The sequence below is a fragment of the Microbacterium sp. BH-3-3-3 genome (genome assembly GCF_007679045.1).
In the GTDB taxonomy this organism is placed as follows: Bacteria; Actinomycetota; Actinomycetes; order Actinomycetales; family Microbacteriaceae; genus Microbacterium; species Microbacterium algihabitans.
In genome coordinates this window covers 1-57,671 of the sequence record NZ_VEFS01000003.1, presented here as the reverse complement: position 1 = coordinate 57,671, position 57,671 = coordinate 1, and the positions used below count along the sequence as shown (strand labels likewise).

The window sequence follows — 57,671 nt, the reverse complement described above, 5'->3', positions numbered from 1 at the left end:
CGGCGCAAGGCTCCGACGACGTCTTCCCCGTCACCGTCGACAGCGCTCTCGGCCAAGCGGTCATCGAGAAAAAGCCCGAGCGCGTGGCCACCGTCGCGTGGTCGAACCAGGAGGTCCCCCTCGCTCTCGGCATCGTGCCGGTCGGCATGGCGAAGGCCACGTGGGGCGACGACGACGGAGACGGCATCCTCCCCTGGGTCGAAGACAAGCTGACCGAGCTCGGCGGCGAGACCCCCGTGCTCTTCGACGAGACCGACGGCATCGACTTCGAGGCCGTGGCCGACACGCAGCCCGACGTCATCCTCGCCGCCTACTCGGGACTCACGCAGGAGGACTACGACACGCTGTCGAAGATCGCGCCCGTCGTCGCCTACCCCGACGCCGCGTGGGGCACCACCCTCGACCAGATGATCCAGCTCAACTCCAAGGCCCTCGGTCTCGAGAGCGAGGGTGAGGCCCTCATCGAGCAGATCAAGACCGAGTCGCAGGCGGCCTTCGACGCCCACCCCGCTCTCGCCGAGGTCGCGCCCCTGTTCGCGTTCACCGACCCCACCGACCTCAGCACCATCACCTACTACACCTCGCACGACCCCCGCTCGGGGTACCTGCACGAGTTCGGCATGCCCGAGCCCGAGCAGGTGACCAAGACCTCGAGCGAGATCGACGCGTTCTACAGCGACATCTCCTCGGAGCAGGCCGACGTCTTCAACGATGTGGGGCTGTGGATCACCTACGGCAACACCGACGGCTCGACCCTCGCGCAGCTCCAGGCCGACCCGCTCCTGTCGAAGATCCCCGCCGTGGCCGCCGGCCACGTCGCGGTGCTCGAAGACGGCACGCCTCTCGCGGCCTCGGCGAACCCCTCTCCCCTCTCGGTGAGCTGGGGCCTGTCGAAGTACCTCGACGTGCTGACCGCCGCCCTCGGCTGATCCCCGCCCCCGGACACCTCGAATCGCGCCCACCGTGAACTCCCGCACCGCCGTCGCCGACGCCCCACCCGACACCGCTGATCTGCGGCGATCGACGGGCCGTCGACTCGGCTGGCTGCTGGCGCTCACGGTGGGCGTGGTCGTGATGTGCGCGGCATCCATCGCCTTCGGCACGCGTGACGTGTCGATCGGCGAGATCTTCTCGGCGTTCTCGGGGGGCACCGGGGTCGGTGAGGCAGTGGTCGCCACCCGCATTCCGCGCACGGTGCTCGGGCTGCTCGTCGGGGCAGCCCTCGCGATGGCCGGGCTCACCATGCAGGCGGTCACCCGCAACCCGCTCGCCGACCCCGGCATCCTCGGCGTCTCCGCCGGAGCGTCGCTGGCCGTCGTCACGGGCATCGCGTTCTTCGGCCTGTCGAGCTCGCTCGGATACATGGGATTCGCCGTCGTGGGAGCGGCCGTGGCCGCGGTGTTCGTCTACACGGTCGGCTCGCTTGGGCGCGGCGGCGCCACTCCCCTCAAGCTCGCCCTCGCCGGGGCGGCCACCACCGCCGCGTTCGGCTCACTGTCGAGCGCGATCCTGCTGCCGCGCGTCGACCTTCTCGAGGTGTTCCGCTTCTGGCAGATCGGTGGCATCGGCGGTGCCACGTGGGACCGTGTGCAGATCGTGCTGCCGGTGCTCGCCGCCGGAGCCCTCGTGTGCATCCTCTGCTCACGCGGCATGAACTCCCTCGCCCTCGGCGACGACGTCGCGACCGGGCTCGGCGAGCACGTCGGACGCACGCGCCTCATCGCCTCCGCGGGTGCGGTCGTGCTGGTGGGCGCCGCCACCGCCGTCGCCGGCCCCATCGCGTTCGTCGGTCTCGTCATCCCGCACATCTGCCGACTGCTCATCGGGACCGATCACCGGTGGCTCGTGCCGTTCTCGGCGCTCGGAGGCGCGATGCTCCTCGTGGGAGCCGACGTCGTCGGTCGCCTCGTCGCGCGCCCCACCGAGATCGAGGTGGGCATCCTCACCGCCCTCATCGGCGCCCCCTTCTTCATCTGGATCGTCCGCCGGCAGAAGGTGCGTGAACTGTGAGCATCGTCCTGCAGCGCCCGGCCGCGGTCGGCGCCCTCGCCCGCGGACGCCGAGCCCGCACCCGGCGCCGGATCGGCGTGACCACCGTGCTCGCCGTCGCCGTCGTCGTCGTCTTCGCGGTGACGCTCATGGTCGGCAACACCTTCTACACCCCCGATCAGGTATTCCGCGTCCTGCTGGGCCAGACGGTCCCGGGCGCCTCGTTCACCATCGGCGAGCTGCGCCTGCCGCGCGCGAGCCTGGGCCTGCTGTCGGGACTCGCCTTCGGCATGGCCGGAGTCACGTTCCAGACGATGCTGCGCAACCCTCTCGCCTCCCCCGACATCATCGGCATCTCCTCCGGGGCGAGCGCGGCCGCCGTCATCGCGATCATCGGCTTCTCGCTGTCGGACGCCCTCGTCTCGACCTTCGCCCTCGTCGGCGCCCTCGCCACCGCCGGCGCGATCTACCTGCTCTCGCGAAAAGGCGCCTTCACCGGCACGCGACTCGTGCTCATCGGCATCGGCGTCGCCGCCATGCTCGACAGCGTCACGACGTACATGCTGAGCCGCGCCGCCAACTGGGACCTCCAGACGGCGATGCAGTGGCTGACGGGAAGCCTCAACAACGCCTCCTGGGGTCGGGTGCTCCCCCTGGCCCTCGCGGTCGTCGTCATCGTCCCGCTCATGATCGGCAACACCCGCTCGCTCTCGGTCCTCCGCCTCGGCGACGACTCCGCCGCGGGTCTCGGCGTCCGTGTGGAACGCACGCGTCTGCTCCTGATCGTCGGGGCGGTCGTGCTGCTGGCCGTGGCGACGGCCGGTGCCGGGCCCATCGCCTTCGTGGCCTTCATGGCCGGTCCGATCGCCGCGCGCCTCATCGGCCCCGGCGGATCCCTCCTGGTGCCGGCCGGGCTCGTCGGTGCCCTGCTGGTCATGTTGTCCGACCTCGTCGGCCAGTTCGCCTTCGACAACCGCTACCCGGTGGGTGTCGTCACGGGCGTGCTCGGCGCGCCGTATCTCATCTACCTGCTCATCAGGACCAATCGCTCCGGAGGCTCGCTATGACCGCGAACCGCACTCTGTCGGCCGAGGGTCTCACCCTCGCCTACGCCGACCGCACCATCGTCGACGACCTCGATCTCGTGCTCCCCGCCGGGCGGATCACCGCGATCGTCGGCGCGAACGGGTGCGGCAAATCGACGCTGCTGCGCGCGCTCGCTCGCCTGCTCCCGCCGAAGGCCGGTCGCGTGATCCTCGACGGCAAGGCGCTGCACGAGCGGCCCACGAAAGAGGTAGCGCGCATCCTGGGGCTGCTTCCGCAGAGCCCCATCGCTCCCGAGGGCATCGCCGTCGCCGACCTCGTCGGCCGTGGTCGCCACCCGCACCAGCGTGCCCTCGCCCGCTGGAGCGCCCGCGATTACGAGGTCGTGGCCGAGGCGCTCGCCGCCACGGGGATCAGCGACCTCGCCGACCGCGCGGTCGACGAGCTGTCGGGCGGCCAGCGGCAACGCGTGTGGATCGCCATGGCGCTCGCTCAGGAGACCGACATTCTGCTGCTCGACGAGCCGACCACCTTCCTCGACGTCGCCCATCAGGTCGATGTGCTCGACCTGCTCACCGACCTCAACCGCGACCGGGGAACGACCACCGTCATGGTGCTGCACGACATGAACATGGCGGCCCGCTACGCCGACCATCTCGTGGCCCTGCGCGACGGACGCGTCGTGGCCGCCGGCGACCCGAGCGCCGTCATGACCAGCGAGCTCATCGCCGAGGTATTCGGGCTCGACGCTCTGGTCGTGCCCGACCCCGTGTCGGGAACCCCCCTCGTCCTTCCGCGCGGACGCCACCACGTCAGCGTCCGCACGCCGTCCGTCGCCACCACCCGGGAGTCCCACGATGTCGTCCCCTCTTGAGACTTCGCGGTTCTTCCGCGTCCGCGTCGCCCGCATCACCGACCTGACCCCGAGCTTCCGCCGCTTCACGTTCGTCGGCGATGACCTGCACGAATACGGCGACCCCGGTTTCGATCAGCGCGTGAAGATCGTCTTCCCCACCGCCACGGCCGATCTCGACACGATGCCGACCGGCGGCGACTGGTGGACGGCGTGGCGCGAGCTTCCCAATGATGCGCGCCCGCCGTTCCGCACCTACACGACCCGCGCCGTGCGTCGCGCCGAGCGGGAGGTCGACATCGACATGGTCGCCCACGAGGTGCTCGGCCCGGCATCGGCGTGGATCGAGAACGCACGGCCGGGCGACGAGGTGCTCATCTTCGCCCCCACGGTCGCGCTCACCGACGTGAGCTTCGGCGTCGACTTCGTCCCGCCCGCGCAGACCGGCGACTACCTCCTGGCGGGCGACGAGACCGCCGCCCCCGCGATCGCCGTCATCCTCGAGCAGCTCCCCCCGGAGGCCACCGGAACCGTCGTGCTCGAGGTCCCCACCCCCGAGGACTGCTCCTATCTCCCCCGGCATCCGGGATTCGACTTCCGTCTGGCCGCGCGGTCCGCGGGCGACCGCCACGCGCACCTCGTCACGGCCACGCGCGACGCCGCGTTCGCCCTCACCCCCGACGGCCACGGCGACGAGGTCGAAGAGGTCGACATCGACGAGGGCATGCTGTGGGAGGTCCCGCGCACCGCCAAGGGCGGAGCCGCGCTGAAGAAGGCGCCGCTGTACGCCTGGCTCGCCGGCGAGGCCTCGGCGATCAAGACCCTCCGACGCCACCTCGTCACCGAGCGCGGAGTCGACCGTCGCGCGGTCGCGTTCATGGGCTACTGGCGCACCGGACGAGCCGAGGTCTGATTCCGGATGCCGTGACCCGGTGTCACCCCTCGGTCGCGCCCCGCGTTCTCTCGACGCGCCGACCGCTCATCCTTGTCGAGCCAGCGCGCCGATGCGCGTGATCGCCTCGCGCAGCACCTCGGGCGCGCACCCGACGTTGATGCGCACGTGGCCGATGCCCTGCTCTCCGAACAGCGGTCCGTGGTGCAACGCGACCTTCGCCTCGCGGCGGATGTGCGGCGACGGGTTGTCACCCCACCCGTACGCCGACACGTCGACCCAGGCGAGGAAGCCCGCGTCGGGCAGACGGTAGCGCGCCAGCGGGAGGTGCTCGGCGAGCAGCTCGGCGAGCAGACGGCGGTTGTCGTCGAGCGCGACCAGGAGCGATGCGAGCCAGCCGTCGCTCTCGGCCGCGAAGGCCGCGCGATTGGCGATCACGCCGAACAGACCCGCGCGCCACTCCACCTCCCACGGCAGTGACCGCACGACCGCGGCCGTCTCCTCCGAGCCGGTGACGATGACCGCGCACTTGAGACCGGCGAGGTTGTAGGTCTTGCTCGCGCTCGTCACGGCATAGCCGACCGCGGCGGCCTCGGGCGCGGCATCCAAGAACGGCGTGAACACCGCGGGGGCGTGCGTGAGCGGAGCGTGGATCTCGTCGCTCACGACGCTCGCCCCGTACCGCTCGGCCAGACGCGCGAGTGCGGCGAGCGACGCGCGCGCGTGCACCGTTCCGGTGGGGTTGTGCGGATTGCAGAGCAGGATCGCCCGCGCGCCCGCGGCGAAGGCGCGCTCGATGCCCGCCAGGTCGAGTCTCCACGTCTCGCCGTCGTCGACGAGGGGCACACGCTCGACGACGGCGCCCGCCTCTTCGACGGTGTCGTAGAACGGCGGGTACACCGGCGGCGTCACGATCACGCGATCACCGGACGAGGTCACGGCCCGCAGCACCTCGACGACGCCCATCATCACGTCGCCGGTCCACCGGATCCTCGACGGGTCGATCGTCCAGCCCCACATCCGCTGGGCGTACGCGGCGAAGTCGACGTCGATGCCGGGCCGCGGCGGGGTGTACCCGGTGTCGCCGATCTCGACGGCGCGATGAAGAGCCGCGGTGATCGCCGGTGCGAGCGGGAAGTCGGTCTCGGCGACGAACATCGGGATCACGTCGTCGTCGTACGAGCGCCACTTGGTGCTGGAGCGCTGACGCAGAAGGTCGAGAGGCAGGGCCTGCAACGGGGTGACGCTCATCCGGAAAGCCTAATCAGGGCACCGGATGCCGCGCACCCGGCGCGTCAGAGGAAGACACACGGGCGCGGGCCTGCGTTCGTCGCGGTGCTCGACGCTCGCGAAGCGCCGGGACCTCGGCATCCGGAAACCACGAACGCCCACCCCCGTGAGGGATGGGCGTTCGCGTGAGTTCTTCTTTCAGATCGCGGAGCCGAGGGCGCAGGTCTCTCGAGCGGTCGGATTCGGATCCTGCGTTCAGATCGCGGAGCCGAGGGCGCAGGTCTCTCGAGCGGTCGGATTCGGATCCTGCGTTCAGATCGCGGAGCCGAGGGCGCAGGTCTCTCGAGCGGTCGGATTCGGATCCTGCGTTCAGATCGCGAAGCCGAGGGCGCGCATCATGTCGCGGCCGTCGTCGGTGATCCGCTCGGGGCCCCACGGCGGCATCCACACCCAGTTGATGCGGAAGCGATCCACGACGTTGTCGAGGGCCTGGGCCGTCTGCTCTTCGAGCACATCGGTCAGCGGGCAACCGGCCGAGGTGAGGGTCATGTGGATGACGAGCGCGTCGTTCTCGTCGTCCCACGCGAGATCGTAGATGAGGCCGAGGTCGACGACGTTGATCCCCAGTTCGGGGTCCATGACGTCTTTGAGAGCCTCGGTGACCTCGTCGTACTTCTCGGGAGCGAGGGTTGCGGTCATGTAACGATCCTACGCGTCGATCGGGGTACCGGCCTCGAGGAAGCGGTCGTAACCCTCTTCTTCGAGTCGGTCGGCGAGCTCGGAGCCGCCCTCTTCGACGATCCGGCCCTTGACGACGACGTGCACGAAGTCGGGGCGGATGTAGCGGAGGATGCGGGTGTAGTGCGTGATCAGCAGCACACCGAGGTCGGTCTGCTCCTTGGCGCGGTTGACGCCCTCCGACACGATCTTCAGCGCGTCGACGTCGAGGCCGGAGTCGGTCTCGTCGAGCACCGCGATCTTCGGCTTGAGCAGCTCGAGCTGAAGGATCTCGTGGCGCTTCTTCTCGCCACCCGAGAAGCCCTCGTTGACGTTGCGCGCGGCAAACTTCGGGTCCATGCGGAGGTTCTCCATGGCGCCCTTGACGTCCTTCGTCCACGAGCGGATGGCCGGAGCCTCGCCGTCGATGGCCGTCTTGGCGGTGCGGAGGAAGTTCGTCACGGTGACGCCGGGAATCTCGACCGGGTACTGCATGGCGAGGAAGAGGCCCGCGCGGGCGCGCTCGTCGACACTCATCGCGAGCACGTCTTCGCCGTCGAGCGTGATCGAGCCGCTCGTCACGGTGTACTTGGGGTGACCGGCGATCGTGTACGCCAGGGTCGACTTGCCGGAGCCGTTGGGGCCCATGATGGCGTGGGTCTCACCGGTGCGCATGGTCAGCGTCACGCCGTTGAGGATCGGGGTCGTACCGTTCTCCGTCTCGACCGTCACGTGGAGGTCGCGGATCTCGAGGACAGACATGGTGTTCCTTACTCGTAAGTCTTCAGGTCGTGGGCGTTGTCGTGAGCGGCGCTCAGGCCGTCGCCTTGGTGACGGCGGGATCGATGAGCACGTCGTCTCCGTCGATCACGACCTCGTACACGGGGACCGGCTCGTAGGCCGGGAGGTTCAGGGGGCGACCGGTCTTCAGCGAGAACGCCGAGCCGTGCGCCCAGCACTCCAGCGTCTCGCCCTCGACGAAGCCGTCCGACAGCGAGATGTCGCCGTGGGTGCAGACGTCGCCAATCGCGTGGACCTCGCCGTTGCCGTCGAGCACGACGGCCATGGCGACGCCGTCGATCTCGACGCGGCGGGCTTCGTCCTGCACGAGCTCACTCAGGGCGCAGGCGCGCGAGGCGCTCACGCGGCGGCCCCTTCGGCCAGCTCGTGCTCGATGGCCTCGATGAGCTCGGTCTCGAGCTCGGGGATGCCGATGCGCTGCACGATTTCGGTGAGGAAGCCGAGCACGACGAGGCGACGGGCCTCGTCTTCGGTGATGCCTCGAGCCTGCAGGTAGAACAGCTGCTCGTCGTCGAAGCGACCCGTGGCGCTGGCGTGGCCGGCGCCCTGGATGTCGCCGGTCTCGATCTCGAGGTTCGGGATCGAGTCGGCGCGGGCGCCGTCGGTGAGCACGAGGTTGCGGTTGGCCTCGTACGAGTCGGTGCCCGTGGCATCCGGTCCGATGAGCACGTCGCCGATCCAGACGCTGCGCGCGCTCTGGCCCTGCAGCGCACCCTTGTAGAGCACGTCGCCGACGGTGTGCGGACCCTTGTGGTGCAGGTAGACCTGCGACTCGAGGTGCTGACCGGCGTCGGCGAACGACAGGCCGTACAGACGCCCCTCGGCGCCGGGGCCCGAGAGCTCGACCGACGGGTTCACGCGCACGACGCCGCCGCCGAAGCTCACCACGACGTGCGTGAGCTTGGCGTCGCGGTCGACGCGGGCCTGGTGCGATGCCGCGTGCACGGCATCGTCGTTCCAGCGCTGCACCGACACGACCGTGAGGTCGGCACCGTCGCGCACGATGATCTCGACGTTCTGGGCGTGGTCGGCCGTGCCCTCGTGACGCAGCACCACGGTGCCGCGCGAATTGGGCTGCGCGTCGATCACGACGTGGGCGTGCGCGAGGCCGCCCGTGCCGGTCAGGCGCACCACGACGGGCTCGTCGAGCTCGACGCTCGCGGGGATCCGCAGCAGCGGAGCCTCGGTCTCGTGGGTCCAGGCGAGGGCCGCGGGCAGGTCTTCGGGGCGGAAGTGCTCACCGCGCGGCGCGTCGCCGGCCGCGAGGCGCAGCTGCTCCACGGCATCCGGCGCCTGCACGTCGACGGTGATGACGCCGGTGGGGCCGGCCTCGTCGACGAACAGCGGAGCCAGGCGCGCGATCGGGCTGAGCTTCCAGTTGACCTCGCGCCCCGTGGGGGTGCCGAAGTCGGCCGGGTCGAACGAGGTCAGACGCTCCGAGCGCGTCTGCACCGGAACGACGGATGCCACGAGGGCTGCCGGGTCGATGTGACCCTCGGCGGCTGCGGGAGTTTCGGTCGCAGTCGTCATTTAGCCTACGGATCCTTCCATGCCCATTTCGATGAGCTTGTTGAGTTCGAGCGCGTACTCCATGGGGAGCTCCCGCGCGATGGGCTCGATGAACCCGCGAACGATCATGGCCATGGCCTCGTCTTCGGGCATGCCGCGCGACTGCAGGTAGAACAGCTGCTCTTCGCTGACCTTCGAGACCGTGGCCTCGTGACCGAGCTGCACGTCATCGACGCGGATGTCGATCGCGGGGTACGTGTCGCTGCGCGAGATCGAGTCGACCAGCAGCGCATCGCAGCGCACGGTGTTGGCGGAGTGGTGCGCGTTGGCGTCCACCCGCACCTCGCCTCGGTATCCGGCACGACCGCCACCGCGGGCGATCGACTTCGAGACGATCGACGACTGCGTGTACGGCGCCATGTGGATCATCTTCGCGCCGGCGTCCTGGTGCTGACCGGGACCGGCGAAGGCCACCGAGAGGGTCTCGCCCTTGGCGTGCTCGCCCATCAGGTAGATGGAGGGGTACTTCATCGTCACCTTGGAGCCGATGTTGCCGTCGACCCATTCCATGGTCGCGCCCTCGTGGGCGACGGCACGCTTGGTGACGAGGTTGTACACGTTGTTCGACCAGTTCTGGATCGTCGTGTAGCGAACGCGGGCGTTCTTCTTCACGATGATCTCGACCACGGCCGAGTGCAGCGAGTCGCTCTTGTAGATCGGAGCGGTGCAGCCTTCGATGTAGTGGACGTAGCTGTCCTCGTCGGCGATGATCAGCGTCCGCTCGAACTGACCCATGTTCTCGGTGTTGATGCGGAAGTACGCCTGCAGCGGGATCTCGACGTGCACGCCCTTGGGGACGTAGACGAACGAGCCGCCCGACCAGACGGCCGTGTTCAGCGCCGCGAACTTGTTGTCACCGGCGGGGATGACGGTGCCGAAGTACTCCTCGAAGAACTCGGGGTGCTCGCGCAGAGCGGTGTCGGTGTCCATGAAGATGACACCCTGCTGCTCGAGGTCTTCGCGGATCTGGTGGTAGACCACCTCGGACTCGTACTGCGCGGCGACGCCGGCGACGAGGCGCTGGCGCTCGGCCTCGGGGATGCCCAGCTTCTCGTAGGTGTTGCGGATCTCTTCCGGGAGGTCTTCCCAGGTCTGCGCCTGCTTCTCGGTCGAGCGCACGAAGTACTTGATGTTGTCGAAGTCGATCTCCGACAGATCGGCACCCCACGTGGGCATGGGCTTCTTGCCGAAGAGCTGGTAGCCCTTGAGACGCGTCTTGAGCATCCATTCGGGCTCGGACTTCAGGGCCGAGATGCCGCGCACGACGTCTTCGTTGATGCCGCGCTGGGCGAGGGCACCCGCCGCGTCGGTGTCGTGCCAGCCGAACTCGTATTGCCCCAGGCTTTCGAGCTCTGGTCGGTCGATGAGGACATCGGACATGGTGATCACTCTCCTTCTCGGGCCACAACGGTGTCATCCGCCCCGACATTCCGGACTCCGGTCGAAGTCCCAGGAATGTCGCTGGTGGGCCCGCTCGAAGGCGCTGGCTGCGCGCCTAGACTGTCGTGGGTGCGGTTCGCGCGAGCGCTGCACCCGGACCCTTCGATTCTACAGGCAACACCCGCTCCCGGCATGGCACCCCCGCTCTCCCGACGGCCCGGAGCACTTCGACGCCAGGAAGCCGTACGCATGCCCTCCGCCTCGTCCCCCACCGCTTCGACCGACGCCGCCGCGTCCCGCGTGCCGGCCCCTCTGCGCCGCTTCGTCGCGTGGCTGCCGACCGAAGTCGACGCCCGCGTGCGCGTCTTCGCGTGGCTGTCGTTCGTGGCCGAGGTGCTCATCATCGGCACCGGCGGCGCGGTGCGTCTGACGGGGTCGGGCCTGGGCTGCCCCACGTGGCCGCGCTGCACCCCCGACTCCCTCGTCAACACCCCCGAGATGGGCATCCACGGCATCATCGAGTTCGGCAACCGCACCCTGACCGGGCTCGTCGGCATCCTGGCCCTCGCCGTCGTCGTGCTGGTGTGGCGCATGCGTCACGAGCGCCGGGTGCTGTTCGTGCTCTCGCTCATCGTGCTCGTCGGGATCGTCGCGCAGGCGGTCGTGGGCGGCATCACGGTGCTCACCGGCCTGAACCCCTTCATCGTCGGCTTCCACTACATCGCCTCGGTGTCGATCGTGGCGGTGTGCGCGGCATTCCTCGTCTTCATGAACCAGCCGGCCGGCCCCCGCGCCCTCGCCGTGCCGCGCGGCTTCGCCGCCCTCGTGCACGCCGCCACCGGCGTGCTCGCCCTCACGATCGTGTTCGGCGTGCTCACCACCGGCGCCGGCCCCCACTCCGGAGACGCCGCCGCGGGCCGCAACGGCTTCGACGCCGAGGTGCTCGAGCACGTGCACTCGTGGCCCGGATACGCCCTGTTCGTGCTGACGCTCGCGATCGTCGTGCTCGCCTGGCGCCTGCGCCTCGACGTCCGCCGCTGGGCCGTCGCGCTGCTGGCCGTCGAGCTCGTGCAGATCGCCGTCGGGCTGTACCAGGCCCGCAACGGCCTGCCCGAGATCGCCGTGGGCACCCACATGGTGCTCGCGGCCCTCGCCGCCGCGACGATGACCGTCGTCGTACTGCGCCTGAAGCGCCCCGCCGTCGTCGAGGCGCCCGCCGCGCGTCGCTCCACGGCATCCGCCCGCAGCTGACGCTCTCGAACCGCACGGGCGGGGCGTTCCGGATGCCGGGAACCCGGCCCATCGCGAAACGTTACCCGGGCGCACCGACCCTTATACGCTCATAGGCCATTCATCGGCGACCCCTATCTCGCGCACCGACGGGTGGGTCATGGTTGACCGTGGCACTTCGGTGTCCGCCGTCCCGTCGTCCCCCGCTTCGGGACCCGTACCCGACACCCCCTGTCGGAACGACAAGGAGTACTCCCCATGAAGACCCGTCCCCGCTTGGTGACCAGCATCCCGTTCTGGGTGCTCGTCGTCGCATCCCTGGCCGCCGTCGCCGGCGGACTCGCGATCGTCCTGAACGGGATCGACGCGATGGAGCAGGTGCTCAACGATCCCAACGCCACGGTCGTGCAGGTCTACGTCGGCCAGTCGTGGGTCGTCGTGGGCGCCGCGGTGCTCGGCGCCGGCGCGATCGGCATCGCTCTGGCGCTGGCGCTCGGTGCTGCCGCAACGCTGACCCGTCGCCCCGACGTCGCAATCGAGACCATCGACTGGAACAGCGACGACGAGACCGTCGCCGAGAGCGCTGCCCCCGTCGCTCCGTTCGCCCCGGCCACCACCGCCACCCCCCTCGCGGTGGAGGACGCCGACATCGAGACCCCCTCGACCGCGACCGCTCCCCCGCAGGCCGCCGCCGCAGCGAACCACGACGCCCCCAAGCTCGACACGGGAGACGACGCCGCGCGTCGCTGATCCCGCGAGACCGAGAACGCCCGCTCCCCTCCTGGGGGCGGGCGTTCTCGCGCGTGGGCGGGGCTCAGGGCGAGCGGCGCGGGCGGGCGGGCGGGTGGAGCAGGTCCAAGGGGCGGATGCCGCGGAGTCGGGTCACGCACACTGCGGAGCCGGGCCACGCCTCGCGGCCCCTCGAGCTCACGGCATCCGGAAACGCGAACGCCCGCCCCGCGAACGGGACGGGCGTCGACGGGACGGATCAGAAGGGCAGCAGCGGGTCGACCGCGATGGCCACGAACAGCAGCGTCAGGTAGGTGATCGAGGCGTGGAACACGCGCATCGGCCGCGGCTCGCCCCCGCGCACGGCGCGGGAGTAGAGGCGGTGCGACTCGTAGATGAACCAGCCGCCGAAGACGAGGGCCGAGACGGTGTACACCAGGCCCATCGGCGCGACGGGGATGAGCAGCAGCGAGCACGCGACAGTCGCCCACGCGTACAGGATGACCTGCAGGCCGACCTGCGAGCCGCTGCGCGTGGCGCCGAGCATCGGCACGTCGACCTCGTCATACTGGGCCGCGTACTTCATCGACAGCGGCCAGTAGTGCGGCGGCGTCCACAGGAACACCAGCGCGAACAGGATGAACGGCACGAGCGACAGTGAACCGGTGACCGCCGACCAGCCGATCAGCACCGGGAAGCAGCCCGCGATGCCGCCCCACACGATGTTCTGCTCGGTGCGGCGCTTGAGGATCATCGTGTAGATCACGACGTAGAAGAAGATCGCGGTCGCCGACAGGGCGGCGGCGAGCAGGTTGGTGAAGGCCCACAACCAGATCGTCGAGACCGCCGCGAGCGTCCACGCGAACGTCAGCGCGCCGCGCGGCGAGACCTCGCCCGTGACGAGGGGGCGGTTGACCGTGCGCTGCATGTGCGCGTCGATGTCGCGGTCGAGGTACATGTTGAACGCCGCGGCCGAGCCCGCACTGAGGGAGCCGCCGATGACCGTGGCGAAGATGAGCCACAGGTTGGGCAAACCCTGCTGCGCGAGGATCATCACCGGCACGGTGGTGACCAGCAGAAGCTCGAGGACGCGGGGCTTCGTCAGAGCGACGTAGGCCCGGAGAGTGCGTCCGACGGAGCGGCGATCGGTCGTCGCAATGACGTGCGACGTCGTCGAGATGTCCATCGTCCCCCGGGGTAAGCGCGTATAGAACCTCAATGATTCTAAGCCATCCCCACCACAGGTCCGGCCGCCTGTCGACCCCCGTCACAGACGGCAACCGCGACGGGCGATCTCGCTATGCTGGCCAGTGAACGCGCGCCCCGCGCCGACACCCCACCCCACTCCCACTCCTACGGTGGTGAGCGCGACGTCGGATCGTGAACCGGGCGCAGTATCGAGAAAGGCGACCCTGTTGTCGGACTTCGAATGGGATGACATCGATCGGCGCGCGGTGGACACCGCACGCATCCTGGCGGCGGACGCCGTCGAGAAGGTGGGCAACGGCCACCCGGGGACGGCCATGTCGCTGGCCCCCGCCGCCTACCTGCTCTACCAGCGGGTGCTGCGCCACGACCCGGCCGACACGCACTGGCCCGGCCGCGACCGCTTCATCCTCTCCGCCGGACACTCCTCGCTCACGCAGTACGTGCAGCTCTACCTCGGCGGCTTCGGCCTCGAGAAGAAGGACCTCGAGGAGCTGCGCACCTGGGGCTCCTTGACCCCCGGCCACCCCGAGTACGGCCACACCGACGGCGTCGAGATCACGACCGGACCGCTCGGCCAGGGCCTGGCCTCGTCCGTCGGCTTCGCCTACGCCGCCCGCTACGAGCGCGGCCTCTTCGACGCCGAGACCCCCGCCGGCGAGAGCCCGTTCGACCACTTCGTCTACGTGATCGCCGGTGACGGCGACCTCCAGGAGGGCGTGACCAGCGAGGCCTCCTCGCTCGCCGGCCACCAGGAGCTCGGCAACCTCATCGCGATCTACGACTCCAACCAGATCTCGATCGAAGACGACACCAACGTCGCCTTCACCGAAGACGTCCAGAAGCGCTACGAGGCCTACGGCTGGCACGTGCAGACGGTCGACTGGAAGAAGACCGGCCAGTACGTCGAAGACGTCGCCGAACTGCACTCCGCGATCGAGGCCGCGAAGGGCGAGACCAGCAAGCCCTCCCTCATCATCCTCAAGACGATCATCGGCTGGCCCTCGCCCGGCAAGCAGAACTCCGGCAAGATCCACGGCTCCGCCCTCGGCGCCGACGAGCTGGAGGCCACGAAGGAGGTGCTCGGCTTCGACCCCGAGCAGCACTTCGCCGTCGCCGACGACGTTCTCTCGCACACGCGCCAGCTCGTCGAGCGCGGCGAGGCCGAGAAGGCCGCCTGGCAGGAGAAGTTCGACGCGTGGGCCGAGGCCCACCCCGAGCGCAAGCAGCTGTGGGACCGTCTGCAGGCCCGCGAGCTGCCCGGCGACATCGCCGACGCGCTGCCCGCCTTCGAGGCCGGCAAAGACGTCTCGACGCGTGCCGCCAGCGGCACGGTGATCAACGCCCTCGCCGCCGAGCTCCCCGAGCTCTGGGGCGGTTCGGCCGACCTCGCCGAGTCGAACCTCACCACGATCAAGGATGCCAAGTCGTTCATCCCCTCGTCGTGGTCGACGCACGAGTGGTCGGGCGACCCCTACGGCCGCGTGCTGCACTTCGGCATCCGCGAGCACGCCATGGGCGCGATCCTCAACGGCATCGTGCTGCACGGTCCCACGCGTCCGTTCGGCGGCACCTTCCTCATCTTCAGCGACTACATGCGCCCGCCGGTGCGTCTGGCCGCCCTGATGAACATCCCCACGATCTTCGTCTGGACGCACGACTCCGTCGCCCTCGGTGAGGACGGCCCCACGCACCAGCCGATCGAGCAGCTCGCGACCCTCCGCGCCATCCCGAACTTCGCCCTCGTGCGTCCGGCGGATGCCAACGAGACCTCGGTCGTGTGGCTCGAGATGCTGCGTCGCACCGCCGGCCCTGCCGGCATCGCCCTCACCCGCCAGAACATCCCCGTCTTCGCCCGCGGCGAGGGCGAGGCGTCCGGCGACGAGTTCGCCTCCGCGGCGAACGCCGTCAAGGGTGCGTACGTGCTGGCCGAGGCCGCGAACGGCGAGCCCGATGTGATCCTCATCGCCACCGGCTCCGAGGTGCAGCTGGCCGTCGAGGCCCGCGAGAAGCTCGCCGCCGAGGGCGTGCACGCCCGCGTCGTGTCGGCTCCCTCGCTCGAGTGGTTCGCCGAGCAGGACGAGGCCTACCGCGAGTCGGTGCTGCCGTCGTCGGTGAAGGCGCGCGTGTCGGTCGAGGCCGGCTCCGCCCTGAGCTGGGCGGGCATCGTCGGTGACGCCGGCCGCTCGGTCGCGATCGACCACTTCGGTGCGTCGGCCGACTACAAGACCCTGTTCCAGAAGTTCGGCATCACCACCGAGCACGTCGTCGAGGCCGCGCGCGAGTCGCTGGCCGCCGCGAAGAAGTAATCAGAGGAGAACCAGAATCATGAGCACTCCCACCGCCGACCTCGCCGCCCAGGGCGTCAGCATCTGGCTCGACGACCTGTCGCGTCAGCGCATCCAGTCCGGCAACCTCGCCGAGCTCATCCAGTCGCGCAACGTCTCGGGTGTCACCACGAACCCGACCATCTTCGCCGGCGCCCTCTCGAAGGGCGAGGCGTACGAGGGTCAGGTCAAGGAGCTCGCGGCCGCCGACGCCAGCGTCGACGAGGCGATCTTCTCGATCACCACCGACGACGTGCGCGACGCGTGCGACATCTTCACCCCGGTCTTCGACGCAACCAACGGCGTCGACGGTCGCGTGTCGATCGAGGTCTCCCCCGACCTCGCCCACGACACCGAGGGCACCGTCGCGCAGGCGAAGGACCTCTCGGCCCGCGTCGACCGCAAGAACGTGCTGATCAAGATCCCCGCGACCAAGGCGGGCCTGCCCGCCATCACCGAGGTCGTCGGCGCCGGCATCTCGGTCAACGTCACGCTCATCTTCAGCCTCGAGCGCTACGAAGAGGTCATCGACGCCTACCTCGCCGGTGTCGAGAAGGCGCAGGCCGCCGGCCACGACATCTCGACCCTGCAGTCGGTGGCGTCGTTCTTCGTGTCGCGCGTCGACACCGAGATCGACAAGCGTCTGGCCGCCATCGGCACCGACGAAGCAGCCGCGCTCAAGGGCAAGGCCGGCATCGCCAACGCGCGCCTGGCGTACGAGCTGTACGAGAAGAAGTTCTCGGAAGACCGCGCCAAGAAGTTGCTGGATGCCGGCGCCACGGTGCAGCGTCCGCTCTGGGCCTCGACCGGCGTCAAAGACCCGGCGCTGCCCGACACGCTCTACGTCACCGAGCTCGTCGCCCCCGGCACCGTGAACACGATGCCGGAGAAGACGCTCGAGGCCACCTTCGACCATGGCGTGATCGAGGGCGACACCGTGACCGGTGCCTACGCCGACGCGCACGACGTGTTCGACCGCCTGGCCGCGGCCGGCGTCGACGTCGCCGACGCGACGCAGGTGCTCGAAGACGAGGGTGTCGAGAAGTTCATCGCCTCGTGGCACGAGCTGCAGGACACCGTCAAGACCGCTCTGCAGGCCGGAAGCGCCCAGGCCGCGAAGTGAGCTTCGCCGTCAAGGTCACCGGCCACGTCAAGTCGGTCGTCGACGCCGAGCTGCCGGGACTCACCGGCTCGCTCATCGCGTCGGGGATCACGGCGTCCGACCCCACGCTGTGGGGCACGGCCGCCGAAGACGAGGCGTCGCGTCGGTTGGGGTGGGTGCGGGCGGTCACCGTCTCGCGCCCCCTCGTGCCCGAGATCACGGCCCTGCGCGACGAGCTCGTCGCGCAGGGCGTGACCCGCGTCGTGCTGGCGGGCATGGGCGGATCCTCGCTCGCCCCCGAGGTCATCGCGCAGTCGGCCGGTGTGCCGCTCGTCATCCTCGACTCGACCGCTCCGGGCCAGGTGCTCGCCGCGATCGACGGCGATGCCGAGTCCGGCGGGCTCGAGAAGACCGTGCTCGTCGTGTCGAGCAAGTCGGGCTCGACCATCGAGACCGACTCCGCGAAGCGTGCGTTCGAGGCCGCCTTCCGCGACCTCGGCATCGACCCGGTGCAGCGCATCGTCGTGGTCACCGACCCCGGTTCGCCGCTCGAGCAGTCGGCTCGCGCCGACGGCTACCGCGTCTTCACCGCCGACCCCACGGTCGGCGGTCGCTACTCCGCGCTCACCGCCTTCGGCCTCGTGCCGGCCGGCCTCGCCGGAGTCGACATCGACGACCTGCTCGACGAGGCGGACGCCACGCTGCTCGAGGTCGCGATCGACTCCCCCGAGAACCCGGCGCTCGTGCTGGCCGCGGCCATCGCGGGTGGCGGAGAGCTGCGCCGCGACAAGCTCGGCCTCGTCACCGACGGCAGCCACCTGATCGGCCTGCCCGACTGGATCGAGCAGCTGATCGCCGAGTCCACCGGCAAACAGGGCACCGGCATCCTGCCCGTCGTCCTGCTCCCGGTCTCGCCCGAGCTCGAGTCGACGCCCGACGACCTGCAGGTCGTGCGCTTCGTCGACGACGCGGACGCCTTCCACCTGTTCGACCGCCACACCGGCGAGGTGCTCGTGAGCGGCTCGCTCGGTGCGCAGTTCGTCGTGTGGGAGTACGCCACCGCGATCGCCGGTCGCCTGCTCGGGATCGACCCCTTCGACCAGCCCGACGTCGAATCGGCGAAGGAGGCGACGCGCGGTCTGCTCGACGCGCAGCCCGCCCCCACCGCCCCGGCGTTCGTCGTCGACGGCGTCGAGGTGCGCGTGTCCGACCCGGCCCTGGCCGCCGACGGCACCATCGCGGGCGTGCTCGACGCGCTCTGGCGCACGGTGCCCGCAGACGGCTACGTCAGCGTGCAGGCGTACGTGAACCGACTCGACCTCGCGCAGCTCGCGGGGTTGCGCGAACTCGTCGCCGCCGACTCCGGCCGGCCGACGACCTTCGGGTGGGGACCGCGCTTCCTGCACTCCACCGGGCAGTACCACAAGGGCGGACCCGCCAACGGCGTGTTCCTCCAGATCATCGAACGCACCGACGTCGACCTCGAGATCCCGGGGCGACCGTTCACGTTCGGACAACTCATCCAGGCACAGGCCGCGGGCGACGCGAGCGTGTTGGCGGAGGGCCACGGCCGTCCCGTCGTCACGCTGACGCTGACCGACCCGCAGGTCGAAGTCCTCTCACTCTTCGAGGCGGCACAGTAAGCATGGTCGTAGAGATCACACCGGGTCACAATCCCCTCCGCGATCCCGAGGATCGCCGACTGAACCGGATCGCCGGGCCCAGCGCCCTCGTGATCTTCGGCGTCACCGGCGACCTCTCGCGCAAGAAGCTCATGCCGGCGGTCTACGACCTCGCCAACCGCGGCCTGCTCCCTCCCGGCTTCGCGCTCGTGGGCTTCGCCCGCCGCGACTGGGAGGACCAGGACTTCGCGAAGGTCGTGTACGAGTCGGTCAAGCAGCACGCGCGCACGGAGTTCCGCGAGGAGACGTGGAAGGAGCTCCTCGAGGGCATCCGCTTCGTGCAGGGCGAGTTCGACGACCCCGAGGCGTTCGCGCGCCTGCGCGAGACCGTCGACAAGCTCGACGTCGAGCGCGGCACCATGGGCAACCACGCCTACTACCTGTCGATCCCGCCGAAGGCCTTCCCCCTCGTCACCACGCAGCTGAAGGCGTCGGGACTCGTGGGCGACAAGGCCGACGGCGTCAACGGCTGGCGACGCGTCGTCATCGAGAAGCCGTTCGGTCACGACCTGGCATCCGCTCGCGAGTTGAACGAGGTCGTCGAGAGCGCGTTCCCCGCCGACTCGATCTTCCGCATCGACCACTACCTCGGCAAAGAGACGGTGCAGAACATCCTCGCGCTGCGCTTCGCGAACGAGCTGTACGAGCCGATCTGGAACCGCAACTACGTCGACCACGTGCAGATCACCATGGCCGAGGACATCGGCGTGGGCGGTCGCGCCGGGTACTACGACGGCATCGGTGCGGCGCGCGACGTCATCCAGAACCACCTCCTGCAGCTGCTCGCGTTGACCGCGATGGAGGAGCCGATCAGCTTCAACGCCGCCGACCTGCGCGCCGAGAAGGAAAAGGTCCTCGCGGCGGTGCGCCTGCCCGAGAACCTCGCCGAGGCCACCGCCCGCGGGCAGTACGCCGGCGGATGGCAGGGCGGAGAGAAGGTGCTCGGCTTCCTCGAAGACGACGGGATGAACCCCGACTCGGTCACCGAGACGTACGCGGCCATCAAGCTCGAGATCAACACGCGCCGCTGGTCGGGCGTTCCGTTCTACGTGCGCAGCGGAAAGCGGCTCGGACGACGCGTGACCGAGGTCGCCGTGGTGTTCAAGCGCGCTCCCCAGCAGCTGTTCTCGCACAGCCAGACGCAGGAGCTCGGTCAGAACGCCCTGGTCATCCGCGTGCAGCCCGACGAGGGCGTCACGATCCGCTTCGGCTCGAAGGTCCCCGGCGACGGCACGCAGGTGCGCGACGTCACCATGGACTTCGGCTACGGGCACGCCTTCACCGAGGCGAGCCCCGAGGCCTATGAGCGCCTCATCCTCGACGTGCTGCTCGGCGACCCGCCGCTGTTCCCGCGTCACGAGGAGGTCGAGCTCAGCTGGAAGATCCTCGATCCCATCGAGGAGTTCTGGGCCGCTCAGGGCGGTCCGCTCGAACAGTATTCGCCCGGGTCGTGGGGGCCGGCATCCGCCGACGAACTCCTCGCCCGCGACGGCCGCACCTGGAGGCGCCCGTGATCATCGATCTGCCCGACACCACCGTCAGCGCGATCTCGAAGAGTCTCGTCAGCGTGCGCGAAGAGGGCGGCGCCGTCGCCCTCGGTCGCGTGCTGACGCTCATCATCGTCACGCACCACGGCGCTGAAGAAGAGGTCATCGCCGCCGCGAACGACGCCTCGCGCGAGCACCCCATGCGGGTGATCGCGGTCTCCCTCGGCGACAGCGACGAGGAGCCGCGTCTCGACGCGCAGATCCGCGTGGGCGGCGACGCCGGCGCGAGCGAGGTCGTGGTGCTGCGCGCGCACGGCCCCGCGGGATCGAATGCCGAGAGCCTCGTGACCGGACTCCTCCTGCCCGACGCCCCCGTCGTGGCGTGGTGGCCCGCCGAGGCTCCCGAGACCCCGTCGACCTCCGCGATCGGTCGCATCGCGCAGCGTCGCATCACGGATGCCTCGTCGCAGGCCGATCCGGCGGCGTGGGTCGCGCAGCTCGGCGAGCACTACGCGCCCGGCGACACCGACTTCTCGTGGACCCGCGTGACGCGCTGGCGCGAACAGCTGGCCGCGGTCCTCGACCAGCCGCCGTTCGAGCCGGTCACCGCGATCGAGGTGCGCGGTGCGGCGGATTCCCCGTCGACCGCCCTGCTGGCGGCCTGGCTCGGCATGAAGCTCGACGCGCCCGTCGACTACGCCTACCTGCCCGCCGACGAGTGGGCCAGCGGCATCAAGTCGGTGCGCCTCACCCGTCCGAGCGGCGACACGCTCCTCGAGCGGCCCGAGTCCGGTGTCGCGGTGCTCACGCAGCCCGGTCAGCCCACGCACGATCTGGCGTTCCCGCGCCGCACGCTGCGCGAGTGCCTCGCCGAAGAACTGCGCCGCCTCGACCCCGACCTGCTGTACGGGCGGGTCATCACCGAGGGTCACGACCTGCTCCTCGCCGCGAGCGAGCGGAGTGCATCGTGACCGAGAACGGCGCCGTCAAGCAGGTCATCATCAAGGCGGACGCCGACGCCCTGGCATCGTACGTCGCGACGCGGTTCATGAACCGCGTCGTCAAGCGCGTCGCCGAAGGCAAGCGCATGCACGTCTGCCTCACCGGCGGCACGATGGGCGGAGCCGTGCTGCACACCGCGGCGAAGGACGAGCGGGTCGGCGAGATCGACTGGTCGCTCGTGCACTTCTGGTTCGGTGACGAGCGGTTCGTGCCGCGCGACTCCGACGACCGCAACGAGAAGCAGGCCCGCGAGGCGTTCCTCGACCACCTCGACATCCCGGCCGAGAACATCCACGTCGTCGCCTCGACCGACGACGGGCTCGACCTCGATGCCGCCGCGATCGCCTACGCCGACGAGCTCGCGCAGTTCGCCCCCTCGGACCGCAGCGAGACCGGCCCCTGGCCGTCGTTCGACATCTGCTTCCTGGGCGTGGGTCCCGATGCGCACATCGCGTCGCTGTTCCCCGACCGGCCGGAGATCTCGGTCACCGACCGCGCAACCGTGCCGGTGCGCAACTCCCCCAAGCCGCCGAGCGACCGCGTCTCGCTGACGCGGCCGGTCATCAACTCGTCGAAGCGCGTCTGGATGGTCGTGGCGGGAGCCGACAAGGCCGCCGCCCTCGGTCTCGCCCTCGCGGGCGCGAGCTACCAGAGCGTCCCGGCCGCCGGGGCGAAGGGCCGCCGACGCACGGCGTTCTTCGTCGACGAGGTCGCCGCCGATCAGGTGCCCCCGCAGCTCATCGACCGCGAGTACTGAGCCTCGACCCTTCTGCAGAGACCGGATGCCATGGCATCCGGTCTCTGCTTCTTGCTCGGTGTACTCGCGGCTGACGTCTCTTGTCGTGGGCGGCCCGTGCTCGTACGATTCGGGTGGGGGGCATCCTGATTCGCGCGAGGAGCGTTCGGATGCCATTTGTTGGACGTGAGCGAGAAGTACGGGTCGCGTCGGACCTGGTCGGGTCGGGCAGTGGATCCGCGGGCCTGTTCGTCGGCGAGAGCGGGTCGGGCAAGACGGCCCTGGCACGTGAGCTCGCCGCTCGACACGGGGCCGTGCTGGTTACCGTCAGCCCGAACGAGCGCATGTGGCCGCTGTCGGGCCTCACCGCGGTGGCCGCCGCCCTCGACGACGGACGCCGGGCGGCTGTCGACGGCGTGCTGGCTCGCGGTCGCGACTGGCCCGAGCACCTCATCGCCGAGGAAGTCAGCCGCACCCTGCACCTCGTGCGCGGCGGAGCGTGCGTCGTGGTGATCGACGACCTCGACGACATGGACAGCGCGAGCATCACGGTGCTGTCGTACGTGTTCGGGCGCCTCCGCGGCACGGGCGTGAGCGTGCTGGCCACGAGCGGGACCCTGGAGGAGCGCCACGACTTCGCGGGCATGATGCAGACGCGCGTCCGTCGGCTGTCGTTCGACGAATCGGTGGATCTCGCCCGCTCCGCTCTCGGCGACGCCTCGGCACCCGCCGTGCTGCGCATCGTCGCCGAGCTGTCGGCGGGTGATCCGGGCGTGCTCGCGGGACTCCGCCTGAGCGCCGCGGAGGCGACCGGCGACGAGCCGCTGAACGTGCCGCTGCGCCTGCGCGATCAGGCCCCCAGCCGCCGGCAGCGGCGCGAGGTCCGGGCGTTGGATCCGCGGTGGGGCGAGCTTCTCGACCTGCTCGCGGTCGGACCGGTGTACGGCACCGATCGTCTGCGGCGCGCAGCGCGTGAGAGCGGCGCTGACGTCGACGACCTCGTGGAGGAGGGACTCGTCGTCGTCCGCGGCCAGCTCGCCCGCATCGCCGACCCGGCGCGCCGCCTGCGCCGCCACGCCGGCCTCGGAGCCGACGACCGGCGGCGCCTGCACGCGCGCGCAGCCGACGACCACGCGGGGGCGTACCCCGCCATCCGCGGGTGGCACGGCAGCTTCCTCGAGCCGCACGCCGACCGCGAGCCCCTCCTCGCGGGAGCCGTCCTGCTGGCCCACGAGGGCGAGGCGATGGCGGCCGTCGAGTTCGCCGAGCGGGCGCTGGCCGGTGACATCGACGAGGCCCTGCGTTCGAGGCGTCTCGTCGACCTCGGCGAGGCCCTCGTGTTCGGCGGGCACGACGAGCTGGGCCAGCACTACCTGCGCCGCGCCGGGGCGAGTTCAGACCCCGACACGCGCGCCCGCGGGGCGATGGCGCGGCTGCGCGCGCTCTCGGTGGTCGACCACGTCGTCGACGACAGCGTCCTGACGCACGTCGCACCCGGCGTCGGCGCCGAGGCCGCGGCATCCGAGAGACTCCTCTGCGAGAGCGCGGCCCTGCACCTGCACCGCGGAGAGGTGCACCTGGCCGCCGAGCGCATCTCGACCGCCGTGGAGATCGGCGTCGCCTCCACCCGCACGGCGCTGCTGGCGCACATGACGCGCGAGTTGGGCGGCCACTGCCCGGAGGTGTCCCCCGTGCACCTCATCGAGGCGGGCGAATCCCCCGCCGACGAGGCGATCCTCACCGCCGGCGTGCAGCTGCTGCGCGAGGATTACGCGTCGGCGCGACAGACGATCCGCGCCCAGCTCGACCGCCGGCCGCGGCTCGCTCCGCTGTGGCGCGAGCACCTCCTGCGTCAGCTGGTCACCGCCGAGGTGCGCGCCGGCGACCCGACCGCCGCGCGCGAGGCGGTCACGGCCTGGCAGCACGAATGGCTGCCCGGTCGTCGGCCCGACGCGGCGAGCACGCTCATCCTCGCCGCGGCGGCGCTGCTGGAGACTCCACCCTCGCGTACCGCCGAGCTCGTCCGCCAGGGACGCGAGCGTGCGCGTCGCGAGCGCGCGACGGCGCTGCTGCCGTGGTTCTGCGCCATCGACGGACTGCTCGCCCTCCGAGAGGGACGACCCGCGGATGCCGTCGACCAGCTCCGCACCGCGCAGGCGACGGCCCCCGACGCCGACCCCGCCGTCATGCGCATCGCCGCCGATCTCGTCGAGGCCCTGTGGCTCGCCGGACGCCGCGCCGAGGCCCTGCACGAACTCGACCGCCTCGAGCGGCTCGCCGCCGCCTCTCCCCGGCGGTGGACGCAGCTCGCGCTCGCCCGCGCCCGCGCCGTGTGCCGCTCGGCGCACGAGGGGGCCGCCGCGTTCTCCGAGGTCGCCGCCCTCTTCCGGCCCGACGACGCCCCCTTCGAGCGCGAGAACCTGCGTCTCGCGCGGCTGCGCTGCCTGCCCGACGACCCCACGGGCGCGATCCGCGCCCTCACCCCGGCGTCCGAGGGGTCGCTCGACACCGGCGCGCTCTCGCCGAACGAACAGGACATCGTCGCTCTCGTGGAGCGCGGCCTGCGCAATCGCGAGATCGCCGCAGCCCTGTACATCTCGCTGCGCACCGTCGAACTGCGCCTGACCGGGATCTACCGCAAGCTCGGGATCACCTCGCGCGTGCAGCTGATCGCGCACTTGCACGGCGCGGTGGGCTGAGCGGGAGGTTCTGCACCCTCGAGGTCACCTCGCGTGCACGCACGGGCGGTCGCGCGCGTGGACGGAGCGTCGGGCTGAGCGCTGGCTCCCGCATGCGGGAATCACCGCACCTGCACGGCTCGGAATCACCTCGCGTGTGCAGCCGATCGCGCATCTGCGCGGAGCGCGAGCCGCGCCGTCGCCGCCGGGACCGCGGCGGGGCGTCGGTCGGGACTGCGCCAGCGACCGTCGGAAGGTCGCCCGAGCGCCGCGGTGAGCGCGCGCAGGCACAGGGCCGCGTCCCAGACCCGCATGAGCGGGTACAGCAGCATCGCCACGCGCGGCCGCGTTCCCGACACCAGGCAGACGAAGGCGCTCATCGTGAGGTCGACGAGCAGGAACCCCAGCAGCAGCGGTCCCACCGGCAGCACGGCGGCGACCTCGGCGGCCGTGGCGGCGACTTCCCCGCTACCGAGCGCGCCCACCAGCGCCGCCGCGGTCGCGACGAGCAGCACCGGCAGCACGGCCACGAGTACGAGACTCGACACGACCGTCTCGAGGGCGAAGAGACCGACCGAAGCCCAGAAGACCCCGCGGTGAGGACCGTGCCGGCGCACCGTCTGCCAGAAGCCGAGGCTCCACCGCCGCACCTGCGATGAATAGTCGCGCAGCACGCCGGGATCCTGGGTCTCGGCGATCGCGCACTCCGGGTGGAAGGCGATGCGTCCGAGCTTCTTGGCGTGCACCTCGAAGGTCATGTTGAAGTCCTCGATCGACAACCCGGGCGCGTCGATGTCGATGCGGTCGAGCACATCCGTGCGGTACAGGCTCGCGAAGCCGGGCACGATCGCCACGGCATCCGCCCCCTGCGCCGCTTGGCCGAACTTGTGCAGGTACTGCGTGCACACGTAGGTGCGCTCGCGGTACGCGGTGAGGAAGCGCCCCATGCGCGTGGCAGGGGCCTCCGTCGACGTCGTCGCCCGCCCCGCGACGGCCACGACGCCGTCGTCGGTGAACTGCGGCAGGGCCGTGCGCAGGTAGTCGGGGCGTGGGCGGGAGTCGGCGTCGAGCAGCAGCAGCAGGGCGAAGCGCTCGGCGATGCGGAAGTGCTTGAGTCCGGCGCGGATCGCCCCGGCCTTGCCGCGGTTGGGCCGCAAGTCCCACGCCACGGCCCCCGCGTCGCGCGCGCGGGCGACGGTGGCATCGCTCGAGCCGTCGGAGACGACGAAGACGTTCCCCTCCGGCACCAGTCGACGGGCCGCGAGCACGGCGTCGGCGATGACGAGTTCCTCGTTGTGCGCGGCGATGAGCACGGCGACGTCGGCGGGGCGGTAGTACATCGACGGCGCCAGCAGGCTCGCGGCGGGCCGACGCTCGGCGACGAGCCGGCAGAGTGCCGCCAGGCCCCAGACGAGCGTGGACACGCCCACCGTGCAGACGGCGACGAGCACGACGAGAGCGGAGGTCATGGCATCCCACCTCTTCGGGTCTTCGGGGCGAGGGTTTCGGGTCGCGGTTTCGGGTCGCGGGGCGGCGGCGGCATCCGGATCGCGTGTACGAGACGAGCGAGCGGATGCCGTGTCGAGCCCGACCGTACGCGAGCAGGGCCCCGCTGCGACCGCGTCGGCCCGCAGTCGCTGTTGCGGTTTCCCGCATATCCGGTTGCGGTCCGCGGGACCCCGCATGATCGCCCCGGGTTCCTTGACCCGCCCGTGCCCGGCGCAGCACTGTGAACCGCGGATCAGCTCCGATACCACCTCGCCAGCTGACGCACCACCCGATTCGTCCGAGGGGGCGCCGCATTTCCCCCGCCGTCCTCTCGGACCCGCTGTTGGAGGATGAAGATGTCCACGATCGACGTCCGCGCTGACGAACTCGCCCCGTCTCAGCCGCGTACTCACGACACCGCCCCGCTCACCCCGCCCTCGCCGGCGTTCGACTTCGACGTCGCGATCGTGGGGCTCGGCTACGTCGGACTCCCGACGGCCCTGGCCTACCACGCCAGCGGCTCGCGGGTCCTGGCGCTCGACGTCTCGCCCCGCCGGCTGCGCACCATCGCCGCGCGCGGCGCCGACCTCATCGACACCGACCGCGAACGCCTCGACACGGCGCTACGGACGCCCGCGGCGTTCCGCCTCACCAGCGACACGGCCGAGCTCTCGCGGGCCGCCGCCATCATCGTGTGCGTACCGACTCCGGTCGACCACCAGCAGGTCCCCGACCTCGCCCCGCTGCGGGCGGCATGCGCCACCGTCGTCGCCGCCGCCCGCCCCGGTCAGCTCGTCATGCTCACCTCGACCACCTACGTCGGCTGCACGCACGACCTCGTCGAGGCTCCCCTGCGCGAGCGCGGGTTCGAGATCGGCCGCGACGTGTTCGTCACCTTCAGCGCCGAGCGCATCGACCCCGGCAACATCGGCTTCGCGCAAGAGGTCGTCCCCCGCGTCGTGGGCGGCGCCACCCCGCAGTGCGAGGAGGAGGGCGCGCGCCTGCTCGCCCGCTACGCCGCGCGGGTGCACCGGGTGTCGAGCCTGGCCACCGCCGAGATGACGAAGCTGCTCGAGAACACCTTCCGCGCCGTCAACATCGCCCTCGCCAACGAGTTCGCCGACATCTGCGGAGCACTCGACGTGCCCGTCACCGAGGTGATCGAGGCCGCGAGCACCAAGCCCTACGGCTTCATGGCGTTCTACCCCGGTCCCGGGGTCGGCGGGCACTGCATCCCGTGCGATCCGCACTACCTGCTCTGGCAGCTCAAGGCGCTGCACGTCGACGCGGGGGTCATCACCGAGGCGATGACGCGCATCGCCGCACGCCCGCGCCGGGTGGTCGACCGCATCCGCGACGTGCTGGGTCGCGCCGGCAAGGGCACGCTCGGCGCCCGCGTGCTCGTCGTCGGCGTCACCTACAAGCCCGACGTCGCCGACCTGCGCGAGTCCCCCGCCCTCGAGATCATCGACCACCTCATCGACGTCGGCGCCGAGGTGCAGTACGTCGACACGCACGCCCCGCACATCCACCTCGATTCCGGTCGCGAGCGCGACTCGCTGCCCGATCCGGCGGCGTTCCACCCCGACATCGTGCTCGTGCACACCCGCCACCACGACGCCGACCTGGCGTGGCTCGACGGCGACGCGGTCGTCGTCGACGGCACTTACCGCAGCTCCGACATCGCCGGGCGGGTGCTCCTGTGAGCGGCGTTCCGGTCTACCCCGCATCCGGAGGATCGCACATGAAGACACTCGTCACCGGCGGCGCCGGCTTCGTCGGCAGCCACCTCGTCGAACACCTGCTCGATCGCGGCGACGAGGTCGTCGTGCTCGACGACCTGTCCACTGGGTCGGCGCGCAACCTCGCGGGGGTGGCCCACGACCCGCGGCTCGAGATGATCCACGGCTCGATCCTCAACGCCAAGACCGTCGACACCGCCATCCGCGGCTGCGATCGCGTGTTCCACCTGGCCGCTGCGGTGGGCGTCAAGCTCATCGTCGAGCAGCCGTTGCGGGGCCTGCGCATCAACATCCACGGCACCGAGAACGTGCTGACCGCCGCGATCGAGCATCAGGCCTCGGTCCTTCTGGTGTCCACGAGCGAGGTCTACGGCAAGAACACCGCCGACCGACTGCGCGAGGACTCCGACCGCATCCTCGGCGACCCGCTGCTGTCGCGCTGGACCTATGCCGGAGCCAAGGGCATCGACGAGGCGTTCGCGAAGGCGTACTGCGACCAGGAGGGTCTCGACGTCGCGATCGTGCGCCTGTTCAACACCGTCGGTCCGCGCCAGACCGGGCGCTACGGCATGGTGCTGCCCAACCTCGTGGGCCAGGCGCTGCGCGGGCACCCGCTGACGGTGTTCGGCGACGGCCTGCAGACGCGGTGCTTCTCGGCCGTCGAAGACGTCGTCCCTGCGATGGTGCAGATCGAGCGCGACCCGCGGGCGCGTGGGCAGGCCTACAACCTCGGCGGGGCGCGCGAGATCTCGATCCTCGATCTGGCGCGCGAGATCATCGAAACCCTCGACAGTCGCAGCGAGATCGCGCTCGTGCCCTACGAGCAGGCCTACGCCGCCGGGTTCGAAGACATGCGCCGGCGGGTGCCCGACAACACCAAGGCCCACGACCTGGTGGGCTACGAGCCGCACACCTCCCTCACCTCGACGATCATGCGCGTCGCCGCCGATCTGCTCGCCCGCGAGAGGCTGGGGTCGGATGCCATGCCCCTGGCCGGCGCCGGGACGTTCCGGGGCGTGGTCTGATGTGCGGCATCACCGCGTACCGCGGCCCGTCCGCCGCCGCGTCGCGGGCGCGCGCTGCTCTCGAGCGGCTCGAGTATCGCGGCTACGACTCGGCCGGCGTCGCCGCACGTCACCCCGACGGGACCCGCGTGCACCTGCGCACGCTCGACGGCGTCGCGGCGCTCGCGGAGCCAGTGGGCGAGAGGGCGGCGGATGCCACGACCGCGGCGATCGGCCACACCCGCTGGGCCACGCACGGTGGGGTGACCGAGTCGAACGCCCATCCGATCGAGGACTGCGGCGGGCAGCTGTTCATCGTGCACAACGGCATCGTCGAGAACGCCGACGTGCTGCGGGCCCACCTGATCGCGGCGGGGCACCGCTTCGCCAGCGAGGTCGACAGCGAGGTCATCGTGCACCTCGTCGAGCAGGCCCACCGCCCGGGTGTCGGCCTCGGCGACGCGCTCGCCGACGCGGTCACGCGTCTCGAGGGAACGTGGGCCGTCGTCGCCCTCGACACCCGCACGGGCGCTCTGGCCGCGACCGCGCACGGCTCTCCCCTCGTGTTCGCCGAGGGCGACGAGGGCGCGTACTTCGCGAGCGACGTCGGGGCGATCACGCCGGTCGTGTCGGCCTTCCGCGTGCTCGAAGACGACGACGTCGTCGAGGTGTCGGCCGAGGGCATGCGGTGGCATCGCGCGGGCGGCAGCTGTCGTCCGCGGGGCCTCTGGCCCGTGCCGAAGACGGCCCTGCTGTCGACCAAGGGGCGTCACCGCGACCACATGGGCAACGAGATCGACGAGCAGCCGCTGGTCGCCCAGCGCGTGGTCGACGCCCTCGCCCCCGCGATCACCGACGGACTGCTGTGGCGCGGGCTCGGCCTGCCGCCCCTCGACGAGATCGACCGCGTCGCCATCATCGGCTGCGGCACCTCGCTGCACGCGGGGCGCGCGATCGCGGGCGTCTTCTCGCGCGTCGGCGGTCTGCCCACGCGCGCCCTCGTCGCCAGCGAGGCCGCGCACGAGGTGTGGGAGCCCCGCACGCTGGTGATCGCCATCAGTCAGTCCGGAGAGACCGCCGACGTGCTGCGGGCCCTGCAAGGGCTTCCTGCCGAGCACGGCACGGTGCTGGCCCTCACCAACAACCCCTCGTCGTCCCTCGCCCGGCGCGCCGACGCCGTGATCGACTGCCTCGCCGGTCCCGAGATCGGGGTCGCGGCGACGAAGACCTTCGTCGCGCAGGTGCTCACGGGTGTCTGCGTCGCGCTGTCGGGGCTGACCGTCTCGCATCGGGCGGATGCCACCCTGCTCGACGCCGACGTCCGTGCCCTCACCGCGACCCCCGAGGCGCTGTCGACGGCGCGCGACACGTGGCGGGGCCCTGCCGCGACCCTCGCGGCCGAGTTCGCCCGGGCGTCGGGCTTCCTCTTCCTCGGCCGCGGCGCCGGACTCGTCTACGCCGCGGAGGGCGCGCTCAAGCTGAAGGAACTGTCGTACCGCTGGGCCGAGCACCAGCCGGCGGGTGAGCTCAAGCACGGGCCGTTGGCCCTGGTGGATGCCGGCACTCCGGTGTTCGTCGTCGACGACGGCGACCCGCGCCTCGAGGTCGACATCGCCGAGGTGACCGCACGCGGGGGCCGCGTCATCCGGCTCGGTGAACGCATCCTCCGCGTGGGCGGACTCCCCCTCCACCTCCCCCGCACCGGGCCGTCGTGGGGGCCGCTCGAGACCGTCGTGCCCCTGCAGATGTTCGCCCGAGAGCTCGCCCTGCGCCTGCATCGCGACGTCGACAAGCCCCGCAACCTGGCCAAGTCGGTGACGGTGTCCTGAGCTTTCCTCCCCCCACCTCGCCCCGCACGAAAGGCAGTCCTCCATGACCCGACGAGACCTCCGTATCGCCCGGCGGCGCCCACCCACGTCTCCACGCCGACCGTGGGTGCGCGCCCTCGCGGTGCTCGCGACCCTCGGGGTGGCGGTGGCGGGCTCCGTCGCGCTCGCCCCCGCCCCCGCCGAGGCGGCCACCCGCACCGTCGTCAGCCTCACGTTCGACGACGGCAACGCCGATCAGCTGAAAGCGCTGCCCGCGCTCCAGGCCAACGGCATGAAGGCGACCTTCTACATCCCCTCCGGCTACATCGGCGCGTCGACCTACATGACCCGCACCGACCTGACGAACCTCAAGAACGCCGGCATGGAGATCGGCGGGCACACCGTCAACCACGCCGATCTGACCGCGGTCAGCCTCGACGAGGCCACGCGCCAGATCTGCCAGGATCGCAAGAACCTCACCTCGTGGGGCTTCAACGTCCGCAGTTTCGCCTATCCCTTCGCCGACGCGAACGCCGACGTCGAGAAGGCCGTCGCGGCGTGCGGATACAACAGCGGCCGCCTGCTGGGCGACATCAAGAGCCGCTTCGGCTGCTCCGACTGCGGGTACGCCGAGAGCATCCCGCCCGCCGATCCCTACGCCCTCGCCGCTCTCGACCAGGTCGACTCGACGTGGACGCTCGCCGACCTGCAACAGGGCGTGACGAACGCCGAGAAGAACGGCGGCGGATGGGTGCAGTACACGTTCCATCACGTCTGCGACGACGCGTGCGACGATCTGGCGATCTCCACCTCGGTGTTCAGCCAGTTCCTGTCGTGGCTCAAGACCCGGCAGGCGGCGGGCACCGTCGTCAAGACCATCGGCAGCGTCGTCGGAGGCACCACGAAGCCCGTCGTGAACGGCCCCTCCGTGCCGGCGGCGACCGGATCGACCAACGGCATCGTCAACCCGAGCATGGAGACCGGCGCCCCCGACTGCTGGATGCGCGGGGGCTACGGCAGCAACACCGCCGACTTTAGCACCGGCTCCCCCGCGCACACGGGCAACATCGCCAGCGGGATCACGATGAGCGACTACGTCGACGGCGACGCGAAACTCCTGCCGCAGTTCGATCTCGGCCAGTGTTCGCCGACGGTGACACCGGGGCGCACCTACGCGCTGCGCGAGTGGTATCAAGCCAGCGGACCGACGCAGTTCGCGGTCTATCTGCGTTCGACGACGGGCACGTGGTCGTACTGGACCTCGAGCCCCTGGTTCGCCTCGGCGACGGCGTGGACCGAGGCCGACTGGACGACCGCGGCGATCCCCGCCGGCTACAACGGCATCAGCTTCGCCCTGAACATCTTCGGCAACGGAACGCTGCGCACCGACGACCTCGGTCTGTACGACAGCGCGAGTGCTCCGCCGGTGACCGCCCTGACGAAGACCGCTCCGCTCGCGAAGACCACTCCGGGCACCCCGCAGGGCCCGATCGAGACCGTGCACCCGACCGAGAGCGACCTCAGCGGATGACGCGACCCCCTCGCCGGACGGCGGCGATCACCCCCGCGGTGGTCGCCGCCGTCGGCGGGGTGGGACGACGATCCCGGATGCCGCGCCGGCACCGCCCCGCCACGGCGGTCGCCCTGGCGGTGCTCGCCGTCGTCGGCGTGACGGCGTGCGCCCCCGCGCAGCCCGACCGTCCGCAGACGGGATACCCCTGGCACACCGACATCGTCTCGACGACGTTCTGGGTAGGTGAGGTCTTCGACCCGAACGCCTCCGATGGCAGCCAGCGCATCTCGACCTACGACTCCGACTGGCTGGGGTCGTACGGCGGATGCGACGGCGTCGTCGACGGTGACTCGTGCCGCACCGAGGCCCGCACCGCGGCCGACGACTACTTCCCCACGCGCATGACACCGCGCGAGAACCCGTTCTACCTCGACCTGCCCTTCGACGACGTCAACGACGACGAGGGCTTCGCGACCCGGGGAGAGGTGGTCCCGTGGGCGGGCAGCGGGCAGTACGCGGCCATCGCCGACGATCCGACGCAGAGCCTGATGAAGAATCGCTGGGTGGTCCTGCGCAAGGGCGACCGCACCTGCTACGGCCAGATCGAAGACGCCGGCCCCGGCGAGTACCGAGACGCCGCCTACGTCTTCGGCGCCGACGACCGGCGCCCCGCGAACGCCCGCTACAACGGCGCGGGCCTCGACGTGTCGCCCGCTCTGAACGGCTGCCTCGGCTTCGCGGAGCTCGACGGCGACGACGACACGGTCGACTGGGCCTTCGTCGACGACGCCGACGTGCCCGACGGACCGTGGACCAGGATCGTCACGGATTCCCCCGTCCGCTGAGCGGATGCCGTGCACGAGGGCGTCTGCTCGCCGGACGCCGAGAAAGCAGAAGGGCCGGATGCCATGGCATCCGGCCCTTCTGTGAGATCAGGCGCGTCGGGTCACTGTCCGCGACGGTCGCGCAGTTGCTGCAGCGCGTCGTCGAGGAGCGAGGCCGCCTCTTCGTCGGAGCGGCGCTCCTTCACGTACGCGAGGTGCGTCTTGTAGGGCTCCGCCTTGGCGAGCGCCGGCGGGTTGGCCTTGTCGCGCCCGGCGGGAAGGCCGGAGTGCGGGGAGTCGATCGTCTCGGGGATCTCATCGTCGGGAATGCCGGCGGCGAAGTAGCGCACCGTCTCGTTGCCGAGGGCGTCCCAGTACGACACGGCCACGCGATCCGCGTGGAAGCCGTGATCCTGCTCGCCCATGGGGCCCGCGCCGACGCGCGAGCCACGGATGGCATTGCCGCCAGTGGCCATGTCAGATCTCCGCGAATTTGGTGAGGAGACCGAGACCGACGATGGTGACGAACCACACCAGCGCCAGCACGATCGTGAATCGGTTGAGGTTGCGTTCAGCCAGGCCCGACGAACCGAGGGCGGAGCTCATGCCGCCGCCGAACATGTCGGACAGACCGCCACCGCGACCCTTGTGAAGCAGGATGAGCAGGGTCAGCAGGAGGCTGGTGATGCCCAGGAGCACCTGCAGGACGAACTCGAGAATCTGCACTGTCGAAAGCCTTTCGCGAGCGGCCAGTCGACCGCACAAGCGTCAAGTATACGGGGACGCGTCTCAGACGCACGGATGCCCGCGGCGGTGAGCCGCGGGCACCCGGGAGAAGGCGTCAGACGCCGACGTGCTTCTGGAAGCGGATGATCGCCGCGAACTCGTCGACGACGAGGCTCGCGCCACCCACCAGGGCACCGTCGACATCGGGCTCGCGCATGAAGCCGGCGATGTTGCCCGACTTCACCGATCCGCCGTAGAGCACGCGGGTGCGCGCTGCGGCATCCGCACCGAGCTTGTCGGCGACGACCGCGCGGAGCTTCGCGCAGACCTCCTGGGCCTGATCGGGCGTCGCGGCCTGACCCGAGCCGATGGCCCAGACCGGCTCGTACGCCACGACGATGTCGGCGTCGGAGGACACGCCCTCGAGAGCGACCTCGAGCTGACCCACGGGAACGGCGCTCGCGCCGAACTTCTCGAGGTCTTCCGAGGTCTCACCGACGCAGATCACCGGGACGAGACCGTGGCGGAGGGCCGCCTGGGTCTTCGCCGCGATGACGTCGTCGGTCTCGTGGTGGAACTGGCGACGCTCGGAGTGCCCGATGATCACGTACTTCGCGTCGAGCTTGGCCAGGAACTGGCCGGAGATCTCACCGGTGTACGCGCCGGAGTCGTGGGCCGAGAGGTCCTGACCGCCGAGGGCGAACTCGATCTTGTCGGCGTCGAGCAGCGTCTGCACGGTGCGCAGGTCGGTGTAGGGCGGGAACACCGCGACCTCGACACTGCCGTTCTCGTGCTTGGCTTCCTTCAGCGTCCAATGCAGCTTCTGGACGAACGCGACCGCCTGCAGGTGGTCGAGGTTCATCTTCCAGTTGCCGGCGATGAGGGGGGTTCTGGTCACTGCCATCCGAGGACCTCCAGTCCGGGGAGCTTCTTACCTTCGAGGAACTCCAGGCTGGCGCCGCCACCCGTGGAGATGTGACCGAACGCCTCGTCGGCGAAGCCGAGCTGACGCACGGCCGCCGCGGAGTCTCCGCCGCCGACGACGCTGAGGCCGTCGACCTCGGTGAGCGCCTGGGCGATGGTCTTAGTGCCGGCTTCGAACGCCTTCATCTCGAACACGCCCATCGGGCCGTTCCAGAAGACGGTCCGCGAGCCGCGCACGGCCTCGGCGAAGATCTCCGCCGTGCGGGGTCCGATGTCGAGGCCGAGACCGGACGCACCGAAAGCGGTGTCTTCGAGGGCGTCCGCGTCGGCGACCACGTGGTCGGCGTCCGCCGAGAACGAGGCTGCGACGACGGCGTCCACCGGCAGCACGATCTCGACGCCGCGCTCCTTCGCCGAAGCGATGTAGCCCTTCACGGTGTCGATCTGGTCCTGCTCGAGCAGGCTCGCGCCGACCTTGTGCCCTTCGGCGACGAGGAAAGTGAACATCATGCCGCCACCGACGAGGAGCTTGTCCACGCGCGGCAGCAGGTGTTCGATGACGCCCAACTTGTCGCTGACCTTCGAGCCGCCGAGAACGACCGTGTAGGGGCGCTCGGGGTTCTCGGTGAGACGGTCGAGGACCTCGAGTTCCTTCTGGATGAGAAGACCGGCGGCCGAGGGCACGAGCTGGGCGAGGTCGTAGACGCTCGCCTGCTTGCGGTGCACGACACCGAAGCCGTCCGACACGAGGGCGTCGCCGAGACCGGCGAGCTCACGGGCGAAGGCCTGACGCTCGGACTCGTCCTTCGAGGTCTCCCCCGCGTTGAAGCGGAGGTTCTCGATGACGGCGACCTCACCGTTCTCGAGCGAGGCGACGGCATCCCGAGCCGACTCGCCCACCGTGTCGCGCGCGAACGCGACAGGCTGGCCGAGAAGCTCGGACAGGCGCTGCGCGACCGGCTCGAGGGAGTACTTCGGGTCGGGGGCCCCGTCGGGGCGGCCCAGGTGCGAGCATACGATCACACGCGCGCCGGCGTTGATCAGTGCGTTGAGGGTCGGCAGCGACGCGCGCACGCGGCCATCGTCCGTGATGATCCCGTCCTTGAGAGGAACGTTGAGATCACAACGGACGATGACGCGCGTGCCGGCCAGCGACCCCAGCGAATCGAGGGTGCGCAGAGCCATGGAGGGTCAGAGACGCTCGGCGACGTACTCGGTCAGGTCGACGAGACGGTTCGAGTAGCCCCACTCGTTGTCGTACCACGACGAGACCTTGACGAGGTTGCCGCTGACGTTGGTCAGCTCGGCGTCGAAGATCGACGAGTGCGGGTTGCCCTGGATGTCGCTCGAGACGATCGGGTCTTCGGTGTACTGCAGGATGCCGTTGAGGCGACCCTCGGCAGCGGCCTTCTTGTACACCTCGTTGACCTGGTCGACGGTCAGACCCTCGGTGGGCGTGACGATCGTGAGGTCGACGATCGAGCCGGTGGGAACCGGAACGCGGTACGACGAGCCGCTGAGCTTGCCGTTGAGCTCGGGCAGCACCAGGCCGATGGCCTTGGCGGCACCGGTCGAGGCGGGGACGATGTTGATCGCCGCACCGCGCGCGCGACGGAGGTCGCTGTGCGGGCCGTCCTGCAGGTTCTGGTCGGCGGTGTAGGCGTGAGCGGTCATCATGAAGCCGCGCTCGATGCCGAAGGCCTCGTTGAACACCTGGGCGAGGGGCGCCAGGCAGTTCGTGGTGCACGACGCGTTCGAGATGATGACGTCGGTCTCGGGGTTGTAGGTCTCTTCGTTGACGCCCATGACGATGGTCGCGTCGTCGCCCGTGGCGGGAGCCGAGATGAGGACCTTCTTGGCACCACCGGTGATGTGCTTCTTGGCGTCTTCGGCCTTGGTGAAGCGACCGGTCGACTCGATGACGATGTCGACGCCCAGCTCGCCCCAGGGGAGGTTGGCGGGGTCGCGCTCTTCGAAGACCTTGATGGTCTTGTCGCCGACCGTGATGGAGTCAGCGGTGTACGAGACGTCCTCGGTCAGCACGCCGCCGACGGAGTCGTACTTGAGGAGGTGCGCCAGCGACTTGTTGTCGGTGAGGTCGTTCACCGCCACGATTTCGAGGTCGGCACCCTGCGCGAGAGCCGCGCGGAGGTAGTTGCGTCCGATACGGCCGAAGCCGTTGATTCCGATCTTGACGGTCACGGAATATCTCCTGAATCAGTTGTGCGCGAGAAGCGCGTGATTGCGGTGTTCGCTGGCGGACAACGGCGTCCCGGTGGGGTGCCCCACCGGGACGCCGCACCGTTTACGACAGTACCAGCAGACCCGCGGTCTTCTCTCGGGCGGCCGCGAAGCGGTCCTGGGCGTCGGCCCAGTTGGCGATGTTCCAGAACGCCTTCACGTAGTCGGCGCGCACGTTCTTGTAGTCGAGGTAGTACGCGTGCTCCCAGACGTCGAGCAGGAGGATCGGCACGGTGCCCGCGACGATCTGGCCCTGCTGGTCGAAGAACTGCTGGATGACGAGGTTCTCGCCGATCGAGTCCCAGAACAGACCCGCCCAGCCCGAACCCTGCACGCCGAGGGCGGCGGCGGTGAACTGCGCGCGGAACGCGTCGAACGAACCGAACTGGTCGTCGATGGCCGACTCGAGGTCGCCGGTGGGCTTGTCGCCACCGTTGGGCGAGAGGTTCGTCCAGAAGATCGAGTGGTTCGTGTGGCCGCCGAGGTTGAACGCGAGGTCCTTCTGCAGGCGGTTGATGTTGGCGAAATCGTTCTTCTCGCGCGCTTCGGCGAGAAGGTCGAGAGTGGTGTTGGCGCCGTTGACGTAGGTCTGGTGGTGCTTGCTGTGATGCAGCTCCATGATCGTCGCGCTGATGTGCGGCTCCAGCGCCGAGTAGTCGTAGGGCAGTTCGGGCAGCGTGTACTTCGCCATGTTCTCTACTTCCGAATCGGGCGCTGCCCCAGACCTCTGTATCGAGACGACTTGCCGAGACGACGTGCCGAGACGACGGTCGAGGAATCGAGCAGCGAGGGTGACGTCTTCATCCTATTGACGGTCAACGCCGCACCCCCAGGGTTGCTTCCCCGAATGACGGAGAGTAGACGGCCCGGGCGCGTCGCGAAGGGCTGGCCGGAGGCCGCGAGACCCTGACGACGGCAGGACCATCGGGGGCGGATGCCGCGGAACCGGTGTCAGCGCGAACGCGATGCCGTGAGCTCACGGCATCCGGGGAGATCTTCTCTCCGTCGTCGGCGCCGACGGGCACGGCGGCCTCGGTGCCCGGGATCCCGTCGACTTCGGCAGGTCTGATCCGGGTCAGTCGTCCGCGCCGACGGGCACGGCGGCCTCGGTGCCCGGGATCCCGTCGACTTCGGCCTTCTTGTCGGCCATCGCGAGCAGGCGGCGGATGCGACCGGCGACGGCGTCCTTCGTGAGGGGCGGGTCGGCGTGGTGGCCGAGCTCGTCGAGGCTCGCATCGCGGTGGGCGAGGCGCAGCTCGCCCGCCTGCTGCAGGTGCGGGGGAACCTCGTCGCCCAGGATCTCGAGCGCGCGTTCGACGCGGGCGCACGCGGCGACGGCCGCCTGGGCGGAACGCCGCAGGTTCGCGTCGTCGAAGTTCACGAGGCGGTTGACCCCCGCGCGGACCTCGCGGCGCTGGCGCATCTGGTCCCACTCCCCCGCGGTGCGACGTGCGCCCATCTCGTAGAGCGCGCCGCGGATCGCCTCGCCGTCGCGCACGACGACGCGCGGCACTCCGCGCACCTCGCGGGCCTTGGCCGGGATGCCGATGCGGTGGCCCGCGCCGACGAGGGCCATCGCGGCCTCCGACGAGGGGCACGAGATCTCGAGAGCTGCGGAGCGGCCCGGGTCGCTGAGGGTTCCGGCGGCCAGGAACGCGCCGCGCCAGATCGCGCTCAGATCGGAACGCGAGCCGGTCGTGAGCTTGTTCGGCAGGCCGCGCACGGGGCGACGGCGCTGGTCGAGAAGACCCGTCTGGCGCGCGAGGGTTTCGCCGGCTTCGATGACCCGCACCGCGAACAGCCCGCCCGTGCGTCCGCCGGAGCCCTGCACGTGATGCAGCTCGGGGCGCACGCCGTAGAGCTCCATGAGGTCGCGGGCGACACGGCGCGCGAGCACGTCGGAGTCGAGTTCGGCCTCCACGGCGACGCGGTTGGCGATGGAGTGCAGACCCCCGGAGAAGCGCAGGAGGGCCGTGAGCTCGGCGACGCGCGCGGTCGGGCGCGGGTCACGGACGGTGATGAGCTCGGCCTTCACGTCGGCGGTCAGGGGCACGGTTCTCCTCGGGTGGGGGGCGGCGGGGACGACGTTACAGCCTACTCGCGACCGAGGTCGCGGTGAGCCACCCGCACGGCCACCCCGGGCACATCGGCCAGACGTGCAGCGAGCTCGCGCGCCATCACCACCGATCTGTGCTTACCCCCCGTGCAGCCCACTGCCACCACGGAATGACGCTTGTTCTCGCGTTGATATCCCTCGAGCACGGGGCGCAGCGCCGCCGCGTACGACCCCAGAAACTCCTCGGCGCCCTGCTGGCCCAGCACATATTCCCGCACGCGGGGATCCTCACCGGTGAGCGGGCGCAGCTCGTCGTTCCAGAACGGGTTCGGCAGGAATCGCATGTCGGCGACCAGGTCGACGTCGGGCGGCAACCCGTACTTGAACCCGAAGCTCATGAGGGTGACGGTGTGACGCGCCGCGCCCTCTTCGCCGAACAGCTCGACGGTGCGCAGCGACAGCTGGTGCACGTTGAGGGCCGAGGTGTCGATGACCACGTCGGCGGCCTCGCGCACCGGGGCCAGACGCTCGCGCTCGCGCCGGATGCCGTCGAGGATCGTGCCGTCGTGCTGCAGGGGGTGCGGGCGGCGGACCGCCTCGAAGCGCCGCACGAGCACGGCGTCGGAGGCGTCGAGGAACACCACGCGCACCTGCCGACCGGCCTGCAGGGTGCGCATCGCCTCGGGGAGGTCGCCGAACAGCGTGCGCCCGCGCACGTCGACGACCACGGCCACGCGGGGCACGGCACCGCCGGCGAGTTCGGTGAGCTCGAGCAGGGGCCGCAGCATGCGCGGGGGGAGATTGTCGACCACATACCAGTCGAGGTCTTCGAGCGAGTTCGCGACGGTCGATCGCCCGGCGCCCGACATGCCCGTGACGATCAGCACCTCACCTGGCTCGTCTCGTGCCGGTTCCATGGGTGACCGCCTCCCGTCGTGTCGTTCCAGCCTACCGAGCCAGATGGGTGTGGATGTTCTCGGCGAGGGTCGGTCCGATGCCCGGGAGCTCCATGATCTCGTCGGGTGTGGCGTTCTTCAGCGCCGACACCGAGCCGAAATGCCGCAGCAGCGCCTTGATCCGCGAATCGCCCAGGCCGGGGACCTCGGCGAGGACGCTCGTGATGTCGCGCTTGCGGCGCTTGCGCTGATGCACGATCGCGAAGCGGTGGGCCTCGTCGCGCAGGCGCTGCAGCAGGTACAGGGCCTCAGAGGTGCGCGGCAGGATCACGGGGTACTCCTCCCCCGGCAGCCAGACCTCTTCGAGGCGCTTCGCGATGCCGCACAGCGCGATCTCCTCGTGACCGGCGTCGGCGAGGGCGCGGGCGGCCGCGGCGACCTGCGGCTGACCGCCGTCGACCACGAGCAGCTGCGGGCGATAGGCGAAGCGCGGGCGCTTGCGCGCCGTGACGACCTCGCCGTCGGCCGTCGCCTCCGCCGAGTCGGGGGCGGTGACGATCGCTCCGCCCATCGTCTCGGGCTCGATCTCGTCGGGCCTGTCGAGGTAGGCGAGGCGCCGCGTGAGCACCTGGTACATCGAGTCGGTGTCGTCCGTGGTCTCGGCGACCCCGAACGAGCGGTACTGGTCTTTGCGCGGGAGCCCGTCTTCGAAGACGACCATGGATGCCACGACGTTGGTGCCCGCGAGGTGCGAGATGTCGAAGCACTCGATGCGCAGGGGCGCCTCGGTCATGCCGAGGGCCTCCTGCAGGTCGGTCAAGGCCTGCGACCGCGCCACGTAGTCGCTCGTGCGGCGGGTCTTGTGCAGCATGAGGGCCTGCTGGGCGTTGAGCGTCGCGGTCTTCAGCAGGTCGGCCTTGCGTCCGCGCTGGGCCACCTGCAGCGTCACGGGCCGGCCGCGACGCTCGCGCAGCCAGTCCTCGAGCTGTTCGGCGTCGTCGGGCAGCTCGGGAACGAGCACCTGACGCGGGATGTCGGTGGCATCCGCGTCGCCGTAGGTGCGCTGCAGCACCTGATCGACGAGCTCGGCGCCGGAGATGTCGATCTCCTTCTCGATCGTCGTCGCCCGCACACCGCGCACGCGCCCGCCGCGCACGACGAAGTGCTGGACGGTCGCGGCGAGCTCGTCCTCCGCGATGCCGAAGAGGTCGGCATCCGTGTCGGAGGCCAGCACGAGCGCGCTCTTGCCGAGCACCGCGTCGATGGCCTGCAGGCGGTCGCGGTAGTGCGCGGCCGACTCGTAGTCCATCGCCGCCGAGGCCTCTTTCATGCGGGCCGTGAGCTCGCGTGCGAAGCGCTGGTCGCCGCCCGACATGAACGAGACGAAGTCATCGACGATCGCGCGGTGCTCCTCGATCGTCACCTTCATCGAGCAGGGGCCGCCGCAGCGACCGATCTGGCCCGGGAAACACGGTCGACCGGATGCCATCGCCTTCTTGTACGACGAGTCGCTGCACGTGCGGATCGGGAAGACCTTGATCATCAGGTCGATGGTGTCGTGCACCGCCCAGACCTTGGGGTACGGCCCGAAGTACTTCGCCCCCCGGATCTTCGGGTTGCGCGTGACGATGACCCGCGGCGCCTCGTCGGCGAGGGTGATCGCCATGAAGGGGTACGACTTGTCGTCTTTGTAGCGGACGTTGAAGGGCGGATCGAACTCCTTGATCCACATGTACTCCAGCTGCAGCGAGTCGATGTCGCTCGGCACGACCGTCCACTCCACGCTCGCCGCCGTCGTGACCATGCGGCGCGTGCGCTCGTGCAGCGAGTGCAGCGGAGCGAAGTAGTTCGACAGACGCGCGCGCAGGTTCTTCGCCTTGCCGACGTACAGCACGCGCCCGTCGGCGTCACGAAACCGGTAGACCCCCGGGTTGGTGGGGATTTCTCCGGCCTTCGGTCGGTACGAAAGCTGCGACATCCGTTCTCGGGATGCCACGGCTCAGCCCGCCGCGCCCACGAGCTCCCGCTCGGCGCTTCCGGCGTCCGTCGCGGTGTTGCGCTGCGCGCCCGTGCGACCCGTCTCGAGCAGCTCGGCGAGGAACGCGCCCGTGTGGCTCTCGGGCACCTTGGCGACCTGCTCGGGGGTGCCCGTCGCGACGATCGTGCCGCCGCCCGCGCCGCCCTCGGGCCCGAGGTCGATGACCCAGTCGGAGCTCTTGATCACGTCGAGATTGTGCTCGATCACGATGACCGTGTTGCCCTTGTCCACGAGACCGTTGAGCACCTTGAGCAGCAGCGAGACGTCTTCGAAGTGCAGACCGGTCGTGGGCTCGTCGAGCACGTAGATCGATCGGCCGTTGCTGCGGCGCTGGAGCTCGGTCGCGAGCTTGACGCGCTGCGCCTCGCCGCCCGAAAGGGTGGTCGCGGACTGGCCCAGGCGCACGTAGCCGAGGCCCACGTCGACGAGGGTCTTGAGGTAGCGGTGGATCGCCTGGATCGGCTCGAAGAACTCGGCGGCCTCGGAGATGGGCATCTCGAGCACCTCGGCGATGTTCTTGCCCTTGTAGTGCACCGACAGGGTGTCGCGGTTGTACCGCTTGCCGTGGCAGACCTCGCAGTCGACGTAGACGTCGGGCAGGAAGTTCATCTCGATCTTCAGCGTGCCGTCGCCCGAGCAGGCCTCGCAGCGTCCGCCCTTGACGTTGAAGCTGAAGCGCCCGGCCTGGTAGCCGCGGACCTTCGCCTCGGGCGTCTCGGCGAAGAGGCTGCGGATGCGGTCGAACACTCCGGTGTAGGTCGCGGGATTCGAGCGCGGGGTGCGGCCGATGGGCGCCTGGTCGACGTGCACGACCTTGTCGAGGTTGTCGAGCCCCGTGACGCGGGTGTGCTTGCCCGGCACGCGCCGCGCGCCGTTCAGCTTGGACGCGAGGACTTCGTACAGGATGCCGTTGACCAGGGTCGACTTGCCCGAGCCGCTTACGCCGGTGACGGCGGTGAGCACGCCGAGCGGGAAGTCGGCGGTGACGTTCTGCAGGTTGTTCTCGCGCGCACCGACCACGCTGACCTGGCGCTTCTTGTCGATCTTGCGGCGCTTCTTGGGTGCCTCGATCGAGCGGCGACCCGAGAGGTAGGCGCCGGTGAGCGAGGCCTCGTCGTCGAGGAGCCCGGCCAGCGGACCGGAGTGCACGACGTTGCCGCCGTCGACGCCGGCGCGGGGTCCGATGTCGACGACCCAGTCGGCGGCGTGGATGGTTTCTTCGTCGTGCTCGACGACGATGAGGGTGTTGCCGAGGTCGCGCAGCGTCTCGAGGGTCTGGATGAGACGGCGGTTGTCGCGCTGGTGCAGGCCGATCGACGGCTCGTCGAGCACGTAGAGCACGCCCGTGAGTCCGGAACCGATCTGCGTGGCCAGGCGGATGCGCTGCGCCTCACCGCCCGAGAGCGTGCCCGCCGCGCGACCGAGGCTGAGGTAGTTGAGTCCGACCTGCAGCAGGAAGTCGAGTCGCGCGCGGATCTCGCGCAGCACCGCCGCGGCGATGGTCGCTTCGCGGTCGGTGAGCGTGAGGTTCGAGAAGAACTCGCGCGCGTCGGCCAGGCTCATGCGCGAGGCCGCGGCGATCGAGGTGTCGTCGACGAGCACGGCGAGCACCTCGGGCTTCAGACGATCGCCGTCGCACACGGCGCAGGGCACCTCGCGCAGGTACTCCGACCAGCGCTGGCGCTGCGTGTCGGACTCGGCCTGCAGGTACTGGCGCTCGATGTAGGGGACGACGCCCTCGAAGCCCGAGGCGTAGCGCATCTCGCGGCCGTATCGGTTCTTCCACTTGACGGTGACCTTGTAGTTCTCACCGCGCAGCACCGCCTGCTGGACGTCGTGCGAGAGGTCTTTCCACGGGGTGTCGAGCGAGAAGTCCAGGTCGCGGGCAAGACCCTCGAGGAGGCGCTCGTAGTACTGGAACAGTCCCTTGCCCTGCGTGGTCCAGGGCAGGATCGCGCCCTCGCGGATCGAGAGCTCCTCGTCGCCGAGCATGAGGTCGACGTCGACCGACATGCGGGTGCCGAGACCGGAGCAGACGGGGCAGGCGCCGAACGGCGCGTTGAACGAGAACGTGCGGGGCTCGATCTCGGTCAGCTGCAGCGGGTGCCCGTTGGGGCACGCGAGCTTCTCGGAGAACGACTGCCATGCGTCGTCGCCCTCTTCGTCGACGTAGTTGACCTGCATGATGCCGCCGGCGAGGCCCATCGCCGTCTCGACGGAGTCGGTGACGCGGCTGAGGTTGTCTCCGGATGCCACGAGCCGGTCGACCACCACGGCGATGTCGTGCTTGTAGCTCTTCTTCAGCGTCGGGGGCTCCGACAGCTGCACGAGCTCACCGTCGACTACCGCGCGGGCGTAGCCCTTGGCGCTCAGCTCTTTGAAGAGATCGACGAACTCGCCCTTCTTCTGCGTGACGACGGGGGCGACGATCTGATAGCGCGTGCGCTCGGGCAGCTCCATGAGCTGGTCGGCGATCTGCTGCACCGTCTGACGCTGGATGCGCGCGCCGCAGTCGGGGCAGTGCGGCACGCCGATGCGCGCCCAGAGCAGACGCATGTAGTCGTGGATCTCGGTGATGGTGCCCACCGTGGACCGAGGGTTGCGGTTGGTCGACTTCTGGTCGATCGACACCGCGGGGCTGAGCCCCTCGATGAAGTCGACGTCGGGGCGGTCGACCTGGCCGAGGAACTGACGCGCGTAAGCGCTCAGCGACTCCACGTACCGACGCTGGCCCTCGGCGAAGATCGTGTCGAACGCGAGGCTCGACTTGCCCGAACCCGACAGCCCCGTGAAGACGACGAGGGAGTCGCGCGGGATGTCGAGGTCGACGTTCTTCAGGTTGTGGACGCGGGCACCCCGGACACTCAGCTTTCCGCTGGAGCCGGAATTCGCCGCAGAGGAGGGCGAGGAGACGGGAACGATGGGCACCTGTTAAGTCTAGGTCGGACCTCCGACATCGGCCCCGGGTTCGCCCCGGGCGCACGAATGTGCGAAGGTGCGAGCCCTCCGATCACGGCCTCGGATCCGCCGCGAAGGGGGCGAGCCCGTCGCGCAGCGCCCGCAGCGCGCGCTCGTCGACGCCCACGCGCTCCATGATCTTGCCTGGGACCTCGAGAGCCGCCTCACGCAGCGCCCGGCCCTCGTCGGTCAGGTCGATGTCGAGCACGCGCTCGTCGTCGGCGCGACGGGAGCGCACCACCCGCCCTTGCGCCTCCAGGCGCTTGACCAGCGGCGAGAGTGTCGCGGGTTCCATGGCGAGCTCTCCGGCCAGGGCACCCAGGGAGCGCGGCGCCTGCTCCCAGAGAGCGAGCATCACGAGGTACTGCGGGTGGGTGAGCCCCAGCCGCTCGAGCACCGGCCGGTAGATCGACACCACGTTGCGCGCGGCCGTGACGAGCGCGAAGCACACCTGGTTCTCGAGCTTCAGTGGATCGTCCACGCACCCTCCCAAATACTTAGTACACTAATGATCATGACACGAAAGGATCCGGAACGCCCGCCGCTGCGCGAGCGCGTCCGCGAGGCCGGGGGCTGGTACCAGTACCTCAACACGCGACTCATCCGCGTCGCCGGGCCGGCGTCGGTCGGCCCGTACGAGACCACGCCCGAACCCGTGCGAACGGGACGCCCCTGCCCGCTGTGCGGTCACGCGATGACCGAGCACAGCGTCGACCGGTCGGGACCCAAGCCCCTGCTGCACTGCCCCTGAGCCACCCAGCGCCGGTGGGCTGACGCGCAGGAACACCCGTCCGACGGCACCACCGGTTGCCCCGAGGACCTCGGTGCTGCGCTCAGCGCACGGGTCCGCGGGCAACGGCGCGGCGCTCAGCGCACAGACCGGAGAGCCACCGCGGCGCTCAGCGCGCAGGCCGCAGGGCTTCGGCGCTGCGCTCAGCGCACACTTCCGGCGCCGCACGCGACGCTCAGCGTCCAGCCGACGGCGGCCCGTTCAGTCGAGGTCGGGCCTGCCCTGCTCGTCCAAGGGCCAGCCGGGATTGACGGCGATCTCCCACGGGTGCCCGTCGGGATCGACGAACACCCCGGAATAGCCACCCCACGGCGTCTCCGCGCCTGTCCGCGCGAGTCGCGCCCCGGCCGCTTCGGCGTCGGCCAGAATGGCATCGACCTCGGCGACGTCATCGACGTTGTGGGCCAAGGTCACTCCGCCCCATCCTCCGCCGTCCTCGACTCCCGAGTCCGCGGCGAGCTCTGCGCGACCCCACAGCGCGAGCACCTGGCCGCCGGTGTCGAAGAACGCCACCTCGCCGGCGACCGACGAACGGTGCTCCCGCCACCCGAGCGCGCGGTAGAACGCGACAGCGCGATCGAGATCGGCCACTCCGAGAGTGACGAGCGTGACGCGCTGCTGCATGACGACCCTCCCGGTCTCAGGCGTGACCCGCGCGCTCCATGGCGCGCAGCTCCTTCTTCATGTCCTGCACCTCGTCGCGAAGGCGTCCGGCGAGCTCGAACTTCAGCTCCGACGCGGCCGCCAGCATCTGCTGGGTCAGGTCAGCGATCGTCGACTCGAGCTGGTCGGCACCCTCGGCCGCGATCCCGGTCCGGCGCAGAGACGGTGTGGGCGACTTGCCCTTACCCGCCTTGTCGTTGCGTGCCAGCAGCTTCTTCGTGTCGGAGGCTTCGCGGTTCAGCACCTCGGTGATGTCGGCGATCTTCTTGCGCAGCGGCTGCGGGTCGATGCCGTGCTCGGTGTTGTAGGCGATCTGCTTCTCTCGGCGACGCTCGGTCTCTTCGATGGCCTTCGCCATCGAGTCGGTCATCTTGTCGGCGTACATGTGCACCTCGCCCGACACGTTTCGGGCGGCACGGCCGATGGTCTGGATGAGGGACGTGCCGCTGCGCAGGAATCCCTCCTTGTCGGCGTCGAGGATCGCGACGAGCGAGACCTCGGGAAGGTCGAGACCCTCGCGGAGCAGGTTGATGCCCACGAGCACGTCGTACACGCCGGCGCGCAGCTCGGTGAGCAGCTCGACGCGGCGGAGCGTGTCGACGTCGGAGTGCAGGTAGCGCACGCGCACCCCGTGCTCACCGAGGAAGTCGGTGAGCTCCTCGGCCATCTTCTTGGTCAGGGTGGTGACCAGCACGCGTTCGTCTTTCTCGACGCGGATGCGGATCTCTTCGAGCAGGTCGTCGATCTGCCCCTTCGAGGGCTTCACGATGATCTCGGGGTCGACGAGTCCGGTGGGGCGGATGATCTGCTCGACCACGCCGTCGGCGATGCCCATCTCGTAGCGTCCCGGGGTCGCCGACAGGTAGACCGTCTGCCCGACGCGCTCCTTGAATTCGTCCCACCGCAGCGGGCGGTTGTCCATGGCGCTGGGCAGGCGGAAGCCGTGCTCGACGAGCGTGCGCTTGCGCGACGCGTCGCCCTCGTACATGGCACCGATCTGCGGCACCGTCACGTGCGACTCGTCGATGACGAGGAGGAAGTCGTCGGGGAAGAAGTCGAGCAGAGTGTGCGGCGGATCGCCGGGCATGCGGCCGTCCATGTGCCGGGAGTAGTTCTCGATGCCCGAGCAGAAGCCGAGCTGCTGCAGCATCTCGAGGTCGAACGACGTGCGCATGCGCAGTCGCTGGGCCTCGAGGAGCTTGCCCTGCATCTCGAACTCTTTGAGGCGCTCCTCGAGCTCGTGTTCGATCGTGCCGATCGCGCGCTGCACGGTCTCGGTGCCTGCGACGTAGTGCGACGCCGGGAAGATCGGCACCGAGGCCATCTTCTCGATCACGTCGCCCGTGAGCGGATGCAGTGTGTACAGCGCCTCGATCTCGTCGCCGAACATCTCGATGCGGATGGCGTACTCCTCGTACACCGGGATGATCTCGATCGTGTCGCCGCGCACGCGGAAGTTGCCCCGCGAGAAATCGACGTCGTTGCGGTTGTACTGCATGGAGATGAACTTGCGGATGAGCGCGTCGCGGTCGTAGCGCTCCCCCACCTGCAGCGCGACCATCGCGCGCAGGTACTCTTCGGGCGCGCCGAGACCGTAGATGCACGACACGGTCGAAACCACGACCACGTCGCGGCGCGAGAGCAGCGAGTTCGTGGTCGAGTGGCGCAGGCGCTCGACCTCGGCGTTGATCGAGCTGTCCTTCTCGATGAAGGTGTCCGTCTGGGGCACGTAGGCCTCGGGCTGGTAGTAGTCGTAGTACGACACGAAGTACTCGACCGCGTTGTTGGGCATGAGCTCGCGGAACTCGTTCGCGAGCTGCGCCGCGAGGGTCTTGTTATGGGCGAGCACGAGGGTCGGCCGCTGCACCTGCTCGACGAGCCAGGCCGTCGTCGCCGACTTTCCGGTACCCGTGGCACCGAGCAGCACGACGTCGGTCTCACCCGCATTGATGCGCCCGGCGAGCTCGGCGATCGCCTGCGGCTGATCGCCGGACGGGGTGTACTCGCTGATGACCTCGAAGGGACGGACGGAACGCGTGGCCTGCATGATTCCAGCGTAGGCGGGACCTCCGACATCGGGGTCGGCTTGCGTTCGCCCAGCGCGAGCGCGACAGCCGGAACGCACCGGCGTGCGGTCTCAGCCGGCGGTGATCCGTTCCCAGAGCCGGTCGACCTGCGCGCGGGTGTCGTCCATCGTCGTCGCCGTGTCGATCACCACGTCGGCCAGCGCGAGACGCTCGTCGTCGCCGACCTGCGAGCCGATCCGGGCTCGGGCGTCGGCATCCGTCATCCCGCGATCGTGCACGAGGCGGTGCACCCGCTGCTCGGCCGGGGCGTAGGCGACCACGACGAGATCCCACGCGTCGCCGCCGCGCGCCTCCGCGAGCAAGGGCACGTCGTAGACCACCACCGCAGCGGGATCCGCGGCGAACGCCTCCTGGAACCGGCGCTCCGACTCGGCGCGGACCGCGGGATGCACGAGGGCGTTCAACGCCGCGAGCCGCTCGGGATGCCCGAACACGCGCGCGCCGAGGGCAGCGCGATCCAGCGCTCCGTCGGGGCGGATGACCTCGGCCCCGAACTCGCGCTCGATCGCGGCGAGCACCGGGGATCCCGGAGCCTGGACCTCGCGCACGATGGCGTCGGCGTCGACCACGACGGCACCGTGGGCAGCGAGGAGAGAGGCGATGGTCGACTTGCCCGAGGCGATGCCGCCGGTCAGCGCGAGAAGAGGCACCCGACGAGGATGCCACACGCGCCACCCCCCAGCGGCGATCCGCCGCGTCGTCTAGCATTCGAGAAGGCCGCCGCCCGCTCGGCCCTGAAAGCTCCGCCATGTCCGCCACGCGCACCACGGTCGTCATCGAAGACGACCTCGACATCCGTCTTCTCGTGTCGACGGTGCTCGAGGGAGCCGGGTTCGTCGTGCACGCCGCCGCGACCGGACTCGACGGGATCGAGCTGGTCCGTCGACACGATCCGTCCGTGGTCACTCTCGACGTGAGCATGCCCGGCATCGACGGGTTCGAGACCGCTCGGCGCATCCGCGCGTTCAGCACGACACGCATCCTGATGGTCAGCGCCCGTGCCGACGATGCCGAGCAGCGCGCCGGACGCGAGGCCGGCGCCGACGACTACCTCACCAAGCCGTTCCGCCCACGCGAGCTCCGCCAGCGCGTCGAATCGCTCTTCGCCGCCTCCGCCTGAGCGATCAGACCACCCCGAAGGGCTGCGCGCCGGTCACGGCGGCCTGCGCGGCAGCCTCGTCCGCGCGCGCGATGAGCGCGGCGGCGTCGAACCCGTGGTCGGCGGTGAGCGCCATGCCGGTGCCCACCACCGGAACCACCGACGGCCCGAGACGGGCGAGGTCGGCGACGACCCGCTCGTGCAGGATGCGCGCGATCCGCCTCACATCGGTGGTCGCCGTGGTGGTGAACGCCACCGCGACCCCGGCGGCATCGACCTCTCCCACGAGGGCCATGGTGGGCGCGTGACGACGCACCGACGCCCGGAACTCTCCCGCGATCGAGTCCGCCTCGTCGGGCCCGAAGGCCACGGCGACGCGCCGCAGGTCGTCGATGCGCACGCCGATCAGGCCGACGCCCTCATCGGCGCTCTCGGCGCGCGCGCAGACGATGGTCATCGTCGCCTCGAACGATTCGCGGAACAGCACGCCGTCGGCATCCACCGACAACGACTTCGCCGTGCCCGGCCCGCGCAGGGCGGACTCGTTGGCCCGCAGAGCCGAGGTCACCACGACCGCCGCGATCACCAGCGTGATCGTGAGAAGCGACGACACCCGCGTGTCGAAGACCGTCCGGAACAGCTCGCTGTCGGGACCCACGCTGAGGAAGACGACCGTGCGGACCACGAACCACACCGCCTCGATCCCCAGGACCAGCGTCAACCCGGTGGAGCTCCACCGGCGTCGGATCGCGCCGCGACGGGTTTCGACGGCACCGGCCACAGCGAGGGCGGCGTTGCCGAGGAACAGCGCCACCGCTCCGGCCCAGTCCCCGCCGTCGGGACCCGCGGCGAGGGCCGCGACGACGACGATCAGCCCGACGGCCGCGACGATCAGCGCGGGAATGCGCACCGAGCGCCTGTTGAAGGCGACGCACCCGAGCCAGATGAAACCGGTCGCCGCGACGAAGGCGCCGTTGCCGAGCGCGATCGTGAGGAAGACGTCGGGCAGCAGGAGCCAGCCCAGGTAGCAGAGGGCCGAGAACGTGCCCGCCAGATACGCACTGGCCCAGAGCCGGCCGGGCAGGCCGTCCTTGAGCATGAGCGTGTCGAGCAGGTACATCACGGCCGACACGACGATCACCACCGATGCGGCGGTCTGCAGGCTCAGCAGGTCGAGGTTCATGCGCCCTCCTTCGGGTCGCGCGGCAGCCGCACGGTGAATGTGGCGCCTTCGCCCGAGGCGGTGCGCACGGTGATCTCCCCGCCGTGCGCGCGCGCGAGGTCGCGACTGATGGCGAGCCCGAGGCCGCTGCCGTGCGTCGAGGTCTTGCGTACGGCGTCTCCGCGGAAGAATCTTTCGAACAGGCGCGCCTGCTCGCTCGGTGAGATCCCCGGGCCGTCGTCCGCGACCACGATCGACAGCGACTGCACGTCGGCGGTGACCGTCACGGTGATCGAGGCGCCGCGGGGGATGTACTTGACGGCGTTCGAGAGCAGGTTGTCGACGATCTGACGCACGCGTCGGGCATCGACGACGGCGCGTATCGGGGCCATCTCACCGGTGAGGATCCGGATGCCGTGATCTCGGGCCCGCGGTTCGATCGACTCGATCGCGGCGCGGACCAGCGCGGCGATGTCGGTGGGGCTGCGGTCCAGTTCGATGGCACTCCCCCCGCCCGAGGCCGTGGACTGCGAGAGGATGTCGGCGACCAGTTCGAGCAGTCGGGAGGCGTTCCGCTCCGCGATCTCGAGCCGGTCGCGCGCAGCGTCGCCGAGGGTGTCGTCGTCGAGCACCAGGTCGAGGTAGCCGATGATCGAGGTCAGCGGGGTGCGGAGTTCGTGCGAGACGCTCGCGACGAGGTCCTCGCGCGCACGGCGGGCCTGCTCCTCGACGGTGACATCGCGCGAGACGACCACTCCCCCGGCGTCCACCCCGCCGGGGGCGGGGAGGCGGCGCGCGGTCACGCTGAGGGCGCGCCGGTCCTCCCCCGGGAGCCCGTACCAGACCATCTCGCTCTCGAACACCTCGCCGGCGCGCGCGCGGGCGAGCGGGCTCGCCGAGGCGGCGATGGCCGTCGAGCCGTCCGCGGCGAAGACGGCGATCTCGTGCCCGAAGGCGTCGGTCGTGTTGAGCAGCAGCCCGTGCGCGGTGTTCGTCACGGCGAACTCGCCCGTCGCGGTGATGCGCGTCACACCGAAGTCGACGGCATCCAGCACCTCCGTCACGAGGTCTTCCTGCCGTTGCGCCCGCTCGACGGCGCGACGCAGCTCGGCCGATTGCTTCTCGAGAAGGGCGCGTTGCGCTCTCGCCCGGCGCGCGGTGAGGTGGGCCATCGACGACAGCGCCGCGATGATGAACGGCAGGATGAACGTCGACGACGCGAAGCGCTGCTCGTTGTCGGTGATGGTCTGGTGCAGCAGCAGGATGCTGACGACGCTCGAGACCCCGACCACTCCCCGCAGTCCGAACGACCCGCCGATCCATAGCGCCGGGAACGCCCACAGCAGCCCGAGGCCGGCGACGGGGGCGCTCTCGCGCATCACGGCGATGACGACCACGTCGGCGCCGGGCAGGAGCAGGAGCGCCCAGCGCGGCAGCGTCTCCCAGCGCACCAGCACGGCCGCGATCGTGCCCGCGTAGACGACGGCCGCCCCGACGAAGAACAACGACGGATCGCGCACCTGTCCGAGCACGATCGACACGATCACGCCGATCGTGGCCGCTGCGGCGAGCAGCGATTGGTTCGAGACGATGCTGCGCCGCAGGCCGAGACCTTCGCTCGGGTTGAAGGGCGCCATGGCCTCGACCATAGCGTTCTCCCAGGCGCCGCCGCGGGAGGTGGGAGCGGTTTCTCGCGCGGACCCTCCGGTGAGGCGCCGTCTCGGTCCCGCCGGCCGGCTCAGAAGCCGAAGTCACCCCCACCGAAATCGCCGCCGCCGAAGTCGCCACCGAACCCGCCGCCGGCGTCGCCGCCGAATCCACCGCCGATGTCGCCACCGGCATCCGCTCCCCCGGCATCCGTCGCCGAGGCATCGGCCGCGCCCGCGCCGCCCGCGGCGTCATCAGCCGCTGCACCGTCGGCGTACCCCGCGTCGTACCCGGGATCGAAGAGGGCTCCGACCAACGCGGACCCGACGACGTATCCGCCGATCGTGCCGAGCATCGAGGCGCCGAGCATCGAGCCGAACCCGGGGCCGTTCGAGAACGAACGGCCGGCGAACGTGCGCTCCATGAAGCCCGGCTGCCGGTACTCGGCGCGGGTGGCGGCTCGCGCCAGCGCGTCGGGGTCGTCGGTGCGGGGTCGCTCCGCGGGGTCGAGCCCCGACGACAGCTCCTGCAGCACCTGCTGACGCTGCTCCGGGGAGAGCTTGCCGAACGCCTCGGCGTGCACCTGCTCGACGGTCTCGGGCGGAGCGGTGCGCAGCAGATAGCGGTATCGCTCGATCGCCTGCTCGTGGGCGGATGATCCGGATGCCGCGGGCGCGGCGCCCCGCACGGCCTGAGCCTGCGGCGGGGGCGGCGCGTACCGGCCATCGGTGTCGCGCAGCTCGCTCGCGGTCCCGCGGGGCGCGGGAGGGACATCGGCGCGTCCGGAGTCGTCACCGGAACCGAAGAGTCGATCGAGGAAGCCCATGCTGGTCGCCTTTCTGCGGGTGTGCGCCCACGCTACGGGGCGCGACACGGCCGAGACAGGGCTTGCGCCCGCATCCTCAACCGCGCCGCGCGAGGGCCTCGCTCACCCAGCGCGCGTACCGCGCCCACGGGTCGTCGACACCCGCGGTGAGGCCGGCGATGTGCGCGTCGAGCGCGGGACTGCGGCGGAACCACTCGGTCCGCCCGAACCGCTCGTCGGCGAACAGCGCGTGTCGCCGGCGCTCGACGAGCCGGTCGCCCGGCTCGAACGCGAGGAGCTCGTCGTGCCAGATTGCAGCGAGGCGGCGACGCGGGTGGGCGGTGGTGCCGATCTTCACGCGGTCGTCGAAACGCAGGTAGTAGACGACGTCGACCCGCGGAGGGGGGAGTTCGTCGTCGAGCGGTTCTCCGTGCCGCCACTCGCACACCGCGCACAGCCATCCCGACGGCCAACGGACGCCGAGACGCGATCCGCACACGAGGCACGGGGTGGGGAGGACGTCGGTGACGCCCTCGCGGGCGGCCGACCAGTCCGAACTCACCGCGAGGTGCCAGGCGCACAGCGCAATGGGCGCGTCGGGCTCGACGACGCCGACGCAACCGACGACGAGACAGGGAGGAGAGGGGGGCACGGCGTCAGGCTACGCGCGGCCTCCGACATCGCGGGCGGCCGCCGTCCGTCACCGGTGGCGGCCGCCCGCAGACGTCAGTCCTCGACGGTCGGCGCCTCGAGCAGCAGGAAGAGGCCCGCGTAGGGTCCGAGCTCGAGCGAGAAGCTCTGCAGCTCGTCGACCCGACCGACCGTCTCGCCGGTGGAGGCGTCGACAGCGGTGCTCTGCGGCACGAGCCACTCCGAGCGCACGGTGCCCTCGATCGTCTCGTTCGAGAAGTTCAGCACCGTGATCTGCAGAGGCGCCGTGTCGTCGCGACGGTCGCCCCCGTCGAGGCGGTGCACCATGACGAGCATGCTCGGGTGACCGACCTGCGGGATGTCGACCTGCGACGCGACGGCGATGCCGTTCTCGCTGCGGATGCGGAGAACCTCGCGCAGCCCCGAGAGGAACGACTCGGGGTCGTTCTGCTGGGTGCCGAGCGAGCCGTACAGCGACCGCGCGCGCGGGATCCCCGACATCGACGACGACGCCTCGGGCGCGACGTCGAGCAGATCGTGCCCTCCGCGCTCGATCCACCGGGTGTCGCCCGACGAGATCAGGTGCCGCACGTCGTCGGCGGGGAGCGTCAGCGACCCGGTGAGGTCCCACCCCGAGAGGGCGAACACACCGGGCTGCCACGAGTTGTACTTCGCGAGAAGCAGGTGCGCGTCGCGGATCGCCGGGATGTCGGCTTCGGTGATGTCGTCGAGGGTCGCCTTGCCCTGGGTGGCCGCGATCAGCGAGGCCGAGGTGCAGGCGATGCCGTTCTGCGTGAAGACGAGGTTGTAGTCGGCCTCGACCGTCAGCTTCTCGGTGAGGTCGGCGCGCACCATCTCGGCGATCTCTCCGCCGCTGTACTCCTCGTGGCGGAAGGGGTAGAGGGTGTCGCGGTGCGTGGTCGCCCAGTGCACGAGCTCGTAGGTCAGCTCGTCGTGGTTCTGCAGACCGTGCACGAGCTGCACCGGCTCCACGCCCGTCTCGAGAGCCGTGTTCAACGCGAGACGGAGGAACTCGGTGTTCGCCGTCGCGAGCGCGTGGTGGTATCCGGGCCGGGTCACGAAGTCGTAGGAGAGGTCGGCTCCCACCGCGCCGGTGTCGCGGATGTCCTCCATCGTGAGGTTGAGCTCCTGGAAGGTGAACCCGCCCACCTTGCGGACCATGCCCGCGATGATGTGGTTCGCCGCGTGCGAGAGCGGGTGTCCTTCCGACCACGCCGGAAGTCCTTCCGCGCTCTTCTCGACCCCGAGGAAGCCGTTCGCGTCGAGACGCAGGGCGCTCGTGCCGAGGTCGCCCAGCGAGTGCAGGGCATCGCCGATGACGAGGCGCATGCCCGCGAACGTGGGGTCGAGCCAGTTGATGGAGGGCTGTCCCTCCTTGAAGTAATGCAGGTAGACCCATCGGCGCTCGAGGCCGTCGGTTCCCACGACCGGAGCGGTGGTGCTCCAGTTGGTCTCTTTCACGCCGGGGGTGTAGAAGATCACGCGCTGCAGCTCGCCGATGATGTAGCCACGGGCGCTGAGTTCGCGCTCGGTCTCGGAGTCGAGGTTGACCGAGTCGCGACCGGCGGGGACCTCGGGCAGCAGGTCCCAGTCCTCACGCGGGATCTCGACCATGTGGTAGATGCCCGGGTAGTCCTTGTACGCCATCTCGGCGAGGCGGAAGTCGGCGCCCTTGCCCGTGTGACCGGGCACGATGTCGTCGATGACGCTGCCGCCGTGCGACTCCGCCACGTCGGCGACCCGGCGGAAGGCGTTCTCGTCACCGAACTCGGGGTCGATTTGCGTGCTGATGCGGTCGAAGTGGCCGTCGACGCTGGGCGTCTCCTGCCAGCCCGTGATGCCGCCGGCGCGCTTGACCGGACCCGTGTGGATGCCGTTGATCCCGACCCACTCGAAGGCCTCCCACAGCGCCTCGTCACCGAGTGCTTCGAGGAACGACTCCCCCGGGCGCGTGATCAGCGAGATGGGGTAGGCCGTGAACCAGACGTCGGTCGACTCGATGGCGCGGCGCGCATCGGGCCGGGCGTACGGGTTGCGCCACATCGACGGCTGACCCGACAGCTGCCGGCTCAACACGTCGGCATCCTTCAGCATCGACTGGCGGACCAGCCACTCCACGTAGGAGGGGTTGCCGCCGTTGGCGTTGCGCGGGTCCGTGAGGAAGCGGCGCAACGTGCCACCGCGGAACTGATCCCGCGGGCGAAGGCGCCGCGGCCGCGCCGGATAGCGCTGCTCGTCGTAACTGATCTCGGTCGTGGCCTCCGCCACGTCGTCGGCCTCGACACGCTCCGCGTCGAAGTGATCCGCATCGACCACGGCGTCATCCGCCATGGTCCGCTCGTCGGCGTCATCCACGCGCGACCTCCCTCTCACGTCACCATCGACGCTAGTCGGTTCCCCCGACATCGAAGGTGGCCATTGACCTCGCCCGTCGGTGTGTCGGTCAATCCGTGGGTCACGCGGCGTCGCGCGGCGCGCGCAGAGCCGCCACCGCGAGCACGAACGCCGCACCGCACATCACCAGGACCGCTCCGACGAACGGCGCCCACCCGAGCGAGCCGAACAGCAGTCCCAGCGCCCAGCCGAACACGCTGGAGCCGGCGTAGTAGCCGAGGTAGTACAGAGACGACGCCTGGGCGCGCGCGCTCGGCTCGGCGGCGACGGGTGTCCATCCGGATGCCACGGCGTGGGCGCCGAAGAAGCCGGCGGTGAACAGCAGCAGGCCGGGGATCACGGCGATGAGCGTCGGCACGAACATCAGTGCGGCGCCGGCGCTCATCACCCCGATGCTCCAGAGCAGCGCGGGGAGCCGGCCGTGCCGGACCGCCAATACTCCCGCGCGCGGCGATGACGCCGTGCCGGCGAGGTAGGCGAGGAACAGCAGGGTCACGAGCGCCGGCGCGAGGGCGAACGGCGGAGCCGTCAGATGGAAGCCGAGGTAGTTGTAGACCGCGACGAAGGCCCCCATCAGAAGGAAGCCCTGCGCATAGAGCGCGAGTTGCACGGGCGATCGCAGGTTGGAGGCCAGCCGTGCGCGGATCGTCGGCCCCCGCTCCCGACGGGCGCGGCCGGGGACGAACCCGCGTGCCTTCGGAACGAGGCCGAGGAACAGTACGGCCGCGAGCACGCAGAGCACGACGACGGATGCCACTCCCCACCGCCACCCGGCGAGTTCGCCGATCCAGCCCGAGAAGACGCGTCCCGACAATCCGCCTACCGTCGTTCCCGCGATGTAGGAGCCTGCGGCCGCGGCCACGTGGCGCGGCGACACCTCCTCACTGAGGTAGGCGAGCGCGACGGCGGGGACGGCGCCGAGCGCCGCTCCCTCGAGGAGGCGGAGCGCCAGCAGCACACCCATGTCACCGGCGAACGGCGTGAGCGCCCCCAAAACGGTGGCGACGAGGAGGCCGATCGTCATGGCGGGGACCCGACCGATGCGATCCGCGACGATCGACCACGGGATGACGGCCGCCGCCAGACCCAGCGTCGACGCCGACACGGTCAGCGCGGCCGCCGCGGGGCCGCCGCCGATGTCGGTGGCGATGGCGGGAAGGACCGCCTGGGTGGCGTACAGCTGCGCGAAGGTCGCGACTCCGCCGAAGAAGAGACCGATGAGAAGACGTCGGTACTCGCGGCTGCCCGGTACGTGCCCCGAGAACCCGCTCACGTTCTCGACCCTACCCGGCCCGGATACGACGAAATGCCGCCGTATCCCCTCCTGTCGGTGGGGGTGCGACGGCGTCATGCCGAGTGCGGGCGTGTGAGCACGCCTGTAAATGCGAAATGGCCACCCAGCTTTTGGGTGGCCATTTCGACTTAAAGGAAGTCCGGCGGTGTCCTACTCTCCCACAGGGTCCCCCCTGCAGTACCATCG

General features: G+C 70.2%; 49 protein-coding genes (1 of these 49 running past the window's edge). 21 read left to right on the top strand and 28 right to left on the bottom strand.

Annotated elements, in window-relative coordinates:
* The 5 genes in view from FS769_RS10615 to FS769_RS10595 are tightly spaced (at most 34 nt apart) and all read left to right on the top strand, a layout consistent with a single transcriptional unit that may run on beyond the window.
* Positions 1-929, top strand: partial view of an iron-siderophore ABC transporter substrate-binding protein gene (locus tag FS769_RS10615; RefSeq protein ID WP_144833239.1) — the 3' portion only. Its footprint begins 94 nt before the window's first position; the window shows 929 of its 1,023 coding nt (coding positions 95-1,023); the start codon falls outside the window, past its left edge; its stop codon occupies positions 927-929.
* 34 nt (positions 930-963) lie between these two features.
* Entirely contained in the window at positions 964-2,010 is a 1,047-nt protein-coding gene (locus FS769_RS10610) for an iron ABC transporter permease (RefSeq protein WP_230704561.1), read from the top strand.
* Complete coding sequence (locus tag FS769_RS10605; RefSeq protein WP_144833237.1) at positions 2,007-3,056, top strand: iron chelate uptake ABC transporter family permease subunit; 1,050 nt, start codon at positions 2,007-2,009, stop codon at positions 3,054-3,056. The genes FS769_RS10610 and FS769_RS10605 overlap by 4 nt, the downstream gene beginning before the upstream one ends.
* Positions 3,053-3,907: an ABC transporter ATP-binding protein gene (locus FS769_RS10600; protein WP_144833235.1), complete on the top strand. Its 855-nt coding sequence runs from the start codon at positions 3,053-3,055 to the stop codon at positions 3,905-3,907. The genes FS769_RS10605 and FS769_RS10600 overlap by 4 nt, the downstream gene beginning before the upstream one ends.
* Entirely contained in the window at positions 3,891-4,799 is a 909-nt protein-coding gene (locus FS769_RS10595) for a siderophore-interacting protein (protein WP_144833233.1), read from the top strand. Before FS769_RS10600 ends, FS769_RS10595 begins: the two co-directional genes overlap by 17 nt.
* A gap of 66 nt (positions 4,800-4,865) precedes the next feature.
* Here FS769_RS10595 and FS769_RS10590 read toward each other — a convergent pair whose 3' ends face one another.
* The 6 genes from FS769_RS10590 to sufB all read right to left on the bottom strand — a co-directional run bounded on the left by FS769_RS10590 (position 4,866) and on the right by sufB (position 10,475).
* Positions 4,866-6,029, bottom strand: coding sequence for a MalY/PatB family protein (locus FS769_RS10590; protein ID WP_144833231.1), 1,164 nt, complete (start codon positions 6,027-6,029; stop codon positions 4,866-4,868).
* A 348-nt stretch (positions 6,030-6,377) separates the two neighbouring features.
* On the bottom strand, positions 6,378-6,707 hold the full coding sequence (locus tag FS769_RS10585; RefSeq protein ID WP_013586729.1) for a metal-sulfur cluster assembly factor: 330 nt from the start codon (positions 6,705-6,707) through the stop codon (positions 6,378-6,380).
* 9 nt (positions 6,708-6,716) lie between these two features.
* On the bottom strand, positions 6,717-7,487 hold the full coding sequence (gene sufC / locus FS769_RS10580; protein ID WP_144833229.1) for a Fe-S cluster assembly ATPase SufC: 771 nt from the start codon (positions 7,485-7,487) through the stop codon (positions 6,717-6,719).
* 52 nt (positions 7,488-7,539) lie between these two features.
* Positions 7,540-7,869 (bottom strand): non-heme iron oxygenase ferredoxin subunit, encoded by a 330-nt coding sequence (locus FS769_RS10575; protein ID WP_144833227.1) that lies wholly within the window; start codon positions 7,867-7,869, stop codon positions 7,540-7,542.
* On the bottom strand, positions 7,866-9,056 hold the full coding sequence (gene sufD / locus FS769_RS10570; RefSeq protein ID WP_144833225.1) for a Fe-S cluster assembly protein SufD: 1,191 nt from the start codon (positions 9,054-9,056) through the stop codon (positions 7,866-7,868). The genes FS769_RS10575 and sufD overlap by 4 nt, the downstream gene beginning before the upstream one ends.
* Positions 9,057-10,475, bottom strand: a complete 1,419-nt coding sequence (sufB, locus tag FS769_RS10565; RefSeq protein WP_144833223.1) for a Fe-S cluster assembly protein SufB — start codon at positions 10,473-10,475, stop codon at positions 9,057-9,059.
* A gap of 249 nt (positions 10,476-10,724) precedes the next feature.
* Between sufB and FS769_RS10560 the strand changes: the two genes are divergently transcribed.
* Together FS769_RS10560 and FS769_RS10555 are read left to right on the top strand one after the other, a co-directional pair.
* Positions 10,725-11,726: a heme A synthase gene (locus FS769_RS10560; protein ID WP_144833220.1), complete on the top strand. Its 1,002-nt coding sequence runs from the start codon at positions 10,725-10,727 to the stop codon at positions 11,724-11,726.
* 237 nt (positions 11,727-11,963) lie between these two features.
* Positions 11,964-12,455: a dinucleotide-utilizing enzyme gene (locus tag FS769_RS10555; protein ID WP_144833218.1), complete on the top strand. Its 492-nt coding sequence runs from the start codon at positions 11,964-11,966 to the stop codon at positions 12,453-12,455.
* A 238-nt stretch (positions 12,456-12,693) separates the two neighbouring features.
* Here FS769_RS10555 and FS769_RS10550 read toward each other — a convergent pair whose 3' ends face one another.
* Positions 12,694-13,620, bottom strand: a complete 927-nt coding sequence (locus FS769_RS10550; protein WP_144833216.1) for a heme o synthase — start codon at positions 13,618-13,620, stop codon at positions 12,694-12,696.
* 229 nt (positions 13,621-13,849) lie between these two features.
* Here FS769_RS10550 and tkt point away from each other — a divergent pair, with 229 nt between their 5' ends.
* The 7 genes from tkt (at position 13,850) to FS769_RS10515 (ending at position 24,675) form a co-directional block, all read left to right on the top strand.
* The gene (gene tkt / locus FS769_RS10545) at positions 13,850-15,949 is read left to right on the top strand and encodes a transketolase (RefSeq protein WP_144833214.1); all 2,100 of its coding nucleotides are present in this window, start codon (positions 13,850-13,852) and stop codon (positions 15,947-15,949) included.
* Positions 15,950-15,968: 19 nt separating this feature from the next.
* Entirely contained in the window at positions 15,969-17,090 is a 1,122-nt protein-coding gene (tal, locus tag FS769_RS10540) for a transaldolase (RefSeq protein ID WP_144833212.1), read from the top strand.
* Complete coding sequence (locus FS769_RS10535; protein WP_144833210.1) at positions 17,087-18,712, top strand: glucose-6-phosphate isomerase; 1,626 nt, start codon at positions 17,087-17,089, stop codon at positions 18,710-18,712. Before tal ends, FS769_RS10535 begins: the two co-directional genes overlap by 4 nt.
* Positions 18,713-18,714: 2 nt before the next feature.
* Positions 18,715-20,265 carry a glucose-6-phosphate dehydrogenase gene (gene zwf, locus FS769_RS10530; protein WP_144833208.1) on the top strand — a complete coding sequence of 517 codons (1,551 nt, stop codon included), beginning with the start codon at positions 18,715-18,717 and terminating at the stop codon, positions 20,263-20,265.
* Positions 20,262-21,209 carry a glucose-6-phosphate dehydrogenase assembly protein OpcA gene (locus tag FS769_RS10525; RefSeq protein ID WP_144833206.1) on the top strand — a complete coding sequence of 316 codons (948 nt, stop codon included), beginning with the start codon at positions 20,262-20,264 and terminating at the stop codon, positions 21,207-21,209. The genes zwf and FS769_RS10525 overlap by 4 nt, the downstream gene beginning before the upstream one ends.
* Positions 21,206-21,997, top strand: a complete 792-nt coding sequence (pgl, locus tag FS769_RS10520) for a 6-phosphogluconolactonase (protein WP_144833204.1) — start codon at positions 21,206-21,208, stop codon at positions 21,995-21,997. The genes FS769_RS10525 and pgl overlap by 4 nt, the downstream gene beginning before the upstream one ends.
* 149 nt (positions 21,998-22,146) lie before the next feature.
* Positions 22,147-24,675, top strand: coding sequence for a LuxR family transcriptional regulator (locus FS769_RS10515; protein WP_144833202.1), 2,529 nt, complete (start codon positions 22,147-22,149; stop codon positions 24,673-24,675).
* A gap of 125 nt (positions 24,676-24,800) precedes the next feature.
* Here the strand turns inward: FS769_RS10515 and FS769_RS10510 are convergent, their stop codons facing one another.
* Positions 24,801-26,123, bottom strand: coding sequence for a glycosyltransferase family 2 protein (locus FS769_RS10510; protein WP_186325514.1), 1,323 nt, complete (start codon positions 26,121-26,123; stop codon positions 24,801-24,803).
* A 375-nt stretch (positions 26,124-26,498) separates the two neighbouring features.
* Between FS769_RS10510 and FS769_RS10505 the strand changes: the two genes are divergently transcribed.
* The 5 genes from FS769_RS10505 (at position 26,499) to FS769_RS10485 (ending at position 33,054) form a co-directional block, all read left to right on the top strand.
* The gene (locus FS769_RS10505) at positions 26,499-27,848 is read left to right on the top strand and encodes a nucleotide sugar dehydrogenase (protein ID WP_144833198.1); all 1,350 of its coding nucleotides are present in this window, start codon (positions 26,499-26,501) and stop codon (positions 27,846-27,848) included.
* Positions 27,849-27,886: 38 nt separating this feature from the next.
* Complete coding sequence (locus tag FS769_RS10500) at positions 27,887-28,909, top strand: NAD(P)-dependent oxidoreductase (protein WP_144833196.1); 1,023 nt, start codon at positions 27,887-27,889, stop codon at positions 28,907-28,909.
* Positions 28,909-30,717, top strand: coding sequence for a glutamine--fructose-6-phosphate transaminase (isomerizing) (gene glmS / locus FS769_RS10495; RefSeq protein WP_144833194.1), 1,809 nt, complete (start codon positions 28,909-28,911; stop codon positions 30,715-30,717). Before FS769_RS10500 ends, glmS begins: the two co-directional genes overlap by 1 nt.
* 43 nt (positions 30,718-30,760) lie before the next feature.
* Positions 30,761-32,227 carry a polysaccharide deacetylase family protein gene (locus FS769_RS10490; protein ID WP_144833192.1) on the top strand — a complete coding sequence of 489 codons (1,467 nt, stop codon included), beginning with the start codon at positions 30,761-30,763 and terminating at the stop codon, positions 32,225-32,227.
* Between the two features lie 77 nt (positions 32,228-32,304).
* A complete protein-coding gene (locus tag FS769_RS10485; RefSeq protein WP_144833190.1) occupies positions 32,305-33,054 on the top strand; it encodes a hypothetical protein in 750 nt (249 codons plus the stop codon).
* A 101-nt stretch (positions 33,055-33,155) separates the two neighbouring features.
* Here the strand turns inward: FS769_RS10485 and FS769_RS10480 are convergent, their stop codons facing one another.
* The 11 genes from FS769_RS10480 to FS769_RS10430 form a co-directional block, all read right to left on the bottom strand.
* On the bottom strand, positions 33,156-33,509 hold the full coding sequence (locus tag FS769_RS10480) for an RNA polymerase-binding protein RbpA (protein WP_144833188.1): 354 nt from the start codon (positions 33,507-33,509) through the stop codon (positions 33,156-33,158).
* Between the two features lies 1 nt (position 33,510).
* The gene (gene secG, locus FS769_RS10475) at positions 33,511-33,759 is read right to left on the bottom strand and encodes a preprotein translocase subunit SecG (RefSeq protein WP_056232190.1); all 249 of its coding nucleotides are present in this window, start codon (positions 33,757-33,759) and stop codon (positions 33,511-33,513) included.
* A 115-nt stretch (positions 33,760-33,874) separates the two neighbouring features.
* Positions 33,875-34,663, bottom strand: coding sequence for a triose-phosphate isomerase (gene tpiA, locus FS769_RS10470; protein WP_144833186.1), 789 nt, complete (start codon positions 34,661-34,663; stop codon positions 33,875-33,877).
* Positions 34,654-35,868: a phosphoglycerate kinase gene (locus FS769_RS10465; RefSeq protein WP_144833185.1), complete on the bottom strand. Its 1,215-nt coding sequence runs from the start codon at positions 35,866-35,868 to the stop codon at positions 34,654-34,656. The genes tpiA and FS769_RS10465 overlap by 10 nt, the downstream gene beginning before the upstream one ends.
* Before the next feature lie 6 nt (positions 35,869-35,874).
* Positions 35,875-36,885 carry a type I glyceraldehyde-3-phosphate dehydrogenase gene (gap, locus tag FS769_RS10460; RefSeq protein ID WP_094734144.1) on the bottom strand — a complete coding sequence of 337 codons (1,011 nt, stop codon included), beginning with the start codon at positions 36,883-36,885 and terminating at the stop codon, positions 35,875-35,877.
* A 103-nt stretch (positions 36,886-36,988) separates the two neighbouring features.
* Positions 36,989-37,615, bottom strand: a complete 627-nt coding sequence (locus tag FS769_RS10455) for a superoxide dismutase (protein ID WP_144833183.1) — start codon at positions 37,613-37,615, stop codon at positions 36,989-36,991.
* Positions 37,616-37,999: 384 nt separating this feature from the next.
* Complete coding sequence (whiA, locus tag FS769_RS10450; RefSeq protein ID WP_144833181.1) at positions 38,000-38,977, bottom strand: DNA-binding protein WhiA; 978 nt, start codon at positions 38,975-38,977, stop codon at positions 38,000-38,002.
* A 41-nt stretch (positions 38,978-39,018) separates the two neighbouring features.
* A complete protein-coding gene (gene rapZ, locus FS769_RS10445; protein WP_144833179.1) occupies positions 39,019-39,897 on the bottom strand; it encodes an RNase adapter RapZ in 879 nt (292 codons plus the stop codon).
* Positions 39,898-39,928: 31 nt separating this feature from the next.
* The gene (gene uvrC, locus FS769_RS10440) at positions 39,929-41,854 is read right to left on the bottom strand and encodes an excinuclease ABC subunit UvrC (protein ID WP_144833178.1); all 1,926 of its coding nucleotides are present in this window, start codon (positions 41,852-41,854) and stop codon (positions 39,929-39,931) included.
* A 21-nt stretch (positions 41,855-41,875) separates the two neighbouring features.
* The gene (uvrA, locus tag FS769_RS10435; protein WP_186325513.1) at positions 41,876-44,842 is read right to left on the bottom strand and encodes an excinuclease ABC subunit UvrA; all 2,967 of its coding nucleotides are present in this window, start codon (positions 44,840-44,842) and stop codon (positions 41,876-41,878) included.
* 82 nt (positions 44,843-44,924) lie between these two features.
* Positions 44,925-45,353 (bottom strand): MarR family winged helix-turn-helix transcriptional regulator, encoded by a 429-nt coding sequence (locus tag FS769_RS10430; protein ID WP_144833176.1) that lies wholly within the window; start codon positions 45,351-45,353, stop codon positions 44,925-44,927.
* A gap of 27 nt (positions 45,354-45,380) precedes the next feature.
* Between FS769_RS10430 and FS769_RS10425 the strand changes: the two genes are divergently transcribed.
* Positions 45,381-45,623 carry a hypothetical protein gene (locus tag FS769_RS10425; RefSeq protein ID WP_144833174.1) on the top strand — a complete coding sequence of 81 codons (243 nt, stop codon included), beginning with the start codon at positions 45,381-45,383 and terminating at the stop codon, positions 45,621-45,623.
* A gap of 240 nt (positions 45,624-45,863) precedes the next feature.
* Here the strand turns inward: FS769_RS10425 and FS769_RS10420 are convergent, their stop codons facing one another.
* From FS769_RS10420 to coaE, 3 genes are all read right to left on the bottom strand, one after another.
* Positions 45,864-46,286: a VOC family protein gene (locus tag FS769_RS10420; RefSeq protein WP_144833172.1), complete on the bottom strand. Its 423-nt coding sequence runs from the start codon at positions 46,284-46,286 to the stop codon at positions 45,864-45,866.
* A gap of 16 nt (positions 46,287-46,302) precedes the next feature.
* Positions 46,303-48,372 carry an excinuclease ABC subunit UvrB gene (gene uvrB, locus FS769_RS10415; protein ID WP_144833171.1) on the bottom strand — a complete coding sequence of 690 codons (2,070 nt, stop codon included), beginning with the start codon at positions 48,370-48,372 and terminating at the stop codon, positions 46,303-46,305.
* Positions 48,373-48,462: 90 nt separating this feature from the next.
* A complete protein-coding gene (gene coaE / locus FS769_RS10410; protein ID WP_144833169.1) occupies positions 48,463-49,062 on the bottom strand; it encodes a dephospho-CoA kinase in 600 nt (199 codons plus the stop codon).
* 98 nt (positions 49,063-49,160) lie between these two features.
* Here coaE and FS769_RS10405 point away from each other — a divergent pair, with 98 nt between their 5' ends.
* Positions 49,161-49,532, top strand: a complete 372-nt coding sequence (locus FS769_RS10405; RefSeq protein ID WP_144833167.1) for a response regulator transcription factor — start codon at positions 49,161-49,163, stop codon at positions 49,530-49,532.
* 4 nt (positions 49,533-49,536) lie between these two features.
* Here FS769_RS10405 and FS769_RS10400 read toward each other — a convergent pair whose 3' ends face one another.
* The 6 genes from FS769_RS10400 to FS769_RS10375 all read right to left on the bottom strand — a co-directional run bounded on the left by FS769_RS10400 (position 49,537) and on the right by FS769_RS10375 (position 57,464).
* Positions 49,537-50,694, bottom strand: coding sequence for a diguanylate cyclase (locus FS769_RS10400; RefSeq protein WP_144833166.1), 1,158 nt, complete (start codon positions 50,692-50,694; stop codon positions 49,537-49,539).
* Complete coding sequence (locus FS769_RS10395; protein ID WP_144833164.1) at positions 50,691-52,322, bottom strand: cell wall metabolism sensor histidine kinase WalK; 1,632 nt, start codon at positions 52,320-52,322, stop codon at positions 50,691-50,693. The genes FS769_RS10400 and FS769_RS10395 overlap by 4 nt, the downstream gene beginning before the upstream one ends.
* Before the next feature lie 89 nt (positions 52,323-52,411).
* Positions 52,412-53,146 (bottom strand): hypothetical protein, encoded by a 735-nt coding sequence (locus FS769_RS10390; protein WP_144833162.1) that lies wholly within the window; start codon positions 53,144-53,146, stop codon positions 52,412-52,414.
* A 76-nt stretch (positions 53,147-53,222) separates the two neighbouring features.
* Entirely contained in the window at positions 53,223-53,777 is a 555-nt protein-coding gene (locus tag FS769_RS10385) for a GIY-YIG nuclease family protein (protein ID WP_144833160.1), read from the bottom strand.
* Positions 53,778-53,851: 74 nt separating this feature from the next.
* The gene (gene treS / locus FS769_RS10380) at positions 53,852-56,128 is read right to left on the bottom strand and encodes a maltose alpha-D-glucosyltransferase (protein WP_269074284.1); all 2,277 of its coding nucleotides are present in this window, start codon (positions 56,126-56,128) and stop codon (positions 53,852-53,854) included.
* Positions 56,129-56,252: 124 nt separating this feature from the next.
* A complete protein-coding gene (locus FS769_RS10375; protein ID WP_260979739.1) occupies positions 56,253-57,464 on the bottom strand; it encodes an MFS transporter in 1,212 nt (403 codons plus the stop codon).
* Positions 57,465-57,671 lie beyond the last annotated feature (207 nt).

Bases quoted from the DNA above. Each gene is read 5' to 3' on its own strand.
- sufC (WP_144833229.1), bottom strand. From the start codon at position 7,487: ATGTCTGTCCTCGAGATCCGCGACCTCCACGTGACGGTCGAGACGGAG.
- sufD (WP_144833225.1), bottom strand. From the start codon at position 9,056: ATGACGACTGCGACCGAAACTCCCGCAGCCGCCGAGGGTCACATCGAC.
- uvrB (WP_144833171.1), bottom strand. From the start codon at position 48,372: ATGCAGGCCACGCGTTCCGTCCGTCCCTTCGAGGTCATCAGCGAGTAC.
- FS769_RS10600 (WP_144833235.1), top strand. From the start codon at position 3,053: ATGACCGCGAACCGCACTCTGTCGGCCGAGGGTCTCACCCTCGCCTAC.
- FS769_RS10555 (WP_144833218.1), top strand. From the start codon at position 11,964: ATGAAGACCCGTCCCCGCTTGGTGACCAGCATCCCGTTCTGGGTGCTC.
- FS769_RS10390 (WP_144833162.1), bottom strand. From the start codon at position 53,146: ATGGGCTTCCTCGATCGACTCTTCGGTTCCGGTGACGACTCCGGACGC.
- FS769_RS10590 (WP_144833231.1), bottom strand. From the start codon at position 6,029: ATGAGCGTCACCCCGTTGCAGGCCCTGCCTCTCGACCTTCTGCGTCAG.
- FS769_RS10550 (WP_144833216.1), bottom strand. From the start codon at position 13,620: ATGGACATCTCGACGACGTCGCACGTCATTGCGACGACCGATCGCCGC.
- tal (WP_144833212.1), top strand. From the start codon at position 15,969: ATGAGCACTCCCACCGCCGACCTCGCCGCCCAGGGCGTCAGCATCTGG.
- FS769_RS10595 (WP_144833233.1), top strand. From the start codon at position 3,891: ATGTCGTCCCCTCTTGAGACTTCGCGGTTCTTCCGCGTCCGCGTCGCC.
- glmS (WP_144833194.1), top strand. From the start codon at position 28,909: ATGTGCGGCATCACCGCGTACCGCGGCCCGTCCGCCGCCGCGTCGCGG.
- FS769_RS10485 (WP_144833190.1), top strand. From the start codon at position 32,305: ATGCCGCGCCGGCACCGCCCCGCCACGGCGGTCGCCCTGGCGGTGCTC.
- FS769_RS10510 (WP_186325514.1), bottom strand. From the start codon at position 26,123: ATGACCTCCGCTCTCGTCGTGCTCGTCGCCGTCTGCACGGTGGGCGTG.
- FS769_RS10480 (WP_144833188.1), bottom strand. From the start codon at position 33,509: ATGGCCACTGGCGGCAATGCCATCCGTGGCTCGCGCGTCGGCGCGGGC.
- FS769_RS10560 (WP_144833220.1), top strand. From the start codon at position 10,725: ATGCCCTCCGCCTCGTCCCCCACCGCTTCGACCGACGCCGCCGCGTCC.
- tpiA (WP_144833186.1), bottom strand. From the start codon at position 34,663: ATGGCAGTGACCAGAACCCCCCTCATCGCCGGCAACTGGAAGATGAAC.
- FS769_RS10420 (WP_144833172.1), bottom strand. From the start codon at position 46,286: ATGCAGCAGCGCGTCACGCTCGTCACTCTCGGAGTGGCCGATCTCGAT.
- FS769_RS10490 (WP_144833192.1), top strand. From the start codon at position 30,761: ATGACCCGACGAGACCTCCGTATCGCCCGGCGGCGCCCACCCACGTCT.
- FS769_RS10425 (WP_144833174.1), top strand. From the start codon at position 45,381: ATGATCATGACACGAAAGGATCCGGAACGCCCGCCGCTGCGCGAGCGC.
- sufB (WP_144833223.1), bottom strand. From the start codon at position 10,475: ATGTCCGATGTCCTCATCGACCGACCAGAGCTCGAAAGCCTGGGGCAA.
- FS769_RS10515 (WP_144833202.1), top strand. From the start codon at position 22,147: ATGCCATTTGTTGGACGTGAGCGAGAAGTACGGGTCGCGTCGGACCTG.
- zwf (WP_144833208.1), top strand. From the start codon at position 18,715: ATGGTCGTAGAGATCACACCGGGTCACAATCCCCTCCGCGATCCCGAG.
- treS (WP_269074284.1), bottom strand. From the start codon at position 56,128: ATGGCGGATGACGCCGTGGTCGATGCGGATCACTTCGACGCGGAGCGT.
- uvrC (WP_144833178.1), bottom strand. From the start codon at position 41,854: ATGTCGCAGCTTTCGTACCGACCGAAGGCCGGAGAAATCCCCACCAAC.
- FS769_RS10400 (WP_144833166.1), bottom strand. From the start codon at position 50,694: ATGAACCTCGACCTGCTGAGCCTGCAGACCGCCGCATCGGTGGTGATC.
- rapZ (WP_144833179.1), bottom strand. From the start codon at position 39,897: ATGGAACCGGCACGAGACGAGCCAGGTGAGGTGCTGATCGTCACGGGC.
- FS769_RS10505 (WP_144833198.1), top strand. From the start codon at position 26,499: ATGTCCACGATCGACGTCCGCGCTGACGAACTCGCCCCGTCTCAGCCG.
- FS769_RS10500 (WP_144833196.1), top strand. From the start codon at position 27,887: ATGAAGACACTCGTCACCGGCGGCGCCGGCTTCGTCGGCAGCCACCTC.
- FS769_RS10395 (WP_144833164.1), bottom strand. From the start codon at position 52,322: ATGGTCGAGGCCATGGCGCCCTTCAACCCGAGCGAAGGTCTCGGCCTG.
- FS769_RS10455 (WP_144833183.1), bottom strand. From the start codon at position 37,615: ATGGCGAAGTACACGCTGCCCGAACTGCCCTACGACTACTCGGCGCTG.
- FS769_RS10585 (WP_013586729.1), bottom strand. From the start codon at position 6,707: ATGACCGCAACCCTCGCTCCCGAGAAGTACGACGAGGTCACCGAGGCT.
- FS769_RS10405 (WP_144833167.1), top strand. From the start codon at position 49,161: ATGTCCGCCACGCGCACCACGGTCGTCATCGAAGACGACCTCGACATC.
- FS769_RS10465 (WP_144833185.1), bottom strand. From the start codon at position 35,868: ATGGCTCTGCGCACCCTCGATTCGCTGGGGTCGCTGGCCGGCACGCGC.